44 protein-coding genes, 1 tRNA gene and 1 pseudogene are annotated in these 50282 nt (G+C 68.2%); 25 read left to right on the forward strand and 21 right to left on the reverse strand.

All coding sequences use genetic code 11. From position 1 onward, the window contains the following. The first annotated feature begins 37 nt into the window (after positions 1–37). Positions 38–2404, forward strand: a complete 2367-nt coding sequence (locus tag NM1_RS33160; RefSeq protein ID WP_174556944.1) for a penicillin-binding protein — start codon at positions 38–40, stop codon at positions 2402–2404. Positions 2405–2510: 106 nt separating this feature from the next. On the opposite strand, the gene NM1_RS33165 is transcribed toward NM1_RS33160, so the two are convergent. After that, positions 2511–2975, reverse strand: a complete 465-nt coding sequence (locus NM1_RS33165; protein ID WP_068029268.1) for a GatB/YqeY domain-containing protein — start codon at positions 2973–2975, stop codon at positions 2511–2513. Between the two features lie 116 nt (positions 2976–3091). On the opposite strand from NM1_RS33165, the gene NM1_RS33170 reads away from it, so the two are divergent. From NM1_RS33170 to NM1_RS33180, 3 genes are all read left to right on the forward strand, one after another. Further along, on the forward strand, positions 3092–4054 hold the full coding sequence (locus tag NM1_RS33170) for a metallophosphoesterase (protein ID WP_068029271.1): 963 nt from the start codon (positions 3092–3094) through the stop codon (positions 4052–4054). Positions 4055–4975: 921 nt separating this feature from the next. Beyond that, positions 4976–5722 carry a DUF8017 domain-containing protein gene (locus NM1_RS33175; protein ID WP_068029274.1) on the forward strand — a complete coding sequence of 249 codons (747 nt, stop codon included), beginning with the start codon at positions 4976–4978 and terminating at the stop codon, positions 5720–5722. Between the two features lie 56 nt (positions 5723–5778). Continuing rightward, positions 5779–5852: transfer RNA gene (locus NM1_RS33180), tRNA-Pro, on the forward strand. Positions 5853–5994: 142 nt separating this feature from the next. On the opposite strand, the gene NM1_RS33185 is transcribed toward NM1_RS33180, so the two are convergent. Next, the gene (locus tag NM1_RS33185; protein ID WP_068029277.1) at positions 5995–7593 is read right to left on the reverse strand and encodes a succinic semialdehyde dehydrogenase; all 1599 of its coding nucleotides are present in this window, start codon (positions 7591–7593) and stop codon (positions 5995–5997) included. Between the two features lie 136 nt (positions 7594–7729). Here NM1_RS33185 and NM1_RS33190 point away from each other — a divergent pair, with 136 nt between their 5' ends. Then, positions 7730–8551: a crotonase/enoyl-CoA hydratase family protein gene (locus tag NM1_RS33190; RefSeq protein ID WP_068029279.1), complete on the forward strand. Its 822-nt coding sequence runs from the start codon at positions 7730–7732 to the stop codon at positions 8549–8551. A 208-nt stretch (positions 8552–8759) separates the two neighbouring features. Here the strand turns inward: NM1_RS33190 and NM1_RS33195 are convergent, their stop codons facing one another. The 8 genes from NM1_RS33195 to NM1_RS33230 all read right to left on the reverse strand — a co-directional run bounded on the left by NM1_RS33195 (position 8760) and on the right by NM1_RS33230 (position 16295). Beyond that, positions 8760–9548: an SDR family NAD(P)-dependent oxidoreductase gene (locus NM1_RS33195; RefSeq protein WP_068029282.1), complete on the reverse strand. Its 789-nt coding sequence runs from the start codon at positions 9546–9548 to the stop codon at positions 8760–8762. An 88-nt stretch (positions 9549–9636) separates the two neighbouring features. Beyond that, complete coding sequence (locus NM1_RS33200; RefSeq protein WP_211339448.1) at positions 9637–10320, reverse strand: acetoacetate decarboxylase family protein; 684 nt, start codon at positions 10318–10320, stop codon at positions 9637–9639. A 237-nt stretch (positions 10321–10557) separates the two neighbouring features. Then, positions 10558–12168, reverse strand: coding sequence for an acyl-CoA synthetase (locus tag NM1_RS33205; protein ID WP_068029288.1), 1611 nt, complete (start codon positions 12166–12168; stop codon positions 10558–10560). Positions 12169–12205: 37 nt separating this feature from the next. Next, positions 12206–13441, reverse strand: a complete 1236-nt coding sequence (locus NM1_RS33210) for a hypothetical protein (protein ID WP_068029378.1) — start codon at positions 13439–13441, stop codon at positions 12206–12208. A gap of 5 nt (positions 13442–13446) precedes the next feature. Then, the gene (locus NM1_RS33215; protein ID WP_068029290.1) at positions 13447–13998 is read right to left on the reverse strand and encodes a nuclear transport factor 2-like protein; all 552 of its coding nucleotides are present in this window, start codon (positions 13996–13998) and stop codon (positions 13447–13449) included. 17 nt (positions 13999–14015) lie between these two features. Next, a complete protein-coding gene (locus tag NM1_RS33220) occupies positions 14016–14219 on the reverse strand; it encodes a ferredoxin (protein WP_068029293.1) in 204 nt (67 codons plus the stop codon). Continuing rightward, positions 14219–15025, reverse strand: coding sequence for an SDR family oxidoreductase (locus NM1_RS33225; RefSeq protein ID WP_068029296.1), 807 nt, complete (start codon positions 15023–15025; stop codon positions 14219–14221). The genes NM1_RS33220 and NM1_RS33225 overlap by 1 nt, the downstream gene beginning before the upstream one ends. A gap of 49 nt (positions 15026–15074) precedes the next feature. Then, complete coding sequence (locus tag NM1_RS33230; protein ID WP_068029380.1) at positions 15075–16295, reverse strand: cytochrome P450; 1221 nt, start codon at positions 16293–16295, stop codon at positions 15075–15077. A gap of 291 nt (positions 16296–16586) precedes the next feature. Here NM1_RS33230 and NM1_RS33235 point away from each other — a divergent pair, with 291 nt between their 5' ends. From NM1_RS33235 to NM1_RS33275, 9 genes are all read left to right on the forward strand, one after another. After that, a complete protein-coding gene (locus NM1_RS33235) occupies positions 16587–18050 on the forward strand; it encodes an aldehyde dehydrogenase (RefSeq protein ID WP_068029299.1) in 1464 nt (487 codons plus the stop codon). Positions 18051–18085: 35 nt separating this feature from the next. Then, on the forward strand, positions 18086–18838 hold the full coding sequence (locus tag NM1_RS33240; protein WP_068029302.1) for an SDR family oxidoreductase: 753 nt from the start codon (positions 18086–18088) through the stop codon (positions 18836–18838). Next, positions 18835–19716, forward strand: a complete 882-nt coding sequence (locus NM1_RS33245; protein WP_068029305.1) for an NAD(P)-dependent oxidoreductase — start codon at positions 18835–18837, stop codon at positions 19714–19716. The genes NM1_RS33240 and NM1_RS33245 overlap by 4 nt, the downstream gene beginning before the upstream one ends. 67 nt (positions 19717–19783) lie before the next feature. Further along, complete coding sequence (locus tag NM1_RS33250; RefSeq protein WP_068029308.1) at positions 19784–20197, forward strand: carboxymuconolactone decarboxylase family protein; 414 nt, start codon at positions 19784–19786, stop codon at positions 20195–20197. A 74-nt stretch (positions 20198–20271) separates the two neighbouring features. Next, positions 20272–21771, forward strand: a complete 1500-nt coding sequence (locus NM1_RS33255) for an FAD-dependent oxidoreductase (RefSeq protein ID WP_068029311.1) — start codon at positions 20272–20274, stop codon at positions 21769–21771. Between the two features lie 15 nt (positions 21772–21786). After that, the gene (locus tag NM1_RS33260) at positions 21787–22647 is read left to right on the forward strand and encodes an LLM class F420-dependent oxidoreductase (protein WP_068029314.1); all 861 of its coding nucleotides are present in this window, start codon (positions 21787–21789) and stop codon (positions 22645–22647) included. Between the two features lie 41 nt (positions 22648–22688). Continuing rightward, entirely contained in the window at positions 22689–23927 is a 1239-nt protein-coding gene (locus NM1_RS33265; protein ID WP_068029317.1) for a glycosyltransferase family 4 protein, read from the forward strand. Continuing rightward, positions 23921–24646, forward strand: coding sequence for a class I SAM-dependent methyltransferase (locus NM1_RS33270; protein ID WP_068029320.1), 726 nt, complete (start codon positions 23921–23923; stop codon positions 24644–24646). The genes NM1_RS33265 and NM1_RS33270 overlap by 7 nt, the downstream gene beginning before the upstream one ends. Next, positions 24639–25706 carry a glucosidase family protein gene (locus NM1_RS33275; RefSeq protein ID WP_068029324.1) on the forward strand — a complete coding sequence of 356 codons (1068 nt, stop codon included), beginning with the start codon at positions 24639–24641 and terminating at the stop codon, positions 25704–25706. Before NM1_RS33270 ends, NM1_RS33275 begins: the two co-directional genes overlap by 8 nt. A gap of 162 nt (positions 25707–25868) precedes the next feature. Here NM1_RS33275 and NM1_RS33280 read toward each other — a convergent pair whose 3' ends face one another. Beyond that, on the reverse strand, positions 25869–26282 hold the full coding sequence (locus NM1_RS33280) for a MarR family winged helix-turn-helix transcriptional regulator (RefSeq protein ID WP_068029381.1): 414 nt from the start codon (positions 26280–26282) through the stop codon (positions 25869–25871). Positions 26283–26389: 107 nt separating this feature from the next. Between NM1_RS33280 and NM1_RS33285 the strand changes: the two genes are divergently transcribed. Then, positions 26390–27304, forward strand: a complete 915-nt coding sequence (locus NM1_RS33285) for an alpha/beta hydrolase (protein ID WP_068029326.1) — start codon at positions 26390–26392, stop codon at positions 27302–27304. A gap of 45 nt (positions 27305–27349) precedes the next feature. Here the strand turns inward: NM1_RS33285 and NM1_RS33290 are convergent, their stop codons facing one another. Beyond that, positions 27350–27931, reverse strand: a complete 582-nt coding sequence (locus NM1_RS33290) for a helix-turn-helix domain-containing protein (RefSeq protein WP_068029329.1) — start codon at positions 27929–27931, stop codon at positions 27350–27352. Between the two features lie 90 nt (positions 27932–28021). On the opposite strand from NM1_RS33290, the gene NM1_RS33295 reads away from it, so the two are divergent. Beyond that, positions 28022–29233 (forward strand): MFS transporter, encoded by a 1212-nt coding sequence (locus tag NM1_RS33295; RefSeq protein ID WP_068029384.1) that lies wholly within the window; start codon positions 28022–28024, stop codon positions 29231–29233. Positions 29234–29428: 195 nt separating this feature from the next. Here the strand turns inward: NM1_RS33295 and NM1_RS33300 are convergent, their stop codons facing one another. Together NM1_RS33300 and NM1_RS33305 are read right to left on the reverse strand one after the other, a co-directional pair. Then, entirely contained in the window at positions 29429–29734 is a 306-nt protein-coding gene (locus tag NM1_RS33300) for a hypothetical protein (protein WP_068029332.1), read from the reverse strand. Continuing rightward, the gene (locus NM1_RS33305; protein WP_068029335.1) at positions 29731–30042 is read right to left on the reverse strand and encodes a hypothetical protein; all 312 of its coding nucleotides are present in this window, start codon (positions 30040–30042) and stop codon (positions 29731–29733) included. Before NM1_RS33305 ends, NM1_RS33300 begins: the two co-directional genes overlap by 4 nt. 193 nt (positions 30043–30235) lie before the next feature. Between NM1_RS33305 and NM1_RS33310 the strand changes: the two genes are divergently transcribed. After that, on the forward strand, positions 30236–31459 hold the full coding sequence (locus tag NM1_RS33310; protein WP_068029338.1) for a helix-turn-helix transcriptional regulator: 1224 nt from the start codon (positions 30236–30238) through the stop codon (positions 31457–31459). A gap of 180 nt (positions 31460–31639) precedes the next feature. Here NM1_RS33310 and NM1_RS33315 read toward each other — a convergent pair whose 3' ends face one another. Further along, positions 31640–31969: a putative quinol monooxygenase gene (locus NM1_RS33315; protein ID WP_246011490.1), complete on the reverse strand. Its 330-nt coding sequence runs from the start codon at positions 31967–31969 to the stop codon at positions 31640–31642. A 132-nt stretch (positions 31970–32101) separates the two neighbouring features. Continuing rightward, entirely contained in the window at positions 32102–32770 is a 669-nt protein-coding gene (locus NM1_RS33320; RefSeq protein ID WP_068029340.1) for a class I SAM-dependent methyltransferase, read from the reverse strand. A 119-nt stretch (positions 32771–32889) separates the two neighbouring features. Here NM1_RS33320 and NM1_RS33325 point away from each other — a divergent pair, with 119 nt between their 5' ends. Further along, positions 32890–33444 carry a TetR/AcrR family transcriptional regulator gene (locus NM1_RS33325; RefSeq protein WP_068029343.1) on the forward strand — a complete coding sequence of 185 codons (555 nt, stop codon included), beginning with the start codon at positions 32890–32892 and terminating at the stop codon, positions 33442–33444. A 438-nt stretch (positions 33445–33882) separates the two neighbouring features. Continuing rightward, entirely contained in the window at positions 33883–35232 is a 1350-nt protein-coding gene (gene cyp51 / locus NM1_RS33330; protein WP_068029345.1) for a lanosterol 14-alpha demethylase, read from the forward strand. Positions 35233–35390: 158 nt separating this feature from the next. On the opposite strand, the gene NM1_RS33335 is transcribed toward cyp51, so the two are convergent. Next, positions 35391–35876 carry a glutathione peroxidase gene (locus tag NM1_RS33335; RefSeq protein ID WP_068029348.1) on the reverse strand — a complete coding sequence of 162 codons (486 nt, stop codon included), beginning with the start codon at positions 35874–35876 and terminating at the stop codon, positions 35391–35393. A gap of 48 nt (positions 35877–35924) precedes the next feature. Continuing rightward, positions 35925–37166, reverse strand: a complete 1242-nt coding sequence (locus tag NM1_RS33340; RefSeq protein ID WP_068029350.1) for a cytochrome P450 — start codon at positions 37164–37166, stop codon at positions 35925–35927. A gap of 277 nt (positions 37167–37443) precedes the next feature. Here NM1_RS33340 and NM1_RS33345 point away from each other — a divergent pair, with 277 nt between their 5' ends. From NM1_RS33345 to NM1_RS33360, 4 genes and pseudogenes are all read left to right on the forward strand, one after another. Further along, positions 37444–39078, forward strand: a complete 1635-nt coding sequence (locus NM1_RS33345; protein ID WP_068029353.1) for a GMC family oxidoreductase — start codon at positions 37444–37446, stop codon at positions 39076–39078. Positions 39079–39264: 186 nt separating this feature from the next. Further along, on the forward strand, positions 39265–40290 hold the full coding sequence (locus NM1_RS33350) for a tellurite resistance/C4-dicarboxylate transporter family protein (protein WP_147289050.1): 1026 nt from the start codon (positions 39265–39267) through the stop codon (positions 40288–40290). A 457-nt stretch (positions 40291–40747) separates the two neighbouring features. Then, a pseudogene (locus tag NM1_RS33355) lies at positions 40748–41884 on the forward strand (transcription termination factor Rho, short form); the annotation flags it as partial. Positions 41885–42126: 242 nt separating this feature from the next. Continuing rightward, positions 42127–42750 (forward strand): LutC/YkgG family protein, encoded by a 624-nt coding sequence (locus NM1_RS33360; protein WP_169814362.1) that lies wholly within the window; start codon positions 42127–42129, stop codon positions 42748–42750. A gap of 577 nt (positions 42751–43327) precedes the next feature. Here NM1_RS33360 and NM1_RS33365 read toward each other — a convergent pair. Then, positions 43328–44866 (reverse strand): MFS transporter, encoded by a 1539-nt coding sequence (locus NM1_RS33365; protein ID WP_068029361.1) that lies wholly within the window; start codon positions 44864–44866, stop codon positions 43328–43330. Positions 44867–45015: 149 nt separating this feature from the next. On the opposite strand from NM1_RS33365, the gene NM1_RS33370 reads away from it, so the two are divergent. Beyond that, entirely contained in the window at positions 45016–45765 is a 750-nt protein-coding gene (locus NM1_RS33370) for a TetR/AcrR family transcriptional regulator (protein ID WP_068029364.1), read from the forward strand. Positions 45766–45819: 54 nt separating this feature from the next. Here NM1_RS33370 and NM1_RS33375 read toward each other — a convergent pair whose 3' ends face one another. Together NM1_RS33375 and NM1_RS33380 are read right to left on the reverse strand one after the other, a co-directional pair. Next, positions 45820–47286: a catalase gene (locus tag NM1_RS33375; protein ID WP_068029365.1), complete on the reverse strand. Its 1467-nt coding sequence runs from the start codon at positions 47284–47286 to the stop codon at positions 45820–45822. Positions 47287–47338: 52 nt separating this feature from the next. Beyond that, entirely contained in the window at positions 47339–47779 is a 441-nt protein-coding gene (locus NM1_RS33380) for a Fur family transcriptional regulator (RefSeq protein ID WP_068029370.1), read from the reverse strand. A gap of 839 nt (positions 47780–48618) precedes the next feature. Between NM1_RS33380 and NM1_RS33385 the strand changes: the two genes are divergently transcribed. After that, positions 48619–49854, forward strand: a complete 1236-nt coding sequence (locus NM1_RS33385) for an APC family permease (RefSeq protein ID WP_068029372.1) — start codon at positions 48619–48621, stop codon at positions 49852–49854. Positions 49855–50282: the final 428 nt, after the last annotated feature.

Below are 50282 nucleotides of genomic sequence, written 5' to 3' on the forward strand. Positions count from 1 at the left end.
GCGACGCCGGAGGCGGCGCCACAGATACAGTTGGTGCGTGCCGATCTCACAAACGCTCGCGAGGCTGGCTGGTGCGTGCGTCCTGGCGGCCGTGCTCATCGCCGGGCTGATGTTCCCGATCGCCGGCGGTTTCGGGTATGTGTCCAACCGTGCCGCCGACGCGGTCGACAACGTCTCCGCGGAACTGGTGGAGGGCAATGCGCCCGCGGTGTCGACGATGGTGGACGCCGCCGGGAACCCCATTGCCTGGCTGTACGAGCAGCGCCGCTTCGAAGTGCCCAGCGACAAGATCTCCAACGACATGAAGCTGGCGATAGTGTCCATCGAGGACCGCCGCTTCGCCGAGCACGGTGGTGTGGACTGGCAGGGCACGCTGCGCGCCTTCCTCACCAACACCTCGAGCGGCGAGGTGCAGCAGGGCGCCTCCACCATCGATCAGCAGTATGTGAAGAACTTCCAGCTGCTGGTGGTGGCCAAGACGGACGCCGAACGCCGCGCCGCGATCGAGACCACGCCGGCCCGCAAGCTGCGCGAGATCCGGATGGCGCTGACGCTCGAGAAGGAACTGACCAAGGACGAGATCCTCACCAGGTACCTGAATCTGGTGCCGTTCGGCAGCGGCTCCTACGGCATCCAGGACGCCGCCCAGACCTACTTCGGCGTCGACGCCAAGGATCTGCGGCCGCCGCAGGCCGCGATGCTGGCGGGCATGGTGCAGAGCTCCTCGAAGCTCAACCCCTACAACAATCCGCAGGGCGTGCTGGATCGCCGCAATACCGTGCTGGACACCATGATCCAGAACATCCCCAGCCGCGCCGAGGAGTTCCGGGCCGCCAAGACCGAGCCGCTGGGCGTGCTGCCCGAGCCGAAGGGCCTGCCGCGCGGCTGCATCTCGGCGGGCGACCGCGGCTTCTTCTGCGATTACGCGCTGCAGTACCTGGCCAATGCGGGCATCAGCAAGGAGCAGATCGACAAGGGCGGGTACACGATCCGCACCACCCTCGATCCGGCCGTGCAGGAGTCGGTGAAGGCCGCGGTGTCGGGGGTGACCAAACCGGATCTGGAAGACATCGCGCAGGTGACGAGCATCGTCGGCACCGGGCAGGATGCGCATCCGGTACTGGCCATGGCCTCCAGTCGCACGTACGGGCTCAGCAGCGAGGGGCACGAGACCGTGCAGCCGCAGCCGTATTCGATGGTGGGCGACGGCGCCGGGTCGATCTTCAAACTGTTCACCACCGCCGCCGCCATGGAAAGGGGGCTGGGCATCAACGCCCAGCTGGATGTGCCGGGGTTCTTCTCGGCGAAGGGCATGGGTAACAGCGGCACGCCCGGCTGTCCGCCGGAGACGTACTGCGTCAAGAACACCGGCAACTACCGGTCGCCGATGTCGGTGACCGAGGCGCTGGCGCAGTCGCCGAACACCGCGTTCGTCAAGCTGATCCAGGACGTCGGGGTGACGCCGACCGTCGATATGGCGGTGCGCCTGGGCATGCGGTCGTACGCGGCGCCCGGCACCTCCGGCCACGGCAACCAGAGCCTGGCCGACATGGTGAAGCAGCAGAACCTCGGCTCGTTCACCCTGGGCCCGTTCGGGATAAACCCGCTGGAGCTGTCCAACGTGGCCGCGACCCTGGGCTCGGGCGGCAAGTGGTGCCCGCCCTCGCCGATCCGCGAGGTGGTCGACCGGGGCGGCAAGCAGGTGCCGCTGACCCAGCCGTCATGTGAGCAGGTGGTCGAGCCCGGCCTGGCGAATACGCTCGCCAACGCGATGAGCAAGGACGATGTCTCGGGTACCGCCGCCGGTTCGGCGCGGGCCGCCGGCTGGAGTGCGCCGCTGTCGGCGAAGACCGGTACCACGGAGAGCCACCGCTCCTCGGCGTTCCTCGGCTTCACCAACTCGCTGGCCGGTGCGTCCTACATCTACGGCGACTCCCCCACGCCGGGCGAGATCTGCTCGTTCCCGCTGCGCAGCTGCGGTGACGGCAACCTGTTCGGCGGTAACGAACCGGCGCGCAGCTGGTTCGACGGCATCAAGCCGGTGCTGGATCGTTTCCCGCCGCCGGGCTTGCCGCCGCTGGACGACAAATACGTGCGGGGAGCGAACAATTCGCAGATTCCCGACGTGGCCGGAATGTCGGAGTCCGAGGCGCGGTCGGCCCTGATCGGCGCCGGGTTCCAGGTGTCGATGGTGACGGTGCCCGCCATCCCCGCGAAGGGCACGGTGGTCGGCACTTCGCCCAGCGGCTCGGCGATTCCGGGCGCGATGATCACGGTCAATGTCAGCGACGGCACGCAGCGCGAGGCGCCGCAGCCGGGTCCGGCGCCGCTGCCGAACATCCCGGGTCTGCCGCCGCCACCGCGGCTGCCCCCGATCCCGATTCCCATCCCGATTCCGCGCTGATCGACGGACGACCGGGCCCGCTACCCCTTTCGGGTAGCGGGCCCAGTTGCGTATTCGGTGCCGGACCGGCAGGGCAGCTGCGTCGCCGATGCCTCGAGCCGGGCGGCTAGAGGCGGGCCTTCACCGCCGCCGAGATGCGCGAGCCGTCGGCGCGACCGGCGGCCAGTCCGGTGGCGACCTTCATGACCTGGCCCATCTGCTTCATGCCGGGCCGGGCGCCGGTTTCCTGGGCGACCTGGGCGATCGCCGTGTCGGCGACGTCGGCGACCTCCGCGTCGGTCAGCGGTGTCGGCAGGTATTCGTCGATGATCTCTTCCTCGGCCCGCTCGTTGGCGGCCAGTTCGCCACGCCCGGCCTGCTCGTAGACCACGGCCGCCTCATTGCGCTTCTTGGCCTCCTTGCCGAGCACGGCGAGCACGTCGGCATCGGTGAGTTCGCGCGCCTGCGACCCGGCGACCTCGGCGTGCTGAACGGCGGCCAGCAGCATGCGCAGGGTGTTGGTGCGCAGCGAATCCCTGGCCTTCATCGCGGTGGTGAGATCGGCACGCAGCTTCGATTTGAGTTCCGACATGCGCTCACGGTAGCCCGAAGATGGTGTGGGAGCCGCTGGATTTACGCCACGCCCAACCGTGTCCCTGTGCGGAATCACACTCGGTGTTCGTCACAGTGGTCGCCTATTCTGAGCGAATGCCCGTCTTCTCGTCCCCAGTACTCCGACGAGCCGCGCTGGGCACCGCCGCAGCAGGTGCCGCCGGGATCGGATATGCCTCGCTGATCGAGCGCAACGCCTTCGTGCTGCGGGAGGCGACGCTGCCGGTGCTGCAGCCGGGGTCGGCGAGCCTACGGGTGCTACACATCAGCGATCTGCACATGACTCCCGGCCAGCGGCTCAAGCAGGCCTGGGTGCGCGAACTGGCCCGGCTGGAACCGGACCTGGTGGTCAATACCGGCGACAATCTGGCGCATCCGCGGGCGGTCCCCTCCGTCGTGCAGCCGCTGACCGAGCTGCTGTCGCGGCCGGGCATCTTCGTCTTCGGCAGCAACGACTATTTCGCGCCGGTGCCGAAGAACCCGCTGAAGTACTTCGACAAGAACCACAAGCGTGTGCACGGGGCCCCGCTGCCCTGGCAGGATCTGCGCGCGGCGTTCACCGAGCGCGGCTGGCTGGACCTGACCCATGTGCGCCGCGACCTGGAGGTCGCCGGAATCAAGATCTCCACCGCCGGCGTCGACGATCCGCACCTGAAGCGCGACCGCTACGACACCGTGGCGGGCAGCCCCAATCCGCTGGCGGAACTGAGCATCGGACTCACCCATTCGCCGGAGCCGCGGGTGCTGGACCGCTTCGCCACCGACGGCTACGACCTGGTGCTGGCCGGACACACCCACGGCGGGCAGCTGTGCCTGCCGGGCTTCGGCGCTCTGGTCACCAACTGCGGCATCGATCGTTCCCGCGTGAAGGGCGCCTCCCGCTGGGGCGCCCACACCCGGCTGCACGTGTCCGCGGGCCTGGGCACCTCGCCCTGGGCGCCCTACCGTTTCTGCTGCCGCCCGGAGGCGACGCTGCTGACCCTGGTCGCGGGTCCGCCCGAGCGCCCGATTACCGACACCGGCCACGGGGTATCGGAATCGGAGGCGGTTGCGCGCTAGGGTGACGCGCCGAGCGGAACTCCAGGCAGGGGACGAGGGTTGAACAGCGGGTTCGAACAGCGGCCGAACGATCCGAATGCGGTGAGCGGACCCGGCACTCGGCCACCGGCCGGTCGATCCGACATTCCACGGCCGGACCCCGCCCGCACCGAGGCGATCAGGCAGGGGGTCGAGCCCCCGCGCTCACCTGTCGCCCCCCGCGACGACTCCGCGCGCACCGAGGCGATCAGGCAGGTTCCGGATTCCGGGCGGTCGCCGTCGTCTCCGGGAAACCCCCGTGACGATGCGGCGCAGACCGAGGCGATACCGCATATCGACCGAGTTCCGCGGGAGCCGGAGGCCGATCGAGCGCACGCGGCGAATCCGCCCGGGCAGCAATCGAATGCGGGGACCGGCTGCCCGGCATCCTCCTCCGGCCCGCCCGCGGAGGACGAGACGGCGCAGACGGAGGCGATCAGGCGCACCGACCCCCTTGCCGGGATACACGATCCAGGCAGCGAAGGGCCGACGAATCCAGCTGCGGCGCAACCCGATATCGGATTTCGCCCGGGTGGACCGGCGGAATCCGGTTCGGCGTTACCGGGTCCGGCCTGGCAGGACTGGGCGCAGCCCGGCGCGGGGCCGGACGCCTTGCTGCCGCCGGAATCTTTTCCGCAGCATCCCACTTCGCCACGGGCCACTCCGTGGCAACAGAACAGCCGTACGAATCCCGTTGCGCAGCAACCACTGTCACCGCCGGGATCGGCCAGGACCGGGCCGCCGCAGCTCGAACAACCCTGGCACTTCGGCCCTCCCGCGGAAACATCTGCCCCACAACAGAATCCGGCGTGGGGTCCGGGTGGACCCAAACATCCGCCGACGTCCACCTACGAGATCCCGCCGTTCGATTCCCTGCGGGCCGCCCCCACCCGGCGCAACCGTATGCCGTGGGTGTTCGCCGGTGTCGGCGCGGCGGTCGTCGTGGCCCTCGCCGTGACCGTGGCGCTGATCGTGGCCGGGAAGAATTCGCCCGATTCCGGTTCGACGGCGGGCGGCCCCTCGATGGTGAGCGCCCTCACCACCGGTAAGGGCACCCCCGCCCCGAGCAAGCCCCCGGCGACCAAGCCGGCGCCGAGCGGTGCCGCGGTCGCGCCGCTGGTCCCGGGTTACCAGGTGGTGGCCATCCCCGAGCGCGGCGCGGCCTACGACGCGCCACCGGAGTGGAAGATCGACCCGCGCGGCACGGCCGTGTGGGGTCATCCGCCGGAGGCGGTGGAGATCGCCGGGCTGACGCAGGACGGCAAGGACTACTGTCAGCCGCGCTACACCCGCACCAACACCTTCCTGACGATGTCGCCGCAGGCCGAACCGGCCGCCGCCGCCGCTGATGTCGGGACCCGAATGGCCAAGGTCGGCTGGCCCTCGGTCGCGGCCGCCACCCCCGGCCCGGCCGAGAACCTCACCTCGCTGGACGGCCAGCTGCAGGGAGCATTCGTCGAGACCACCGGCAACGCCCCGCCGCCCGCCCCCGGCTGCGCCGCGACCTTCTCGGTCTTCACGTTCGCCTTCCCGAGCGAGAACGGCAACTTCGTGATGACCATCGCCGCCGACACCGGCGTCCCCCAGGCCGTGGACAAGGCGACCGCCAAGCAGGTCCTGGCCAGCATCCGCCCCCTCCCGGACCGGTGACCAGCCGATTTAACGTCCGCGCCGCCCCTGCTGTAAGCTACGACAGGTTCTCATCACGGGGTGTGGCGCAGCTTGGTAGCGCGCCTCGTTCGGGACGAGGAGGTCGCAGGTTCAAATCCTGTCACCCCGACTCGTGTGTGGAGACACGACAGGGCCCCTGACCAGAAATGGTCGGGGGCCTTACTCGTTCTCGCATCGGGCACGCCGCCGCGATGGCCCGGGCGCTCGAGGCCCGGCCATCGCGTGATTGCGGCAGCTGGATGCGGTGTGGCTCAGCGGATTCGGAGTTTGCGCATGAGGCGGAGGGTGAGGAGGGTGGTCTTCAGCTGCTTGTCGTAGGGCATGCCTGCGCGGGCGGCCAGGACCTGCTTCTTCTGGACGCCCACGTTGATGGTGTCGGTGTACTTGAGCAGGCCCGCGTCGCCGTGGCGGGTGCCGACGCCGGACTGCTTCACGCCGCCGGACGGGGTGACCTTGGCCGAGTAGGTGGCCACGAAGCCGTCGTTGATGTTGATGTTGCCCGCCTCGAGCTTGTCGGCGATTCGGTTGGCGCGCTCCAGGTTCCGGCTCCACACGCTGGCATTGAGGCCGTAGGTGGTGGCGTTGGCCTGCTGGATCGCCTCCTGCTCGTCGGAGTAGCGGTACACCGTCACCACGGGGCCGAAGGTTTCCATGGTGGCGTGCGTCATGTCCGAGGTGACGCCGGTCAGCACGGTCGGCTCGTAGAAGGCCGGTCCGAGATCCGGACGCGCCTTTCCGCCGGTCAGCACGGTCGCGCCCTTGGACCGGGCATCCTCCACATGCGAGGCGACCCGCTCCATCTGATCGACCGACACCAGCGAGCCGAACTCCGGCGCGTAGTCGTAGGAGGCGCCCGCTGTGGCGCCCAATTCCTCTGCGGCGGCGACGAATCGGCGGAGGAACTCGTCGTAGATCCGATCGTGGACGTAGATGCGCTCGATATGCATGCACGCCTGACCCGAGTTGCCGTATACGGCGAAGACGGTGCTGGGTATGACCTCGTCGAGGTTCGCGTCGTCGAGGACGATCATCGGATTCTTGCCGCCCAACTCCAGGCTGCAGCCGATCAGGTGGCGCCCGGCCTGCTCGCCGATCGTGCGGCCGGTGGCGGTGGAGCCGGTGAACATGACGTAGTCGGAGTTCTCGATCAGCGTCGGCCCGACGTCCGGCCCGGTCCCGCAGACCACCTGCACCAGACCGCGCGGCAGCCCCGCCTTGTGCAGCAGTTCCACCCCGAGCAGCGTGCACAGCGCGGTCTTGTTGTCCGGCTTGAGCACCACGCCGTTGCCCGCGATGAGCGCCGGAGTCGAGTCCGACATCGAGATGGCGAACGGGAAGTTCCAGGGGGCGATCACCGCGACCACACCCTTGGGCCGATGCTGCTCGGTCGAGGTGGTGATGAACGGCATCGCCCCGCCGCGCCGCTCCGGCTTCAGCACCTTCTCGGCCGTCTTGAGGTAATGGCTGATCACCATGGGCGGATCGCACGATTCCTCGATCGCCATGCGCCGGGTCTTCCCACAGCCGATCTGGATCAGATCGGCGATGGTCTCGATCTCGGACAGGATCAGCTCGTGCGCGCGCTCGAACACGGCCAGCCGCTTCGACACCGGCCAGCTCGCCCACTCCCGCTGTGCGGCACGGGCATTCGCGGCCGCGGCGGCGACGTCCTCCGGCGAGGACTGCGGCAGCTCGCCGACGACGGCACCGGTGTACACCTCGATCATCTCGTACGGTTCGCGCTTCTCCCCGGCGGTGCCCGCGGTCACCATCGCGGTCAGCCGGTCGATGAGCGTCTTCGTGATCCGCGGCGGCAACGTGGTCGCGCCGCTGTGCGTAGTTGTCTCCATCAGGATCTCCCTAACTTGCCGCCCCGTGACGGCGGTCACCATGCTCCAAACTAGAACACGTTATTGTTATGGACAATGTTGAGGGGTAACTTCGTCCCCGATACGCAGGCAGAGCCAGGACGAAAGAGGGTCGGCGATGACGACGGCAGCCACTGAAACCGGTAGCAATACAGAACCCCACGCGCTGATCGAGCGGCGCGGCCACACGCTCATCGTCACCATGAACCGCCCAGCGGTCCGCAACGCGCTGTCCGGCGAGATGCTGGAGCTGATGGTGCAGGCGTGGGACACCGTCGACAACGATCCGGAGATCCGCTCCTGCATCCTCACCGGTGCGGGCGGCGCGTTCTGCGCCGGTGCGGACCTGAAGGCGATGACCAAGCAGGATCCGGGCAAGAACATGAGCGAGGGCGGCGGCTTCGACCCGACGTACATGCCCGGCCTGCTCAAGGGCCGCCGCCTCACCAAGCCGCTGATCGCCGCGGTCGAGGGCGCCGCCATCGCGGGCGGCACCGAGATCCTGCAGGGCACCGATATCCGCGTCGCCGGGGAGAGCGCGAAGTTCGGCGTCTCCGAGGCGCGCTGGAGCCTGTTCCCGATGGGCGGCTCGGCGGTCCGGCTGCCGCGGCAGATCCCGTACACGATCGCCGCGGAGATCCTGCTCACCGGGCGGCACATCCGCGCCGCCGAGGCCAAGGAGATCGGCCTGATCGGCCACGTCGTCCCCGACGGCACCGCCCTCGACAAGGCCCTGGAGCTCGCCGAGCTCATCAACGCCAACGGCCCGCTGGCGGTGCAGGCGATCTTGAAGACCATGCGCGACACCGAGGGGCTGCACGAGGAGGACGCCTTCAAGATCGACGCCAAGCTCGGGCTGGAGGTGTTCCGCAGCGCGGACGCCAAGGAGGGCCCGCGCGCGTTCGCCGAGAAGCGCAAGCCGAACTTCACCGGCCGCTGACCCGCGGCGGCCGCGATGCCCCGGCCGGGAATGCTCCCGGCCGGCGCACCTGTTCCGAGACGGACCGAAAGTCACCTTCATTCGGTGGGCGAATACCGGACGAGTTGCGACTCTCCCGAGGCCAGACCGACTGGGGCACATATTCATTCGGTGGGCAATTCCCGAATGAATGTGACACTCACGAGACGAGACCAGCTGGGGGACAGATTCATTCGCCGCGCGTGTCCGTGGTCACGGTGGGTTTCACCATGCGGGCGATCTGCTTGCGGAGCAGACCGGGCACGAAGCGGCGAGCCAGCCAGAGTGGCCGGGCGGGGCCCGGGAAGACGAACAGCGGGGACTTCGGGTTGGCGACCGCCTTCTCCATCGCGTCCACCACCTTCTCGGGCGCCATGCCGCTGCTGCCCGCCAGGATCGCCGGGTCGACGGAACGCACGCCGTCCAGGAACGGGGTTTCCACGTGCGGCGGGCAGATCGCGATCAGCCGCACGCCGCTGCCCGACAGCTCCAGCGAGAGCGCCTCGGCGTAGCAGACCACCGCGAACTTCGAGGCCGAGTACCCCGCCAGTCCCGGCGACGGCAGCCATCCGGCGACGGACGCGAACAGCACCACCGTGCCGGATCCCGCGGTGCGCATCGCGGGAATGACGGCCTGGCAGAGATGGACGGTGCCGAGGTAGTTGATGTCCATCATCCGGCGCATCTCCGAAGGGTTCTGGGCCAGAGTCGAACCCACGCGGCACAGCGCGGCGGCGTGCACCAGGTGCTCGATCGGTCCCAGTTCGGCGCGCACCTTCTCCACCACCGCGGCCACCGCTTCCGAATCGGAGACGTCGCAGGTGTAGGTGGTCATATTCGGTGAGCGACGGGCGGTTTCGGCCAGTCCGGTCTCGTTCACGTCCACCGCGGCCACCCGGTATCCGGCCGCGGCCAGGCGGTGGGCGACGATGCGGCCCATACCGCTCGCCGCCCCCGTCACCAGTGCTGTCTTGGTCATCCTGCCTCCTGTATCGACTCCGCGTTTCCGGCGGCCGGATCTCCGTCTCGGCCCCGGCATTCGCCGCGGTGGCGGTGGGTCGGGTTGCTCATCGGATCTCCGTGGCGTCCTCGAAAGCCATGCGCAGCAGCCCGATATGACTGGTGAACAACGCGCGTGCGGGTAAGCCGAGGCCGCGCATCTCGTCCGCGACCGGGTGGTCGCCGAGCTCGATCCGGGTGCCGCCCAACCGCATTCGCACATGCGCCGGATTCATCACCCACGGCGTAGCGCGGAGCACGCCGTCGCGGTGGGTATAGGTCTGCATCGAGGCGCCGCCCAGGCCCGCGGGCGCGGGTATCCCGCCGCCGCTGTCCAGCGCCACCACCAGGCGGTCGTCGAGCCGCACCTCGCACCGCTTGCCGCGGCCCTTCGGCACGATCCGGATATCGGCCATCTCCTTGGGAAAGCCCCAGAGTTCGCGGCCGACGGCGCAGGTGAAACTCTGATTCACCGGCAACCAGCGGATATAGGCGCCGGTGCTGCGCCGACGGCCGGGTACCTGGGCGAGCAGCGAGAACGCGAACTCGTGATAGGGACCTAGGTCGGTGTCGAGGTGCCGCATGAAGGCGAGCGCGCACAGCGCACGGCCCGCGAAACGCACCGGCTCCAGCCCCGTCCCGGCCAGGAGGCCGCGCGCAGCCGCCGGGTCGACCGGGAACAGGCTCGAACAAGCCTCGGCGGAACGCACCTCGACCGGGACCCGGATCTGCTCACCGAGAATGGAATGCACCTGCGCCATCACCTCGCAATTAGAACACGTTCTAGCATGATCGGGTCCGGATTCGGCGTCCGGAATTCGGTCGAAAGGTCCCACTGAGCGGGAGTTGAAGGATCGATCCCGGGGACCGCGTTCCCCCTCGCCATCCAGGCGAACGCCGAGATCGGTACAAGGGTCACCACTCGATTCGAGCGTTCGCTGGAATGACGGGGCGGGCGCCGCCGCGCTGGCCGGTCGACCCGGGTCGATTCAGCCCGCCTCGTGGTCGGGGTCTCGGCTCGCCGCATGGTCTTTCGCCCACCGGTAGTCCGGCTTGCCGCTGGGCGTACGCCCGACCACACCGACGACCCAAATCTGCCGGGGCAGTTTGTATCCGGCCAGGTGTTCGCGAACATGCGCCTCGAGCGCGGCGAAGTCCACCGGCTGCGTGCCGTGCCCGGACACCACCGCGGCGACCTGCTGGCCCCAGCGTGCGTGCGGCACCCCGATCACCACCGCGTCATAGATCGCGGGGTGGGACTTCACCACCGCCTCCACCTCCTCGGTGAAGACCTTCTCGCCACCGGTGTTGATCACCATGTTGCCGCGGCCCAGCAGCGTGATCGCACCGTCCGCCTCGACGCGGGCGCGGTCGTCGGTGACGACGATGCGCACACCGTCCACGGTGCGAAACAGCTTGTCGGACTTGGCCTGATCCTTGTAGTAGCCGAGCGGGACGTTGCCCCGCTTGGCGACCCAGCCCTCTTCCCCCGGATTCACCTGGCGGCCGTCGTCGTCCACCACCATGGCCCCGCGGCCGGTCTGCACCCGCGGCCCGCGCGCCGGATCGTCGTCCTTCTGCGCGAATCCGATACCGCCGAAACCGGTTTCGGACGAGCCGATGGAATCGGTGACGACCGTGTGCGGAAGCAGTTCCAGCAGTTCGTTCTTCACCGGTTGCGACAGCAGGGCCGCGCCCGATCCGATCGCCAGCATCGACGAGGCGTCCACGGGTGCCGCCCGGTAGGCGTCCACCAGCGGGCGCGCCATGGCATCCCCGGTGATGACCAGCACATTCGCCCGTTCCTCGGCCACCACCCGCCAGGTCCGGGCCGGATCGAAACGCGGCTCGAAGATCACGGCGTTGCCGGACCACAGGGCATTGAAGGTCGGCATCATGGCGGCGGCGTGGATCAGCGGCGGCAGCACCAGCCACCGGCTCGGATCGCCCTGCGCACCGGTGCGGGACTGCTGGTACTCGTCGGCGACCGGCTCACCGGTGTAGAAGTCGATGCCGCCGCCCAGCACCCGCCACATGTCCTCCTGCCGCCACATCACGCCCTTGGGCATCCCCGTGGTGCCGCCGGTGTACATCATGAACAGGTCGTCGGCGGTGCGTGGCTCGAAATCGCGTGCGGTAGACGATGTTTCGAAGGCACGCCGGTACGGCACCGAACGGCACGGCAGCTCGTCACCGCCCTGGTCGTCGTCGACCACGAGGGCATACCGGATCGAGGGCACCTGTTCGAGCACCGTGTCGACGACGGGTGCGTAGCAGCGATGGTGCACCAGCGCCTCGAGGTCGGCGTTCTCGTACACGTAGCGCAGTTCTTCCGCGCCGTAGCGGTAGTTGATGTTGATCGGCACCGCACGCACCTTGAAGCACGCGATGAGCGTCTCCATCGTCTCGATGCTGTTGTGCATCTGGAATCCGACGTGGGCGCCGGAGCCGATGCCCGACGCGGTCAGATGGTGGGCGAGCTGGTTGGCGCGACTTTCCAGTTCCCGGAACGTCACTCGGCGCCCGCCCTGGATCACTGCCACTCGATCGGGCATGGCGTCGACGGCGTGCTCGAACAGGTCGGCGAAGTTGTTCGGCATGATTTCTGCTCTCTGGCTGGGATTTACACGGCGCGCACTACACGACCGTGAGCGGTAGCGAACGACGGTCGGTGAAGGCGAAGTCGGCGCCGGTGCTGAACCGGGTGACGGCCACCTCGGGCGCCTCCGCGAACGGCGTTGCGGCCGCGGTGATCTCCGCGACCAGGTCGTCCCCGTCGGTGTGGACCCGGGTGCGGAAGTGCGGATCGACACCGCGGACCATGGCGTCCAGCGGTGCCGGATGATCGGCATCGATCAGCGCGGGCCAGCCCCCGTCCGCCACACCGGGGCAGTCGCGGGACAGTCGCAGCACCACGCTGTCGTGATAACCGGTGATGTCGACGGCGGTGTAGGACAGCGGGTTCCACGCCGGGTGCAGTCGCAGCACCTGTGCCAGTGCGGCGAAGTCGTTGCCCAGGCCCAGGGCCTTGCGGATGCGCTCGGAGGTCAGCCCGGCGATCCCGGTGAACTGTTTGCGCGCGATGTCCTGCGCCGCCGCGGAATCGGTACGCTCCCGCACGGCGATCAGGAATCCGAGGGTGAGCAGATGCTGCTGCAGGCACACCTCGTCGGCCATCCGGATCAGCGCGGACCGCGAGAAGTCGCCGAACCGCAGATCGCTCAGCAGCGGTCCGGCGTAGTCCGATTGCCCGGGGTCGGCGGGATCGATCGAAGCCAGCTCGAGGCGCGCGGCCGCCGACGCCGCGATCCGTTCGGTATTCGCCGGTATCGGTGGCGGCTCGTGGGACGCATCGATGGTGACGGTCCACGCACACACCGGATTCCGGTCCGCGGGAACTCGCGGCGGTCGATGGATCGGACGCACCTGGGCCAGCGGATTGGTCGCGAGGGCGGTCGCGTCGAAGGTCGGATCCTCGATGGTGTGGCACATCGCCACCACGAAGTCCTCCCCCATCGGCTCCACATCCGCGAGTGCGCCGCAGTGGTCGAGCCAGAACTCCCCGTGATCGTGATCGTCCACTCGGAACCGGAAGTCCATGAACTGCGGCGGCGCCCCGATATCGAGCTGCAGGCCCTTGAAGATCGTGACGACTCCGTCGCCGGGGATCCGCAGTGCCTCGCGCATCCGCCGCGTGTAGACGGGGCTGGCCAGCTGCCATTCCTCGATGGCGATCTCCGCCATGCCATCCCGGCCGAAGGCCGCGATCGAGTGCGCCATGCCGGAGCGGTCGATGAGATGCCCGCACAGCAGCAGCTCCGGCACCAGCACGGCCAGCCGGTCGCGGGACAGTTCGGCGAATCGCGACGACATGCCGGTCACCACAGGGGAACCGGGGATTCCCCGACGCGATACCACCCCGGTAGCGGATCCTTCGAGGTCGACCGCTCGATGCGCTTCTGCATGCCCGGGGACAGCGCGTTGTCGGTGATCATGTCCATGAAAAGCGCTGCGACATTGCCGAAGTCGAAGAAGTCCCGCTGCCACGACCACTGGAAGTCGCCGCCGTAGCGAAACCAGCTGCCGCCGATGCCCTCCGGGCTGTAGTGCCGTCCGTCGGCACGCTTTCCCTCGTTGATCTGCTTCCAGAGGCCGATCACGGAACCGCTGCGATCGTCGACGACGAATTCCTGATAGGGATACGTCCACCCCTCCAGCCCTGCCATTTCCTGGCCGAGCGCCAAATCCCGGATCTCGTCGCGGCCGACGGCCATGAACTCCTGGGTGGGTCCGTAGTTCCAGCCGTAGGTGGCGTCCTCGGTGTACATCTGTGCCAGCGGTCGCCAGTCGCCGGCGTCCTCACAGCGTTTGTTCTCGTCCACCCAGCGGCGGACCATCTCGTCGAGCTCGTCACGGGAAAAGCCGGGCATGTGAATGTCCTTCGGTCTCAGGGCTGTTGGTTGTCGTCGACGATCGTCAATGCCTGGGTCGGGCAGTACCGGACGGCGTCGCGGGCCGCCTCCAGGTCGTCACCCGGATCGGCGCGCAGGACCTGCACCTTGCCGTTCTTCGGCACCGTGAACACGGCGGGCGCCTCGTCCTGACAGACGGCGTGGCCCTGACACAGATCGAGGTCCACCTCGATGCGCATCACCGATCCCCCTCTCCGGCGTCCGAATTCAGTTCCCGCAGTGGCGCTTCGGGCTGCACCTCGACCAGCACCAGATGCGCCCCGCGCGGCGCGGCGGCCACCGTGACCACGGCGGCGGCGATATCGGAGGCGCGCAGGAAGTACGGGTGCCGCGCGAAACCGAAGCGCACCCACTCCTCCAGCATGGGGCCGACCACCTCGGGAGCGCCGTTCATGCCCATCGCGGTCTGCGTCGCGCCGGGCCGCACGATCGAGGCGCGAACGCCGGTGCCCTCCAGTTCCATTCGGAGCTGGTGTGCCATCGCCTCGAGGCCGGTCTTGGCCGCGTTGTACGCCCCTACACCCGGCCGCGGGCGGTCGGCACAGTCGGATCCGATCACGATGAAGTCGCCGCGGCGCCGGGCGATCATCCCGGGGACGACCCGGTGCGCGAGTCGCTGCGCGCCGACCAGGTGCACCTGCACCTGATGCAGGAACGTGTCGGGTTCCATGTCGTAGGCGTGCCCGAATTCCAGGTCACCGGCGCCGGACACGACTATTTCGGCCGGACCCAAGGCCTTTTCGGTAGCGGCCACGAACTCGTCCACCGAGTCGCCGTCCGCCACGTCGAGCCTGTATGCGAAGGCCTCGCCGCCATCGGCCCGGATCTTCTCCGCGAGTTGTTCACAGACATCCACACGCCGGGCCCCGAGCGCGACGGGATAGCCCTGTTCGGCGAGGGCGACGGCGGTGGCGGCGCCGATGCCGGAGGAGGCGCCGGCGATCAGGGCCGGGCGCCGAGCGGGATGGGGTTCGAATCGCGGCATCAGATTTCGGCCTTCCGGAGAGAGTCGGGACGGGAGAGGGCGCGCGACATCACCGGGCCTCCACGGAGACAGGCAATTTCGCGAAGCCGCGGACGTTCGTGGAGTGCACCCGCTCGATCCCCGATTCGTCGATTCCGTACGCCCGCACTCGATCGGCGAACTCGCGCAGGGCGATTCCCGCCTCCAGCCGTGCGAGGTGTGCGCCGAGGCAGAAGTGCACCCCGCGCCCGAAGCTGACCAGCCCGCCCTTGTCGGCTCGCTCGATGTCGTAGCTGTCGGAGTGGGCGAACACCTCCTCGTCCCGGTTCGCGGAGCCGACCAGCAGCAGTACCTTGTCCCCGGCGGGGATGGTGCCGCCGTGCAGGTCGATGTCGACCGCGGCGGTCCGGGCGAGGATCTGGCTGGAGGTGTCGTAGCGCAGCGTCTCCTCCACCCAGTGGCCGACCAGCTCCGGATTTCCGGCCACCTTCGCGTATTGCGCGGGATCGACTGCGGCCCAATACAATGCGTTGCCGAGCAGTTTCGTGGTGGTCTCGTTGCCGGCCACCACCATCAGGAACAGGAAGCCGATGATCTCGTCGTCGGCGAGCTTGTCCCCGTCGATCTCGGCGTCCAGCAGCGCGGAGGTCAGATCCTCGGTGCGGGCGCGACGGCGCTGCGCGAGCATGTCGGCGTAGTACCCGACCAGGTGCAGTGACGCCTCCATGGCGGGCACCGGGACGTCGAGCACGCCGTCCTCGCGATGCATCACCTGGTCGGCGAGTCTTCTGATCTCGGCGCGGTCGGGCTCGGGGACGCCCATCAGCTCCGAGATGACGTCCATCGGCAGCTTGCCCGCGAAATCGTCTATCCAGTCGAAGCTTTCACCCGCCAGCGCGGGCTCGAGGTGCTGCAGCGTCAGTTCACGAATGCGATCGGTCATCTCGGTGACCCGCCGCGGCGTGAATCCCTTGTTGACCAGTTGCCGCATGCGCAGGTGGCGTGGATCGTCCATCGCCAGGAACGACATGGTCTTGTGCGCGTGCGGACCCCAGGCCGCCGGATCCAGCGACACCCCGTTGGCGCTGGACAGGCGCGCATGGTCGCGGAAGCCGTTGACCACGTCCGCGTGCCGCGACAGCGCCCAGAACCCCAGCTCCGGATTGTGATACAGCGGCGCCTCGGCACGCAGGCGGCGGTACACCGGGTACGGATCGTCGTGGAACGCGTAGTCGTAGGGGTCGAAGGCGAGCGGCTCCACCGACGCCGACGCACTGGCCGATCCGGTCATCGCCACCACCCCACATTCGAGAACGAGTTCAGCCGTTCGCAGCGGCCCCGGGCAGCCACGAAAGACACATAGCTGGACATGTGTCTGGACGGTACCACCACTGCCGCGCGCCGACAACGAGTTCGAGGTATTTTTCGATGCATCCCCAAACTGCGAAGCGTCCCGCACACAGACTCCGAGGCACGACTCCGGCGCGCGACGAAGATCGACATAACTGAAACAAGTTCTTGCGCCATCGACCGCCGCGAACCTATAGTCCGTACACGTGTCCAGACAGCATGGGAGCAACCGATGAGCAGGCTCGTCACCACCGACAGCTCGCCGCTGTTGATCGGCGGCAAACTGGTGCCGGGCGGCGCCGGGGTGTTCTCGACGATCAATCCGGCGACCGGAGAGGTGCTGGGACAGGCGGCAAACGGCGACACCGCGGATATGGATGCGGCCATCGCGGCCGCCCGTGCCGCGTTCGACGACACCGAATGGTCCCGCGATCACGCGTTCCGGGCGAGATGTCTGCGGCAGCTGCGCGATGCGCTGCGCGGCCATATCGAGGAACTGCGGGAGGTCACGATCGCCGAGGCGGGCGCCCCGCGCATGCTCACCAGCGGCCCGCAGTTGGAGGGGCCGATCGGCGACCTCGGGTATTTCGCCGATCTGGCCGAGAGTTACGAGTGGGAAACCGATCTCGGCAGCGCCGCACCGATGGGCATCAAATCCGCCCGGCGGCTGCGCCGGGAACCGATCGGCGTGGTCGGCGCCATCACGCCGTGGAACTTCCCCCATCAGATCAATTTCGCCAAGCTGGGACCGGCACTGGCCGCGGGCTCGACCGTGGTGCTCAAGCCCGCGCCCGATACGCCCTGGTGTGCGGCGCTGGTCGGCAAGGTCATCGCCGAGGAGACCGATATCCCGGCGGGGGTCGTCAATATCGTCACCTCCGACGATCACGCCCTCGGCAGCCAGCTGGTCACCGATGCGCGGGTGGACATGATCTCGTTCACCGGGTCCACCCAGACCGGGCGCGCGGTGATGGCCGGTGCCGCGGCGACATTGAAGAAGGTGTTCCTGGAACTGGGCGGCAAGTCGGCGTTCGTCGTGCTCGACGACGCCGATATCGCCGCCGCCGCAAGCTATGCGGCGTTCTCGGTATGCGTGCACGCCGGTCAGGGCTGTGCCCTCACAACCCGGCTGCTGGTACCGCGCGCCTCCTACGACGACGCGGTCGCGGCGGCAGCCAAGGCCATGCGCGGAATCGCGCCGGGCGACCCGAACGAGCCCGGAACCGTCTGCGGCCCACTAGTTTCCGAACGGCAGCGCACCCGCGTGGAGCGCTACCTCGACATCGCACGCGCCGAAGGCGGAACGATCGTGGTCGGTGGCGGCCGCCCCGAGGGTCCCGGCTGGTTCGTCGAGCCCACCCTGATCACCGGACTGCCCAATACCTCCACCGTGGCCCAGGAGGAGATCTTCGGCCCGGTACTGGTGGTGATCCCGCACGACGGTGACGACGACGCCATCCGGCTCGCCAACGAATCGGCCTACGGGCTGTCGGGTGCGGTGTGGGGCACCGACCCCGACCGCATCCGCCACGTCGTCAACGGGGTGCGCACCGGGACGCTCGGCGTCAACGGCGGCGTCTGGTACTCCGCCGACGCGCCGTTCGGCGGCTACAAGCAGTCCGGCATCGGCCGGGAGCTCGGCGTCGCCGGGTTCGAGGAGTATCTGGAGACCAAGCTGATCGCGACCGCGGAATAGCCGTCGAACAACCCTGCCGCAGAGGAGTTTTCATCATGGCCCGCTTCACCGGACGATCCGCGATCGTCACCGGCGCCGCCCAGGGCATCGGTGCCGCCTACGCCAAGGCTCTCGCCGCAGAGGGCGCCGAAGTGGTTGTCGCCGATCTCAATTCGGAGAAGGGCGAGGCGGTCGCCAAACAGATCACCGCCGACGGCGGGAACGCCGTGTTCCACACCGTCGATGTCTCCGATCCCGAATCCGCCACCGCCCTGGCGGAATTCACCGTCGACCGGTTCGGTCGCATCGACCACCTGGTCAACAACGCCGCCATCTACGGCGATATGAAGCTCGACCTGCTGCTGACCGTCCCGTGGGACTACTACAAGAAGTTCATGAGCGTGAACCTCGACGGCGCGCTGAACATGACCCGCGCCGTGTGGCAACCGATGTCGAAGGACGGCGGCGGGTCCATCGTCAATCAGTCCTCCACCGCCGCCTGGCTCTACTCGGGCTTCTACGGCCTGGCGAAGGCCGGGATCAACGGCCTCACTCAGCAACTGGCCACCGAGCTCGGCGGTTCCGAGATTCGGATCAACGCCATCGCCCCGGGGCCCATCGACACCGAGGCCACCAAGACGGTCACGCCGGGCACCATCGTCGAGGACATGGTGCAGCGACTGCCCTTGAAGCGCATGGGAACTCCGGACGACCTCGTCGGCGCCTGCCTCTACCTGTTGTCCGACGAGGCGAGCTGGGTGACCGGGCATATTCTCAACGTCGACGGAGGGCAGATCTTCCGATCATGAGCGACACCGAATTTCGCGTCGGGTTCATCGGCCTCGGCAATATGGGAGCGCCGATGGCCGAGCGTCTGCTGGCCTGGCCCGGCGGGCTCGTGGTCTGCGATGTGCGGCCGGAGGCGACGGAAACCTTTACCGCGCAAGGCGCCACGGCCGCGACCTCCGCCGCGGACACGGCCGAGCGGGCGGCCGTGATCTCCGTGGTCGTCCTCGACGACGATCAGGTGCGCAGCGTGATCACGGGCCCCGGCGGCGTCCTGCAGACGGCCGAACCCGGCACCGTCGTCGCCGTGCACTCCACCATCAGCGACCGGACCGCGGTGGAGCTGGCCGACGAATGCTCCGAGCGGGGAGTGGAATTCGTCGACGCGCCGATCAGCGGAGGCGCCCCGGGCGCCAAGCGCGGCAAGCTCGCGGTGATGGTCGGCGGCAGCGATACCGCCTTCGACCGGGTCCGCGCGCCGTTCGGGTGCTGGGCGGATCTCGTCGTGCACGCGGGCGCGGTGGGCGCGGGCACCCGGATGAAGCTGGCACGCAACCTGCTGCACTTCGTGGCCTTCACCGCCGCGTCCGAGGCGCAGCGGCTGGCCGAAACGGCCGGACTCGATATCACCGATCTCGGCAAGGTGGTGCGCCACTCCGACGCGATCACCGGCGGTCCCGGCGCGATCATGCTGCGCGACACCACCGCACCGGTGCCACCCGACGACTTCTGGTACTCGATCCTCGGCCACGTCCGCGACCTCGGCGAGAAGGATCTGTCGCTGGCGCTGGCACTCGGCGAGCGGCTCGGAATCGATCTCCCCCTGGCCCGCATCGCCCTCGAGGGTCTCGGCCCCGGGCTCGGGGTCGGCACCGGTGATATCGCAAAGGAGCAGGGATGAGCGAGCGAGCAATCGACACAGCCACGAGCGTGCTCGTGCCGGAGCCGAGCGTCAGCGAGGTGGAGGCATGAGCACGAACGAGCACGGCGAATCGGCCGCCGAGCGCAGGCAGCGCGGCCTGAAGAAGATGTCCGAGGTGTACGGCTGGGAGTTCTCCGACGGCCCGGGCGCCCACTTCGCCGCCACCGCCGACCACCTGTTCGCCGACATCTGGTCGCGCCCCGGCCTGTCCGTGCGCGACCGGCGGCTGCTGCTGCTCGGCGCGCTCACCGCCCAGGGCGCATTCGACGTCGCCGAGATCCAGCTCGGTGCGGCGCTGCGCAACGAGGAACTCACCGACGACCAACTCCACGAGATCGCGCTGTTTCTGTGCCACTACGTCGGCTGGCCGGCCGGTACCACGCTCGACGGCGTGGTGGGCAAGGTAGTCGGACAGCAGCGCAAGGCCGAGCGGAAGTCCCGGCCAGCGGGTGAGGGATGACGATCGGGCACCCGGGCGAGCAACGATGAGATGGCACCGGACAATCCAGCCGAGCAAGTGAGGAACAGCAGACGATGACCGAGACCCCCACCGTGCGCCCCGCGCGCGCCGCCACGATCACCACCTGGGACTTCGAGGCAGACGTCGTGGTCGCAGGCTACGGCGTCGCGGGCGCGGCCGCCGCCATCGAGGCCGCCCGAGCGGGCGCCGACGTGCTGGTGCTGGAGCGCACCGGCGGCTGGGGCGGCGCGGCCGCGCTGTCGGGCGGGTTCATCTACCTCGGCGGGGGAACCCCGCTGCAGCGGGCGCTCGGATTCGATGACACCCCGGAGAACATGGAGAAGTTCCTGGTGGCCGCGCTGGGCCCGGGCGTGGACAAGGCGAAGATCCACGACTACTGCCAGGGCAGCGTCGAACACTTCAACTGGCTTGTCGCCCAGGGTGTTCCGTTCAAGGAGGCGTTCTGGGGCGAGCCCGGCTGGGAGCCGCCGCACGACGAGGGCCTGATGTACTCCGGCGGCGAGAACGCGGCCCCCTTCAACGAGCAGATCCCCCCGGCGCCGCGCGGCCATCTGCCTCAGATGGAGAACAAGCGCACCGGCGAAAAGGGCGGCGGCTACATGCTGATGAAGCCGCTGACCGAAACAGCCGAAAAGCTCGGTGTGCGTGCCGAATACGACATCCGCCTGCAACGCCTGGTCACCGACGACGCCGACCGCGTGGTCGGCGTCGTCGCGAAACGCTATGGCAAGCAACTGAATATCCGCGCCCGGCGCGGCGTGGTGCTGGCCACCGGCAGCTTCGCCTACCAGCAGCAGATGATCGAGGGCTATGCGCCGCGCCTGATCGGCCGCCCGGGCGCGGCGATCGAGGAGCACGACGGCATCGGCATCCGCATCGCCCAGGCCCTCGGCGCCGACCTGGCCCACATGGACGCCACGGAGGTCGCCATCTTCGGCGATCCGCAGCGGATGGCGCGCGGAATCCTCGTCAACGGGCGTGGCCAGCGCTACATTCCGGAGGACACCTATCCGGGCCGCATCGGGCAGGCCACCCTGCTGCAGCAGGATAACCAGGCCTTCCTGATCCTCGACGAGGAGGCGCTGGAGGCGGCCGACGCGACCGAGACCTCCACGCCGTTCTTCCGGCAGCCGCCCACCTGGGTCGCGGAGTCGGTCGAGGAACTGGAGGCCGAAATGGGTCTGCCCGCAGGTACTTTGCAGTCCACCGTCGAGATCTACAACCGGCACGCCAAGGACGGGGTCGACCCGGTACTGGGCAAGAAGCCGGAGTGGGTCAAGCCCGTCGGCACCCCGCTCGCGGGGTACGACATGCGCGGCTTCACAGCGGGATTCACCCTCGGCGGCCTGCGCACCGATCTCGACTCGCGCGTACTGCACGTCTCCGGCGAACCGATCGAGGGACTGTACGCCGCCGGGCGCTGCACCTCCGGCATCTGCGCGGGCGGCTACGCCAGCGGAGCCTCGCTCGGCGACGGCAGCTTCTACGGCCGCCGCGCGGGCGTGGCGGCGGCAACCCAGGAAGCATCCCACACCCCTGCTGCGGGGAACTGAAAGGACCACGGGCCCATGCGTTTCGGCATCGTCTTGTTCACCAGCGACCGCGGGATCACCCCCGCCGCGGCCGCGAAGGCCGCGGAGGAGCGTGGCTTCGCCTCGTTCTTCGTGCCCGAGCACACCCACATCCCGGTGAAACGCGAAGCGGCACATCCGACGACCGGCGATGCCAGCCTGCCCGACGACCGCTATATGCGCACCCTCGACCCGTGGGTGGCGCTGGGTACCGCCGCCGCGGTCACCGAGCGCATCGAATTGTCCACCGCCGTGGCGCTCCCCGTCGAACACGATGTGATCACGCTCGCCAAGTCCATCGCGACGCTCGATCACCTGTCCGGCGGGCGGGTCAGCCTCGGTGCCGGATTCGGCTGGAACACAGACGAACTCGCCGATCACGGAGTGCCCGCCAACAAGCGGCGCACCGTGCTGCGCGAGTATCTCGAGGCCATGGACGCCCTGTGGACCAAGGAGGAGGCGGCCTACGACGGCGAGTTCGTGAAGTTCGGGCCCAGCTGGGCGTGGCCGAAACCGGTGCAGCGGCACGTGCCGGTGCTGATCGGTACCGCCGGGACCGAACAGGGCTTCCGCTGGATCGCCCGCTCGGCCGACGGCTGGATCACCACGCCCTACGAGCAGGCGACTCTGCTGGAACGGCTGGCCCTGCTGGCCAAGGTCTGGCAGGACGCGGGCCGCAGCGGGCGGCCGCGGGTGGTCGCCCTCGATGGCAAACCGGATCCGCAGCGCCTGTCCGAATGGGAGGCGGCCGGGGTTACCGATGCGCTGTACGGACTGCCGGACAAGCCCGAATCCGACGTGCTGGCCTACCTCGACCGGCTCGCCGCCAAGCTCGCCCCGCTCGGGTTGACTGCCTGAAAAGCCTTATTTCCCTGTCTGTTTCGACCACCGGAGAGAACGTGCGCATAGCCCTGCTGTCCTACCGCAGCAAGACCCACTGTGGCGGGCAGGGGGTCTATGTCCGGCATCTCAGCCGCGGCCTGGCCGAACTCGGGCATCGGGTCGAGGTGTTCTCCGGCCAGCCGTATCCGGACCACCTCGATCCCCGGGTGACGCTGACCGAGGTGCCCAGTCTGGACCTGTACCGGGAACCCGACCCGTTCCGCACGCCCCGCCCCGGCGAGATCCGCGACCGGATCGACCTGCTGGAGCTGGGCACCATGTGGACCGCCGGATTCCCGGAGCCGCGCACGTTCAGCCTGCGTGCCGCCCGGCTGCTGCGCTCGCGCGCGGCGGATTTCGATGTGGTGCACGACAATCAGTGCCTCGGCACCGGACTACTCGACATCGCCCGGCGGCTGCCGCTGGTCTCCACCGTGCACCACCCGATCACCCGCGACCGAGCACTCGACCTGGCCGCCGCACCCTGGCGACGCAAGGCGTTCGTGCACCGCTGGTACGGCTTCCTCGGCATGCAGCGGCGGGTGGCCCAGCAGATCCCGGACCTGATCACGGTGTCCTCGTCCTCCGCGGCCGATATCGTCGATGATTTCGGTGTCGACGCGGAGCAACTGAACGTGGTGCCGCTGGGCGTGGATACCGAACTGTTCCGGCCGCGCGGAGGCCGGGTGCCGGGCCGTATCGTCGCGGTCGCCAGCGCCGACAAGCCGTTGAAGGGCATCGGTCACCTGCTGCAAGCCGTTGCGCGGCTGCGCCTTTCGCACGATCTCGAGCTGCGCCTGGTGGCCAAGCTGGAGCCCAACGGCCCCACCGAGAAGCTGATCGCCGAGCTCGGCCTGTCCGATATCGTCACCGCCTCGGGCGGCCTGACCGACCTCGAACTGGCCGAGCTGCTGGCGTCGGCCGACATCGCCTGCATTCCGTCGATGTACGAGGGCTTTTCGCTGCCCGCGGTCGAGGCGATGGCCAGCGGCACCCCGCTGGTCGCCAGCCGCGCCGGGGCGCTGCCGGAGGTGGTGGCCGACTGCGCGGAGCTGGTCGAGCCGGGGAATGTGGACGAGTTGGCGCACACGATCGGCCGACTGCTGGACGCGGAGCGGCGCCGGACCGAACTCGGCGCGGCCGGACGCCAGCGAGCACTCGCGGTGTACAGCTGGGAATCCGTTGCCGCGCAGACCGTTTCCGTCTACGAGCAGGCCATGGCCCGCCGAACGAGCGAGGAGATCATCACATGCTGACCGTCGACTTCGACCGCCTGGGCGTCCGGCCCGGCACCCGCGTGATCGATGTGGGTTGCGGGCAGGGGCGGCACTCGTTCGAGGCGTACCGGCGCGGCGCGGATATCGTCGCCTTCGATCAGAGCGCGAGCGATCTGGCCGACGTGAAGGTCATGTTCGGTGCGATGGCCGAGGCGGGTGAGGCGCCGCACTCGGCGAAAGCCGAAGCGGTGCAGGGCGACGCGCTGGCAATGCCGTACGAGGACGGCGAGTTCGACGTGGTCGTCGCCTCGGAGATCCTCGAGCACATTCCCGACGACGACAGCGCCATCGCCGAACTGGTGCGGGTGCTGAAGCCCGGTGGCGCCCTGGCGGTCACCGTGCCGCGCTGGCTACCCGAACGAATCTGCTGGCTGCTGTCGGACGAATACCACGCCAACGAGGGCGGGCACGTCCGCATCTATCGCGCCGACGAGCTGCGAGCGAAGATCTCCGGGCGGGGTGTGCGATTCATCCACAGCACGCACGCCCACGCGCTGCATTCGCCGTACTGGTGGCTGAAATGTCTGGTGGGTGTGTCGAAGACCGACAGCCGGGTAGTCGAGGCATATCACCGACTGTTGGTGTGGGACATGATGAAACGACCCTGGCAGACCCGCTTCGCCGAGACCGCCCTGGACCCGGTCATCGGCAAGAGCGTCGCGCTGTACTTCACCAAACCGGCGGTGCGCCGTGCGTGACCTGCCGGAGGTCTCCGGCGTACTCACCGCCGCGCAGTGCCGCCGCACCGCCGAATCCATTGCCGCCGAGCAGGAACCCGGCGGCGCCGTGCCGTGGTTCGGCGGCGGCCATACCGACCCGTGGGATCACATCGAGAGCGCCATGGCGCTCACCACCGCGGGATTGCTCACCGAGGCGCGGGCCGCGTACGAGTGGTCGGCCCGCACCCAGCGGGCGGACGGCTCCTGGCCCTTGCAGTTTCGCGCCGGTGCGGTGGAGAACGCCGATGCCGACACCAACTTCTGCGCCTACATCGCCACGGGGGTCTGGCACTATTACCGCCGCACCGGCGACCGTTCCTTCGCCACGGCGATGTGGCCGACGGTGCGGGCCGCCATCGATTACGTCGCCACCATGCAGCAGGGCCGCAACGGCGAGATCTATTGGCTGCGTTCCGCTTCCGGCGTGGTGCCCGAAGCACTGCTGACCGGCTGCTCGAGCATGTTCCACAGCATCCGGTGTGCGCTGGCGCTGGCCGAACTGGCCGGGGATCCGCAGCCGGACTGGGAGGTCGCGGCGATGCGCCTCGGCCATGCCCTCCGGCACCACCCGGAGTCGTTCGCCGAGAAGGACCGCTACTCGATGGACTGGTACTACCCGGTACTGTGCGGCGCCTACCGCGGCACCGATGGCGCGGAGCGAATCGACTCCCGCTGGGGCGATTTCGTCGTCGGCCGGATCGGCATCCGCTGCGTCGCCGACCGGCCCTGGGTCACCGGCGCGGAAACCTGCGAACTGGCCTTGGCGCTGGACACCCTCGGCGACCACGAGCGTGCCCACCGGCTGCTGGCCTCCATGCAGCATCTGCGCGAGCACGACGGATCCTATTGGACCGGACTCGTTTTCGCGGACGGCAAGCGCTGGCCGGAGGAACGCACGACCTGGACCGGCGCGGCGATGATCCTCGCCGCGGATGCGCTGGCGCGTGCGACACCGGCCGCCGGAATCTTCCGCGACCCGGCCGCGCCCATCGACATCACCACCGGATTCGCCTGCGACTGCGTCGGTTCCCGCCGCTAGTGCTCTGACCGGGAAGGTTCGCCGGGGCGGTCGTCCGGGCGGTTGGATGCACGGTGACGTCCGCTCCGACTGCTGGGGGTGTAGTGGCTGAGCTTGTCCATGTGCGCAGGTTGACCGACCAGGAGGGGCAGGGGTTCACCGGGCAGGCTCATGACCATGGACTCATGCGGGCGAGAGCATCTCCTGAAGGATGCGCTGCAGCTCGGTGCGGTCCTGGGGGGTGATCCTCGCCAGCCTGCGGTCGTACTCCGCCGCGAGGGCTGCAAGTGCACGATTTCGTGCCTCTGTGCCTTCAGCGGTTAGTACGAGCCGGTGACGCCGCAGGTCCGCGTCGTCGATCTCGCGCCGGATGAACCCCTTGGCGACGAGGTTGCGGACGTAGACCGTCACGCTCGCTTTGGGGAGCAGCAGTGCCGTCGCGATCTCGGCCGGGTACGGCGATGCCTCGACCTCGGCCAGGACGAAGAACTCCTTCGTCTCCAACCCGAGCTCGGCCAGCTCCTCTGTGCAGGCATCCATCACGACTGCCAGCAGCCGCTGGTTCAGCGTCCACAGCTGCGCCCCGTCGACCGGCATGCGGTCCTCCATCCATGTGGTACGGTTTCGTACTAGTTCCAAATCGTACAAAATGCGGTCCTGTACTGGACTCCTATGGAACAACAATCTCACAAAGGAAGCCGGGTATGATTCAGCACCTCACGATCCCGCGCGGTCCCATCAACCTCGCCGCGGACCTCCACCTGCCCGACAACGCCGACAGCAGCGCACCGCTGCGCGCCGTCGTGCTCTCCACCCCGGGCAGCAGTGTGAAGGAGCAGATCGGCGCCAACTATGCGTCCCGTCTCGCCGCCCGCGGCATCGCGGTGCTCGTCTTCGATCCCGCTCATCAAGGGCAGAGCGGCGGCGAGCCACGCGACCTCGAAGACCCCTACCGCCGCGGTGAGGACATCTCCTACGCCATCGACGTGCTCACCATGACCCCCGGCATCGACCCACAGCGCCTCGGCGTCCTCGGTATCTGCGCCGGTGGCGGCTACGCCGTGCACACCGCCCGCACGGACCACCGCATCAAGGCGGTCGGAACCGTAGTCCCCGGCAACATGGGCACCTCGTTCCGCAGCTTCCAGCCCGACGGCCCGGCCGCCGCACTCGACGCCCTCGCCGACGCGCGCATCGAAGAGGCCCGCTCCGGCGAACTCACCCGTGCGAACTGGCTGCCCGACACCCTGGAGGACGCCGCGGCAGCCGGTCTGACCGATATCGACACCACGCAGGCGATTACCTACTACCGCACCGAGCGGGGCGGCAACGAGCACTCCACCAACCGCCGCCTCTCGCGCAGCGACTCCCTCCTACTGGGCTGCGACGCGTTCCACCTGGTCGACCAGCTCATGACCCAGCCACTGCAGGTCATCCTCGCCGGACGCATCGGCAACACCGGCTCCTACGAGGCGGGCATGCAGCTGTGGAAGATGGCCCCCAACTCGGTCGACCTCATGGTGATCGAGGGCGTAGGCCATTACGAGATGTACGACGAACCCGAATACGTCGACGCCGCCGTCGAACGACTCACCAACTTCTACGTCAACAACCTGTAAGGCATCTGAACCGGCGAACCTATGCGGTCACAGCACTAGCTCCCGTCAGCGGCGCGGGGTCCGGGCGCGCACATGGATGCGCTCGCCGTGCTTGCCGAAGAGGCTGAGGACCTCGACGTCGCCGCGCCCGGCCGCGCCGAACCAATGCGGGACCTGGCAGTCGAATTCGGCCGCCTCGCCGGCGGACATCACGAAGTCGTGGTCGGCGAGCCGGACGCGCAGCCGCCCGCGGAGCACGTACAGCCATTCGTAGCCCTCGTGGGTCCGTAGGTACGGCTCCTCGTCGTGTGCGGGAATCGTCATCTTGTAGGCGCGCGGGTCGCCGCTGTGGCGCGACAGCGGGATCAGGACGCGGCCGTCCTTGCTGGTGGGGTGCTGCGGTACCCGGGGATCGACGATGCGGGGCGCGGTGACGATCTCGTCGAGCGGGATGCCCAGGGCCGCGGTGATCGGCAGCAGGAGTTCCAGGCTCGGCTTGCGCTGTCCCGACTCCAGCCGGGACAGGGTGCTCGTCGAGATGCCGGTGACCCGGGTGATCTCGGCAAGGCTGACGCCCTTCTTCTCCCGGGCACGCCGCAATCTGGGTGCGATCTGCTCGATAGCGGCGCCCACGCTCGGCTCGTCCATGCGGCCAGTCAACCAATGCGTCCCGGAATCGGCAACAGTGTTTGTCGATTCCGGGCCGATCCTCCGATGCTCGTAGCGGAGGTGATCCGAATGAATACCACAACGGATACAACGAGAAATGCCCGCGCACAGCGGTTTCGGGGAGGTCGGCCGGACCGGCTACCGGCCGGGGTCTACCTGCTGGGCTTCAGCCTGTTCGCGATGGGCAGCGCCGAGTTCCTGCTGGCCGGAGTCTTGCCGGAGGTCGCCGCCGACCTCGACGTCACGCTCTCCTCGGCCGGGATGCTCATCACCGCGTTCGCGCTGGGCGTCGTATTCGGCGGACCGCCCTTCGCTGTCCTCAGCCTGCGCTGGCCGCGCCGCACCGCCCTGGTCGCCACCCAGGCCGTCTTCGCCGCCGCCGTCGCCGTCGGTCTGCTGGGCAACTACCAGGTGCTGCTGGCCAGCAGGGTCGTCGCTGGATTGGCCTACGCCGGATTCTTCGCCGTCGCCTCGGTCACCGCGATCGGCCTGGTCACCCCCGACCGCAACGCCCGCGCGTCCGGCGTGGTGGTCAGCGGCCTCAGCGTGGCCATGATCGCCGGTGGCCCCGCGGGAACCCTGCTGAGTCACTTCACGGAGTGGCGGGGCGGATTCTGGGCCGTCGTACTCCTGACGTTCGCCGGTATCGTCGGCTGCGTACTCGGGCTTCCTTCGGCCACAACGAATTCCGGGCCCGTAGCAGGCGTCGCGAGAGAGGTCGCGACGATGCGCAGGCCGATGCTCTGGATCATCTACGCGATCGTCATCGCCTCCACCGCGGCGTACATGATCACGTTCAACTATCTGGCGGCCATGCTCGCCGACCTCACCGGGGTGTCCGAGGTCTGGATCCCGGCGGTCCTCGCACTGTTCGGGATCGGCGCCTTCCTCGGCCTCTCCATCGGCGGCCGGATCTCCGACCGACGCCCCCACTTCGCCCTGCTCACGGGCGCACTGTCCATCGCGGCACTGTCCCTCGTACTGGCGATCGCGATCGAGCAGGTCTGGATCGTCATCCCCGCGGTATTCCTGCTCGGAATCGCCGCCTTCGTCCTCAACCCGGCCCTCTACGCCCGCGTCTTCGCCATAGCCGCCGACGCCCCCACCCTCGCGGGCGCAACCACCGTGTCAGCCTTCCAACTGGGCATCAGCCTCACCCCGGTACTGGCGGCCGCCACCCTGACCTCCGGTGCCGCACTTACCTCGGTATGCCTGATCGGGGCCGCCCTAGCCGCGGCCACCGTCCCACTGATCCTCCTCGACCGAAGGTCACGGGGCTGACAACCACTCCCACCATTGCGTCGCGTACTCCCACCCATTCACACGCCCACTCCCAACCATTCACACGCCTACCCCGTCATCCACGTGCCAACCCACGTCATTCCGGCGCTATCCGGGTGATCCCCATGGCCTCCTGCGTGCGGAATTGTCGATCGACAACTCCAGCATCGTTCGGTGATTGCCATGTCCCGCAGGTCAATACGCGCGGCCTGAGTCCGGCCGGAGGCGCCGGGCGTCCACGAGGGCCTGGTAAGCCGCACGTTTACGCGGGCAGTCCTCGCGGCGGCAGGTCCGGTGCTGCTGCATCGCGCGATGGGCCTGCGGCACCGTGAACCCCCGCCCCGGCGCGGCGTGCGTGTACGCCAGAGACTCGACGGTATGAGGGGGAGCCTCGCCTTCGTCGCTGTTGCCGTCGAGTCCGGTGCGCAGCAGGACCCCGGCAATGCCGCAGAAGATCGCCACGAGCACCACGATCATCGACCACCCCGCTGCGGTGCTCACGACTGCCCCATCTGACAGGGAAATGTCGTCCAGCGAGCGAAACTCATTCGAGGAGTGGCAGTTTCGACGTCGACAATGCACATCAGCGCGTGCAACTGGATGGCGTCCAGATGGCCGGGTGACGGTGTGATCACGGCGTCGACGTCCGCCGCTCGTACCTGGTCGACCAGTGGGAGCGTGGACGGGCCGGGCCAGTACAGCGCATAGCCGAGCCGCCGCGCGAGCTGGCGGACCCGGGCGTTCTCCCACTCGCCCCACGGACTGACGTCGGTGTCGACCCACGCGAACGCTGTCGGATTCGCTCTCATCGCCTACTGCCTCCGCCTCGTTGTTGGGAGGCACCCGCCGCCGGAGTCGGAATCGGGGAGTCAATTACGACTCGGCGGTGGGGCCGAATCTGACGCTAAGAGCGGGTCTCGATTCGACCAGGTACATTCCGTACCCCTTACCGAGTGGTTACGCTTCAAGATTGACGGGGCAGTCTGGCGGAAGGCATACACCGTGGACGGCGGAGAGGGCCTGGCGATCGGCCAACGAATCAAGCTGCACCGTGAGCGCGCGGGGATGTCACGGCCCGTGCTCGCGGGACTGATCGGGAGATCTACCGAGTGGTTGAAGGCCGTCGAGAACGGCAGGCTGCAGACCCCGAAGCTGCCGCTGCTGCTGCGAATCGCACAAGCTCTGGAACTGGAGGACTTGGCCCAATTGACCGGTAACGGCCATGCGGTGCCGGTCGCGGTATTCGCGGGCGAACGCCACGCGGCTCTGGCGGAGGTGCAGGCCGCACTGACCGGCGCCCATTTCAACGCGCCGAGTCGCGCACCGAAAGTGCAACACCTCGCGGAGCGGCTGAGGGCTGCGTGGCAGGTACGGCATTCGAGCCCGGACCATCGCACTCAACTCGGAACACTGTTGCCCGGGCTCATTCGGGACGCGCAGAACGCGGCGCGTATACAGGGTGACGACCGCCGGGCTGCGAGGCGGATCCTTGCGGGCGTCTATCAACTAGCCGACTTCTATGTCGCGTATCAGCCAGCGCCGGAACTGGTCTGGATGGTTGCCGATCGGGGCCTGAGCGAGGGCTACGAGACCGACGACCCCTACGTGATCGCGTGCAGCGCCTGGGCGATGGTACAAGCGCTCCGGGATTCCGGGCGCTGGGACGAGGCGATCAATCTCGCCCAAGAATCGACGAAACGCCTTGCCCCATATGTCGATCGGGACAGCACCTCCGACGATTGGCGCGGAATCGCGGGTGCGTTGGATGCGGAGATTGCGTACGTGCACGCGCGGCGCGGCAGGCACGGTGAGGCATGGCGTTACTGGGAGCGCGCAGACCGGATCGCGCAGAAGCTCGGCCCGGCATACCGACATGTACAGACGTCGTTCTCGATACCTGTGATGGGTGCGCACGCGGTGACGTTGGGTGTCGAGCTGCGCCGACCCGGTGAGGCATTGCACGCGGCGCAGGCATTCGATGCAGACCAGATCACCTCGGTACCGCGCCGCGCCCGACATTTCATCGAAGTGGCTCGCGCGCACGGTGTGCGTGGTGAGTCGACCGCGGCGTTCGCACTGCTGTCGAAATCGGAACAGACTGCGCCCGAAACGATCAGATACAACGGATTCGCACGAGATATGCTGCTCGGCTTGCTGAAATCGCCACCGTCCGGGATGCGGACGGATGTGCGCGAGCTGAGTCGCCGTATCGGATTAGCCGCATAGGCAGAGCTTGCCGCAGGACTAAACCCGACCGCCGCATCCCGCGCGCAGCATCGCTCCATCGCAAACGCGGTACAACCCGATGGTTCACGAGACGGTGCGAGCCCTCGCACGCACCGAGGCGCGCAGCGACAACTGTGCACGGATTCGCAGTGTGGTGCGGGATCACCAACAATCTGTAGCTCAGCCTGCTGCGGGAAGCCCTTTCGCGGCAGCAGGTGTCAGGAACTCGACCCGCACAGCCGATGTGAAGTCGGCACGCTTGGAGAGGAAGTGCTTCGTGTGCGGTTGCCGCTCGTGCTCCTCGAACGCCTCCCGATCCCGGTACACCTCATAGAAAATCCGCGACAGCGGCTCACCCTCCACTGTGTGCGTCGAGTAGACGAGAGTCCCGGGCTCGTGTTCCGTGATACCCCTGACGGTCTCGGCAACCAGACGATCGAACGCCGCAGCCTTCTCGCTGTCCTGCAGGTCGAACTTCACAACAAGCGCGTACAACGAATTCTCTGACACCAGAGTCACCGTACCGGGGGCGTCGCCCTACGACGATCGAATCGTCGGCGGGCACCCGTTCATGAATAGCTTGGTCGGCATCCACTGTGACCAAGGTGCCGATTTCGGCAAGTGTGCTAGGGCCGTAGAGGACTACACCTGCCCGCCGCACCCCGCATCGCGCTCCAGGATGCGCATCGATCCGACCACCGCCACCTCTCGGAAGTTCCCGCTGTCCAAGGCTTTTCGGTAGATGTGGTACGGGGCTTGGCCGCCGTCGCGAGGGTCGGGGAAGACGTCGTGGATGACGAGGGCGCCGCCTGCGGCAACCCAGTGAGCCCAGTTGTCGTAGTCGCGCTGGGCGGCTTCCTCGGTGTGGCCGCCGTCGATGAACAGCAGGCGGATCGGCGTGCGCCACATGCGCGCGACCGTGGCGGAGGCGCCGACGACGCCGACGACCGTGTCGGTGAGACCGGCGCGCACGATCGACCGCCGGAATGCGGCGACGGTGTCGAATCGCCCGGTCGCCGGGTCGACCAGGGAGCTGTCGTGGTACTCCCAGCCCGGCTGGTGTTCCTCCGAGCCGTGGTGGTGGTCGATGGTGTACACCGTCGCCCCGGTTTCGCGGGCCGCCGCGCCGAGGTAGATCGCCGACTTGCCGCAATAGGTACCGATTTCGACGACTGTGCCGTCGCCCGCGTATCGCCGCACCGCGTCGTGCAATGCCCGCCCCTCCTCGCCCGGCATGAAGCCGGTAGTTTGCTCGGCGAGGTCGAACAATTCCTGGGCAGCAACGGGAGTCGCCGAATCGGCACGGGTCATGGGAGACGGACCTTTCTGTCGGCACAGGGCACACGGCCGGTGTCGCGGGCGGAGCGAGTTGCCCGTAAGAGGTGTCCAGTGTAGCATCCAGACACGTGTCCGATCCCTTGCCCGTCAGCATGGAGGCGACCCGGCGCCGCCTCACCGAGAAGCAGGCCGACACCGTCGACCGGCTCACTCGGGCCGCGCTCGAGGTGCTGTCCCGCGAGGGTTTCGCGGGGCTGACGGTCCGCATGGTCGCCGCGGCCGCCGGGGTCGGCACAGCCACCGCGTACACGTACTTCTCCTCCAAGGAACACCTTGTGGCGGAGGTCTTCTGGCGCCGCCTGGCCGCGACGCCGCCGCCCGCGGACGAGGATTCCGGCACCACCGCCCGGGTCGTCGCGGTGCAGCGTCAGATCGCCATGCTGGTCGCCGACGAGCCCGCGCTCGCAGGCGCGGTGACCAGCGCGCTGCTGGGCACCGACCCGGACGTGGCGCACCTACGGGTGCGCATCGGGTCCGAGATCCGCAAGCGCCTGGTCACGGCCCTCGGCGACGACGCCGATCCGGAAGTCGTGGAAACGCTCGAGCTGCTCTACGCGGGCGCCTTGGTCCGCGCGGGCATGGGCTACGCCTCCTACGCCGAGATAGCCGACCGCCTCGAAAAGTCCACTCTCCGAGTGCTGGAGTAGTCGACTGCGCTCCCGGCCAAAAGCATGCCGGGCAAAGGCAATGGCTGAGCATGCCGGGGAAATAGGGCGTTACTCCTTTACTCGAAGCCCGTCGGAGACCGGGGCACTGCACCCGACCCGAGACCCGCTGGAGCACAGAGCACTGCGCCTGACCGAGACCCGTAGGAGTACAGAGCGCTGCGCCTGACCCGAGACCCCCGTTCGAGTTCAGGGCACTGCTTCCGACTCGAGGCCCGCTGGAGTACAGGGCGCACCAAACCCGAGACCCACTGAAGAACGGGGCACTGCTCCTGACTCGAGGCCGCTGGAGGACGGGGGCGTTGCTCCTTGCTCAATTCCCGCTGGAGACGTCGAATACCTTGCCGCGAACTCGCTTCCGTAGTACCGTCCAGACACGTGTCCATCACGGGTGGATCCGGTACGGCGGAAGGATTTCCGATGACGCTCGTCAAACCGCGGCAGGTGTCCGGCGACAATCATGAACACGGCCATCTGGAGGAATTCCGGACCGACCCGATCGCGCTGATGCGCCGGGTCCGTGCGGAGTGCGGCGATGTGGGTTCGTTCCGGCTGGCCGACAAGGACGTGATCCTGCTGTCGGGCTCGGAGGCCAACGAGTTCTTCTTCCGCGCCGCCGACGAGGACCTGGACCAGGGGGCGGCCTATCCGTTCATGAAGCCGATCTTCGGCGAGGGCGTGGTGTTCGACGCCAGCCCGGAGCGCCGCAAGGAGATGCTGCACAACCAGGCGCTGCGCGGCGAGCACATGCGCGGGCACGCGGAAACCATTGCGCACGAGGTGGATCGGATGCTGTCGCGCTGGGGCGACGAGGGCGAGATCGACCTGCTGGAGTTCTTCGCCGAGCTGACCATCTACACCTCCTCGGCCTGCCTGATCGGCAAGAAGTTCCGCGACGAGCTCGACGGACGCTTCGCGCATCTGTATCACGAGCTGGAGCAGGGCACCGACGCGCTGTGCTACGTCGACCCCTACGCCCCCATCGAGAGCTTCCGCCGCCGCGACGAGGCGCGCGCCGAACTCGTCGAGCTGGTACAGGACATCATGAACGGCCGGATCGCGAATCCGCCTGCGGGCAAGGATGATCGGGACATGCTCGACGTGCTGGTCTCGATCCGGGACGAACAGGGCAACCCGCGCTTCTCGGCCAGCGAGATCACCGGCATCTTCATCTCGATGATGTTCGCCGGGCACCACACCACATCGGGCACCGCGGCCTGGACGGTGATCGAATTGCTGCGCCATCCGGAGCAGTTCGCGAGCGTCGCCACCGAACTGGACGAGCTCTACGCGGACGGCAAGGACGTGAGTTTCCATGCGCTGCGCCAGATTCCACAGCTGGAGGCGGTCCTCAAGGAGACGCTGCGGCTGCATCCGCCGCTGATCATCCTCATGCGGATCGCGCGCGACGAGTTCGAGGTGTGCGGAAACCGTATTGCGCCAGGCGATCTCGTGGCCGCAACCCCCGCGGTGTCCAACCGGATCCCCGAGGACTTCCCGGACCCCGACAGTTTCGACCCGGGCCGTTACCTCGACCCGAACCAGGCCGACCTGGTCAACCGCTGGACCTGGATCCCCTTCGGCGCCGGGCGGCACCGCTGCGTCGGCGCGGCCTTCGCGCTCATGCAGCTCAAGGCGATCTTCTCGATCCTGTTGCGGGACTGGGAGTTCGAGATGACCCAGCCGTCCGACAGCTACCGCAACGACCATTCCAAAATGGTGGTACAGCTGCAGCAGCCCTGCTCCGTGCGCTACCGCCGTCGGCGCTGACCCGCCGCCGCAGCCGCCGAAGCGACGGACGGGTCACAGCACCACAGTCATTCCCGGTGCGCGGGTTCCACACAACTTCATTCCCGGCGCGCGGGCTCCACAACTTCATTCCCGGCCCGGGCTCCACAACCTATTCCCGGCACGCTTTTGGCCGGGATCTACAACACCGATTCGATAGCGCTGACAACCGCCGGATCCTTGGGTTCGGTGCGGGGCCGGAACCGGCCGACCACCTTGCCGTCGCGATCCACGAGGAACTTCTCGAAGTTCCACTGGATGTCTCCACCCTCGCCCTCGGCGTCGGTGGTCTGCACCAGCTCCTGGTACAGCGCATGCCGCCCGTCGCCGTTGACGTCGGACTTCTCGAGCAGCGGGAAATCCACACCGTAGGTGGTCGAGCAGAACTGCTCGATCTCCTCGGCCGTACCGGGCTCCTGGCCCATGAACTGGTTGCACGGCACCCCGACCACGCTGAATCCGCGCGGACCGTAGGTCTGCTGCAACTCCACCAAGCCGGTGTACTGCGGGGTGAGGCCGCACTTGGAGGCCACGTTCACGACCAGCAGAGCCTTGTCCCCGGCCAGCTCGCCGAGGGTGGTGGGTTCGTCGGAAAGGGTTCGTACGGGAATGTCACGAATAGTCACAGGGGCGATGATAGGACGAATCCGATCATCGCCCCCGGGCGAATCTCATCAGGAGTAGCTGACCTGCCAATGCTTGATGCCATTGATCCACCCCGACCGCAGTCGCTGCGGATCGGCCAGCTGCCGCAGGCTGGGCATGGCATCGGCGATGGCGTTGAACATCAGATCGATCTCGAGCCGGGCCAGGTTCGCGCCCACGCAGAAATGCGCCCCGGTCCCGCCGAAGCCGAGGTGCGGGTTGGGATCGCGCAGGATGTCGAACCGGTGCGGCTCGTCGAACGCCGCCTCGTCGAAATTGGCTGAGCTGTAGAAGATGCCGAGCCGCTGTCCCGCCTCGATATGCTGCCCGCCCAGTTCGACATCGCGGGTCGCGGTGCGCTGGAACGCCGTCACCGGCGTCGCCCACCGCACGATCTCGTCCGGCGCGGTGCGCGGGCGCTGCTCGCGGTAGAGCTCCCACTGCTCCGGGTTGTCCACGAAGGCCTTCATGCCGTGCGTGACGGCGTTGCGCGTGGTCTCGTTCCCTGCCACCGCGAGCAGGATCACGAAGAAACCGAACTCGTCGGATCCCAGTGCCTCCCCGTCGATATCGGCGTTGACGAGCTGGCTGACGATGTCCTCGGCCGGGCGGGCGCGCCGCTGCTCGGCCATGTTCCAGGCGTAGCCGAGGATCTCCCCCGAGGCGACGACCGGGTCGCCGTACTCCGGATCGTCGTAGTTGAGCATCTGATTCGACCAGTCGAACAGCTTGTGGCGGTCGGCCTGCGGCACCCCGAGCAGTTCGGCGATGGCCTGCAGCGGCAGCTCACAGGCCACCTGCTGAACGAAGTCACCGCTCCCGGACTCCTTCGCCGCGGCCACGATCCGCTCCGCGCGCTCCGCGAGCGCCGCCCGCAGGCCCTCCACGGCCCGCGGCGTGAACCCTTTGGAGACGATGCGGCGGATCTTGGTGTGCTTGGGCGGATCCATATTGACCAACAGCGCACCCGTCCCCTCCAGCTGCTCGGGCGTGGCGAAGCCGGGGAGCCGGATGATCGCGCCCTTCTGCTGGGACGAGTAGATATCGGAGTGGCGCGAGATCTCCTTGATGTCCTCGTGCCGACTCACCACCCAGTACCCGCCGTCGTCGAACGGCGCCGCCTGGTCGGGGGTCTGGGCGTTCCACCACACCGGGGCGGTTCGCCGCACCGCGGCGAATTCCTCGACGGGACTGCGGTTCTCCCACAGTTCGGGATCGGTGAAATCGAATCCGGCAGGTAGTCCGGGATCTGCTGCGGCCGGAACGGGCACGGCTCCTCCTCAGTGTTCGCAGCATTGCGAACCGAGACGAAATTGGAACGAGTTCTACGTAGATTGAAGCACTATCGCGCCCAACTGAACAGGTGTCTGGTCAGGATTCCGAAAGATCGTTTACACCACCGGCCCGACCACCCGATGGACGCCGGTCGGACGTCGCAATCGATGGCGGATCTTCACTAGAATTAGAACTTGTTCTACAGTGATCTCGGGCACGCTCCCGGGCGGCCCTTGCGCCGACGACGACTACTTCGAGGATGAGGTAAGCACTATGACCGACTCTCCGCGCAGCGCGGATGCGACCGAAGCCGACTACATCGTCGTGGGCGCGGGCAGCTCCGGGGCCACCATCGCGGGCCGGCTCGCCGAGCACGGGGCCCGCGTGATCCTGCTGGAGGCCGGGCGCAAGGACAACACCCGCCTGGTGACCATGCCCGGCGCGATCACCATGGTGCACACCGTCCCGCAGCTGAAGAAGCGGGTGACCTGGAAGCAGTACTCGGTTCCGCAGAAGTTCGCCAACGACCGCGAGATCCCGATGACCCGCGGCAAGGTGCTGGGCGGCTCCAGCTCCGTCAACGGCATGCTGTTCGTGCGCGGCAACCGTGCCAACTTCGACTCCTGGGCGGCCGAGGGCTGCGAGGGCTGGAGCTACGACGACGTGCTCCCGGCCTACAAGCGCCTGGAGAACTGGGAGGACGGCGCCAGCGACGTGCGCGGCACCGGCGGCCCGATCGAGGTGACCCGGCAGAAGGACCTCACGCCGATTTCGCAGGAATTCATCACCGCCGCCACCGACACCCTCGGGGTGCCCCAGATCGCCGACTACAACGGCGAATCCCAGGAGGGCATCAGCATCTTCCAGCAGAGCGTGCGGTACGGCCTGCGCTACAGCTCCTCGCGCGGCTACCTCACCAACATGCCGAATCCGAACCTGACGGTGCTGACGAATGCGCACGTCGCGCGGGTCGTCATCGAGGGCGGCCGGGCGACCGGCGTCGAGGTCATCGAGAAGAGCGGGCGACGCATCATCCGGGCGGCCAAGGAGGTCGTGGTCTCCGGCGGCGTGATGGGTTCGGCGCAGATCCTGATGCTGTCGGGCGTCGGCCCGGCCGGGCAGCTGCGCGAGCTGGGGATCGATGTGCACGCGGATCTGCCGGTCGGCCAGAACCTGCACGACCACCTGTTCGTGCCGATGACCTTCCTCTCCAAGAAGGCGATCCACCGCGGCATCCCCACGTACTTCGCGCGCGGCATCATGCGCGAGCTGCGCAACCCGGGCAGCTCCTGGTTCGGCCGCACCGTCTTCGAGGCCTGCGGATTCGTGAAAACGCCGTTCGCACAGGACATTCCGGACATGCAGATCCACACCTTGCCGTGGAGCTACCCGGTGCCCAACCAGGACGAGGACAAGCTGCACATGGTGGACCGGCGCGCCGGGCTCACCATCTTCCCGACCCTGATCTATCCCAAGAGCCGCGGCGAACTGCGGCTGGCCTCGGCCGACCCGTTCGACTCCCCCGTGATCGACCCGGGTTACCTGTCCGATCCGGCCGATACCGAATTCCTCGTCGAGGGCATCCGGATGATCCGCGAGATCATGGCGAACAAGTCGATCGCGGGCGATATCACCGAGGAGTACACCCCCGGCCCCGCCCTGCAGGAGGAGGCGGCGCTGCGCCGGGAACTCCCCAACCGCGTGCACTCGGTCTACCACCCGGTCGGCACCTGCCGGATGGGCGTCGACGAGCGCGCCGTGGTCGACCCCCAGCTGCGGGTGCGCGGCATCGAGGGCCTGCGCGTAGCCGACGCGTCGATCATGCCCAGCATCACCGGCGGCAACACCAACGCCCCCTGCTACATGATCGGCGAAAAGGCCGCCGAATTCATCACCGCCGACGCATAACCCGCACGTCCCCTTCCCGCACCCCTTGCATGTTCACGCACCCGATACAGGTGCTTGCAAGGGGTGCGTGAGCGTACAGGGGGTGCGCGAAAACCCCTGCTATCTCGTGAAGGCCGCGTGCGCGGAACACGCTCGTCTGCGTGGTCTTCCGCGGCAGGCGCGGGGGGCGGTGCGAGACTGGCGTGCGTGAGCGAGTCGTTGGGCAAACGCGTGGCGGCCGTGCAGAACCTCAAGCCCGGGTGGTTTGCGGCGGTGATGGCGACCGGGATCGTGTCCCGGGCGGTCACCGGGGCCGGGTGGGCGTGGGGTGGTAATGCTCTGCTGGTCATTGGGGTTGCGGCGCTCGCCGCGCTGACCGTGGCGACGGTGCTGCGGTTGATCTTCTTTCGGGACGATGCCCTGGCCGATGCGCGCAATCCGGCCGTCGGCTTCACCTATCTGACCTTCGTCGCGGGGACGGCCGTGATCGCGGCGGGGCTGGCCAAGCACGACGCGACCGGTGCGGCGCTGGCACTGCTCGCGATTGCGGCGACGGCCTGGCTACTGCTGTGCTACGCGATTCCGGCGGCGCTGATGGTGCACCACTCGCCGCAGACCGCGGTCACCGGCGCGGACGGCACGTGGTTCCTCTGGGTGGTCGGCACCCAGTCGCTGGCCGTGGCCGCCACCGTGCTGCCGCAGCCGTGGGGGCGGCGCTTCGTGGTCCCCGCCGTGCTGTGCTGGTCGGTCGGCGTGGTGCTGTATCTGGCGGTGGCCGCGCTGGTGCTGGGGACGCTGTTCGGCGGCGGGCTCACCGCGGCGAAACTCGTTCCGGCATATTGGGTTTTCATGGGGGCGACCGCGATCAGCGTGCTGGCCGGTGCGCAGGTGCTGGAGCACGAGGGCAACCATCTGATCGCGACGCTGCGGCCGTTCCTCGCCGGCGCAGCGCTGGCGCTGTGGGCCTTCGGCAGCTGGCTGATTCCGCTGCTACTCGCCGCCGGGGTGTGGCGACATCTGGTGCAGCACTTCGCGCTCGCCTACGAGCCCGGCCTGTGGAGCATCGTGTTCCCGATCGGCATGTACGGCGTCGGCACCGCCGAACTCGGCAAGGTACTCGGCGAGCACTGGATGGTCACCTTCGGCCACGCCGAGGCCTGGGTGGCCCTGGCCGCCTGGACCGCCACCGCCCTCGCCCTCCTGGCCACCACCCTCCGCCGCCGCACCCGCTGAACGACGTCCGCCACTTCGCGCACCCCGCGCCCATCCGCGCATCCCGTGCATCCGCTGCGAAGGGTGCGTGAACGCCTACGCGGTGCGCGAAGAACGGCGATTGCACGCGAATCAGAAGGGGTGAACACGGTCCCGACCTGCGGCGGAGCCTGGTGTGGGCGCCGGTGGAACATTCAGGGGGCGTTGCGTGTTGTGGATAGTGCCGTTACCGTAGGCATTGTCGTCATCTTGTGGATGCAGGTCGACACAACCCTTTCACACAGGGCCAATCCCTTCCCGCAGGATTTCTTCACCCTCCCGGTTCGTCCGCTCTCGCAGCGCTCGTAGCGCTATCCGGATCGATCCGAGTTCCTCCGCGGCCGCGCCGCGATTCCGGCCTTGCCGCGACCACGATGACCACTGACTCACTCATTCATTCAGGAGAAACGCCATGGAACAGAACACAATTCACAGATCGGACGGCGACACCGACGCCGCGAACACCTCGACCACGCCGGTCACCGGCATCCTCGATATCGTCGGCAATCACGCAAGCCTGCGCGTCGACGGCTATCTGGCCGGACCGAACGACGCCCACGTGTCGATGCGGCTGGTGCGCGACAACGGATTACGGCGTGGCGATGCCGTCACCGGCGTCGTCGGATCCAAGCGCGACGGCGTGAAATTCGCGCCGCTGGTTCGCGTCGACACCGTGAACGGGCTGTCGCCCGCACAGGCCCGATCCCGCCCGCACTTTTCCGAATTGGTCCCCATCTATCCACAGGACCGGTTGCGGCTGGAGACCGAACCGCACGAAATGACCACGCGCGTCACCGATCTCGTCATGCCGATCGGGAAAGGCCAACGCGCCCTGGTCGTCGCCCCGCCCAAGGCTGGCAAAACCTCTGTGCTGCAATCGATTGCACACGGCATTGCCAAGAATCACCCCGAGTGCCAGCTGATGCTGGTGCTGGTCGGCGAGCGCCCGGAGGAGGTCACCGACCTCGCCCGCGCGGTGCCCGCCGATATCGCCGCCGCCACCTTCGACCAGCCGCCGGGCGAGCACGTCGCGGTCGCGGAGTTGGCCGTCGAACACGCCAAGCGCCTGGTCGAGATGGGCCGGGACGTGGTGATCCTGCTGGATTCGCTGACCCGGCTGGCCCGCGCCTACAACCTGGCCTCGTCCGCCTCCGGACGCATTCTGTCCGGCGGCGTGGACGCCGCCGCGCTGGCGCCGCCGAAGAAGTTCCTCGGCGCGGCCCGCAACATCGAGAACGGCGGCTCGCTCACCATCGTCGCCACGGCGCTGGTGGAGACCGGCTCGGTCGCCGACACGGTGATCTTCGAGGAGTACAAGGGCACCGGCAACGCCGAGCTCAAGCTCGACCGCCGCACCGCCGAGCGCCGCCTGCATCCCGCGGTCGACATCTCGCAGTCGAGCACGCGCAAGGACGAACTCCTGCTGCACCCCGACGAGGCGGCCGCCATCCAGGCGCTGCGCGGCACCGTGGCCGGGCGGGACCCGCAGCACGCGCTCGAACTGCTGCTGACCGGCCTGCGCCAGGCCGATACCAATGCGGAATTCCTCGCAGGCATCCGCGCCGCGAGTAGCTGATCCACCCGGCGCGATATGCCCCGGACCACCGATATGTTGCGCGAGATTAGCCGGACCCCTACTCGGGGGTAGCCTGTTCATCGGTGGTAGGCAACGAGCAGGTCGTGCCGACCCCGGCACGATCTGGAGGTGTTCTTGCAACGGCTGGCTCCCGGCACGACCGATGAACGGATCTCGCCGAACGCGTCCATCCAGGCCGACGGGAGGGCGCGGTGACGTCGCGAGAGGAAATCTTGCGCCGCGTGCGTGACGGACTCAAGTCCCTGCCCGACGACGAACGCACCGTGCCGGTGCCGCGCCACTATCGCAAGGAGCCCCGCGAGGTCTCCGCCGCGGACCGCTCCGCACTGGTCGAACTGTTCGTCCAGCGGTTGAAACACTATGGAGCTCAGCCGGTACCGGCGATCGAACCGGATCTCGCCGACACCGTCGACACGGTGCTGCGGGCGCACGGCGCCACCTCGGTGACCGCACCCGACGGCCTGCCGGAGGAATGGCTCGGGCGCTGGGCGGAGACGGACGGGCATCGAATCGTCGCCGATCGTGCGCGGCGCTTCACCGGGGACCTCGACCGGGTGGACGCCGTGATCACCACCTGCGCCGGCGCGGACGCCGATTCCGGCACGATCGTGCTCGACGGCGGCCCCGGACAGACCCGCCGCGACTCGACCCTGATACCCGGATTCCGCTTGTGCGTGGTGCGCACCGATCAGATCGTGTCCTCGCTGCCGGAGATCCTCGACCGGCTGGACTCGCGCCGCCCGATCACCTTCATCGGCGGACCGTCGGCGAGCGTGGACCGCGCGCTCTCCCGGGACCGGGGCGAGTCCGACCCCCGGCAACTCATCGTCGTCATCGTCGAATAGCGCCGCCGCAAGCACTCTTTAAGCCCTCGGCAAGCCCCCGACGGCATCGTCTGTATCGACACCGGATCACACCGGTGGAACCCACCGTCGGGTGGTGGGTTGCGGACGGGGCACGTCTCGAGGGGTGGCGTGCCCCGCCCGTCCCCAGCCGGCGCGCTCCTGTCGATCGAGGGGACGACAGGATCGCGGCCGACGGGGCATCCGTTGTGGCGTTGTGATCTTGGTCGGCGGCGCGTCCGGCAATCTCGAGGAATGATGGGTGGTACGCGCGAATGAGGTTGGGAGCGACGATGGAGACTGCAGTCGTCTTCGTACTGGCCTGCCTGCTCTACTGGTGGGGAATGTTGTAGACCGGCTGGGCCGCCGCCCGTAACGGACCGTCCACGACGAACTCCGCCCCGGCCGTGGCGGCCGGGGCGGAGTCATCTTCGGTGATCGGTACGTGCCGAGATGGAGTCATCTTCGACGGTCAGTGCGTGCCGAGATGGGGTCATCTTCGGTGGTCAGTGCGTGCCGAGGCAGAGTCACCCTCAGTTGTGAGCAGTGCGTACCTGGGCGGAGTCACCCTCGGCGGTGGTCAGCGTGTGCCGACCAGTTCGTCGTCGGTCTGCTCGGGCGTATCGCCCTCGCCGCCAACGTTTTTCACGTTGCGCATCAGCACGGTCGCCACGATCGCGGCCGCCACGGCGCTCAGCGCGCCGACGGTGAAGGTGGCCGACATCGCGGAACTGAAGGCGTGGCGGGCCAGGCCGATCACACCGTCGTCGCCGCTGCCGAGCGCGTTCGCGATGGACTCGCGGGCGCCGTCCGACACCCACCGCGGCATCTCGTCGGTGTAGGTACCGGCGAGGATCGCACCCAGCACCGCCACGCCCATCGACGCACCGGTCTGCTGCACGGTGTCGTTCAGCGCGGAGCCGACTCCGGCGTGCTCGGACGGCACGGCGCTCATCAGTGCGCCGATCGCCGCGGGCATCGCCAGGCCGCCGCCGAGACCGAACAGCGCCGAGGCCATGGCCACCGGCCAGAAGCCGCTGTCGGCATCGAGCATCGCCAGCGCGCCGAAGCTCGCGGCGACGATCGCCAGGCCGGTCGCGGTGATGACCTTCGCGCCGAGCTTGCTCACCAGGCTCGCGCCGATCCCGTTGGCGGCCAGCAGCGCGATCGCCATCGGCGTGAAGGCCAGCGCCGTGCGCATCGGCGAGTAGCCGAGCACGAACTGCAGGTACTGGGTCAGCACCAGCACCAGGCCGCCGTTGGCGAAGTTGGCCAGGACCAGCGAGAAGCTGGAGCCGGTGAACGTCCGGTTGCGGAACAGGTTGAGCGGCACCATCGGCGAATCGGTGGTCACCTCGCGGATCACGAAGGCGATCAGCGCGACCGCGGCCGTGCCGAAGGCGATCAGAATGCGGGTGTCGTTCCAGCCGTGCTTGGGCGTCTCGATGATCGCCCACACCAGGGCCACCATCCCGACCATCGACAGCACCATGCCCGGGTAGTCGGGCTTGCGCCACGGGCCCTTCGACTCCGGCATCAGCGTCAGCGCCGCCACGATGGCGATCACCGCGATCGGCACGTTCATCAGGAACACCGCGCCCCACCAGAAGTGGTCGAGCAGGACGCCGCCGACCACCGGGCCGCCGACCATGCCCAGCGTCGCCACCGCGCTCCACGCCGCGATCGCCTTGGGCCGTTCGTCGTCGTCGAAGACGGTGATGAGGATCGACAGCGTGCTGGGCATGATCAACACACCGCCGATGCCCATGAACACCCGGCCCGCGATCAGCAGTTCCGGATTGTTCGCGTAGGCGGCGAGCAGTGAGGCCGCGCCGAACAGCACCAATCCGATGACCATCACCAACCGGCGGCCGTAGCGGTCGGACAGGCTGCCCGAGGTGAGCAGCAGGCCCGCGAACACCAGCAGATACGAGTCGATGATCCATTGGATCTGCTGCGCACTGGCGCCGAGATCGGTCGCGATATCCGGGATCGCGACGGTCAGCACCATGTTGTCGACCACCAGCACCAGCGAACTCAGGCACAGCACCACCAGGATCAACCAGCGGCGCGGGTTGCGGGCGACCGCATCCCGAGCGGCCGTTTCCAGTGTTTCCATCGTGAACCCTTTCCAAGAGCTTCCGCACGTCGTGCGTTATGTCGAACACTGTACGGTCAACGCACAGTGTGCGCAATAGGTACGACGTTCGTGATTCCGAACACTGTACGAAGGATGCGCTATGCTCGAGGCACGAGGAAGGAGCGGTGATGGGCACCCCAACGGAGAAGGCCACGACGGCGCAGCAACTTCCGTCGGTATGGACGCGGCCGCATCGGGCGCGGCGCGAGACCCCGGCGCTGAGCCGGGATCAGATCGTGAACGAGGCGATCGCCCTGCTGGACCAGGAGGGCTTCGAGGCGCTGAGCATGCGCAAGCTGGGCGCACGCCTCGACGCCGGCGCGACCTCGCTCTATACCCACGTGGCGAACAAGGACGAACTCCTCGAGCTCGTCGTCGATCAGGCCATGGGCGAGGCACGGATTCCGGGCGCCATCGAGAACGGCGACTGGCGCGCCACGGTCCTGCACGTCTCCCGCGAGATCCGCGCGACCATCCTGCGGCACCCGTGGATCGCGGTGGTCCTCAGCAGCGCGGGGCTGGCACTGCTCGGCCCGAACATGATGCGGGTGACCGAGTCGATGCTGGCGATCTTCGAGGAGGCGGGCTTCGACGACGATACGACCGATCTGGGGGCCGACGCGATCTTCGCCTTCGTCGTCGGCACCACCTCCGCCGAGGCGGCGACGATGAGCTCGATCGCACGCAGCGGACTCGAGGAGAAGGAGTGGATCGGCCGCCTGATGGATGCCACAGCGGCGGTGTCGAAACCGTATCCGCGGACCTACCGGCGCGCCGTCGAACATCGCGACCGGGATCATGCCAGCCTCCGCGAGGACACCTTCGAACGCGAGGTCGGCCTGATCATGGACGGGGTGGAGGCGCGGCGCAACCAGTGAGCACACGACGGGGCCCGCACCGGAATCCGGTGCGGGCCTTCGTATTTCGTTACATCAGGCGTTGCCGTTGAGGCCGGTGCGCACACCCTCCTCGATGCGCTTGCCGATCTCCGGGTCGACGCTCTTCCAGTAGTCGAACACCCGGCTCAGCACCGGCTCCCCCACGCCGCCCAGCACGTGGCCGACGACGTTGCCCACCAGGCGATCTCGCTCCTCGTCGTTGTACACCTCGCGAACCAGGGTGCCCGCCTGGGTGAAGTCGCCGTCCTCGCGGTGCTGGATGTACCCGGCGCGCACGGCCTCCTGCCCGAAGGTCCAGGTGCCCTCGTCACCGGCGCGGGTGGCGTCGGCGTGCGGGCCGCCGAACGAATTCGGCGCGTACACAGGCACTTCCGGCGCGTTGTAGTCGTACCGCATCGCGCCCTCCTTGGAGTAGGTGTTCACCTCCGCGGCGCGGGCACGGTTCGGCGGCAGCTGCGCGTAGTTGGTGCCGATGCGGTAGCGGTGCGCGTCGGCGTAGGAGAACACCCGGCCCAGCAGCATCTTGTCCGGCGAGAAACCAATGCCCGGAACGACATTCGACGGCTCGAAGGCGGCCTGCTCGATATCGACGAAGTAGTTCTGCGGGTTGCGGTTCAGGGTCCAGCGGCCGACCTCGATCAGCGGGTAGTCCTTGTGCGACCACACCTTGGTCAGGTCGAACGGGTTGAACCGGTAGCCCTCGGCCTCGGACTCCGGCATGACCTGCACGTGCAGGGTCCAGCTCGGGAACTCACCGCGCTCGATGGCCTCGTACAGATCCTGGCGGTGGAAGTCGGGATCGGTGCCGGCCCGCTGGTCGGCCTCGGCCTGGGTCAGGTTCTTGATGCCCTGATCGGTCTTGAAGTGGTACTTCACCCAGAAGCGCTCACCCTTGGCGTTGACCCACTGGTAGGTGTGCGAGCCGTAGCCGTTCATATGACGGTAGGTGGCCGGGACGCCGCGGTCACCCATCAGCCAGGTGACCTGGTGCGCGGTCTCCGGGCGCAGGGTCCAGAAGTCCCACTGCATGTTGTGATCGCGAAGTCCGCTGCCCGGCAGGCGCTTCTGCGAGCGGATGAAGTCGGGGAACTTGATCGGATCCTTGATGAAGAAGATCGGGGTGTTGTTGCCGACGATGTCGTAGTTGCCGTCCTCGGTGTAGAACTTCACCGCGAAACCGCGCGGGTCGCGCCAGGTGTCGGGGCTGCCCTGCTCGCCCGCCACCGTGGAGAAGCGCACCAGCGATTCGGTGCGCGCACCGGGCTGGAACAGCTTGGCCTTGGTGAAGCGGCTGACGTCGTTGGTCACGACCAGTTCGCCGTACGCGCCCGCACCCTTGGCGTGCACGATCCGCTCCGGCACGCGCTCCCGGTTGAACTGCGCGAGCTTCTCGATCAGGTAGTGGTCGTGCAGCAGGATCGGGCCCTGCGTGCCCGCGGTCAGCGACTCGTTGTCGCTGGCGACCGGGATACCGGTGTTCGTCGTGGTCGGCTTGGTCATTCGACGCCTCCTTGGGCTGGTGAGCAAGGCCCCGGGGTATGGGCTGCCCGGGTTATCGGGATGGGTTGTCCGTCCGACGGCACTCCGGGCAGAGCCCCCAGTACACGACCTCGGCCTCGTCGATCGCGAAACCGTGCGCGTCGGACGGGTCGAGGCAGGGGGCGCTGCCCACGGCACAGTCCACATCCACGACCGTGCCGCAGTTCCTGCACACCAGGTGGTGATGGTTGTCGCCGGTGCGGGCCTCGTACAGCGCCGAGGAACCCGCCGGTTCGATCCGCCGCAGCAGGCCGGAGTTCACGCAGGCCCGCAACACGTCGTAAACGGCCTGCGTGGACACCGAACCCAGCTGCTCACGAACCGTGGCGGCGACCCGATCGGCGTCCGAATGCGGTTGGGCTGTCACCGCATCCAGCACCGCGACCCGCGGGGCGGTAACCCGCAGGCCGACCGAGCGCAGTCGCTCGCGGGGATCGAAACCACCGGTGTGCATGAACCCAGTCTGCCCATTTTCTGGAATAAGTCAAGAAAAGACTTTCGAGTCTGTTGCGGGTGGTGAGAGCCGACCGGGCGTCACCAGTCGACCGTCCGAGGGCCCGGCGGATCAACTGGAGGTTCCTCCGAAATCGGTCCCGATCGCGACGACACAGCTCCCGCCAAGAAGGCCGACCAAGGCTGACTCGAAGCCAGCACCCGGGAGGTGACGCGAAGCCAGCGCAGGGGTGGCGGTCGCGTCGCCCACATCACATCGCCGGGTGCGGAATAGATCTGCGGATCGGCCCGTTGATCACCATTGCCGACGCCGGGACAGCCCCGGGCCTCACCACTTCGTCGCTACGAGCGACCACTCGCCGAGAGGCGCATGTTGGGCGTCGGCGCCCGAGCTGCGGAGCCGGCGTGGCGTTCGCAGAGCTCGGAGCGACAGCGCCACCAGGTCATCCCCCCGGCCTGGTGGCGTTTCGCATATTGGGAACCGCGCGCAGCGTTCGCTACCCGGGCGCCGGTACCACCGAGTGCGCACAGTGATCGACCGACAGCGCGGCAACGCGACCATGCGACGGCGCCATCCGCCTAACAGCGCGACGCCCCGACATCACGACGGCCCGACACCGCGACGGCCCGACACCGCAACTCGCCCAACAGCGCAACGTCCGACATCGCAACCGCCCGACACCGCAACCCGCCCAACAGCGCAACGTCCGGCACCACGACCGCCCGACACCGCAACCCGCCCAACAGCGCGACGTCCGGCACCGCGACAGCGCGACACTGCGGCGGTTCGCAAGCGGAGCGCGGTTCGCGAAGCTGCCGAACGTCGGCGAGGATGACCGCATGACCGCTCCGGAGATGCGACGCAGGCTGGGGCTTGCGGACTCGGTGACCATCGGCTTGGGCTCTATGGTGGGCGCCGGGATCTTCGCGGCGCTGGTACCGGCGGCCGCGGCGGCCGGGCCCTGGCTGCTGCTGTCGCTGGCGGTCGCGGCCGTCGTCGCATACTGCAATGCGATGTCCTCGGCGCGGCTGGCGGCGCTGTACCCGGTGTCGGGCGGCACGTACGTCTACGGCCGGGAGCGCCTCGGACCGTTCTGGGGGTATCTCGCCGGTTGGGGATTCGTCGTCGGGAAGACGGCCTCGTGCGCGGCGATGGCGCTGACGGTCGGCAATTACGCGTGGCCGGAGCAGGCTCGAATCGTGGCGGTGCTCGCGGTCGTGGCGGTCACCACCGTGAACTGTGCGGGAGTGCAGAAATCGACGCTGGCCACCCGGATCATCGTGACGGTGACGCTGGCGGTGCTGGCGGCCGTCGTCGGCATCTGCCTGTTCGGAAGGCATTCCGCCGCAACGCCGCTGGCCGAGGGCGTCGGCGCGACCGGCGTCCTCCAGGCCGCGGGACTGCTGTTCTTCGCCTTCGCCGGATATGCCCGCATCGCCACCCTCGGCGAGGAGGTGCGCGACCCACGACGCACCATTCCACTCGCGATCGGCATCGCGCTCGGGCTGGCGCTCGTCGTCTACGCCGCCGTCGCGGTCGCGGCGCTCACGGTCCTCGGCTCCGGCGGGCTGGCGGACGGAATCGATCCCCTCGCGCGTGCCGTATCCGCCGCGGGCGCAAGCGGATTCAGCCCGGTCGTCCGGGTCGGCGCGGTGGTTGCGGCAACCGGATCCCTCCTGGCGTTGCTGCTCGGCGTCTCGCGCACGACGCTGGCGATGGCTCGCGACCGGCACCTGCCCGGTGCGCTGGCGGTCGTGCACCCACGCTTCGAGGTACCGCAGCGCGCGGAACTGCTCGTCGGCGCGGTGGTGGCCGTCATCGCCGCCACTGCGGATCTGCGTGCGGCCATAGGCTTTTCGTCCTTCGCGGTGCTGGTGTACTACCTGATCGCCAACCTCTCGGCGGCAACACTGAGCGAGACGGAAGGCCGCCCGCCCCGGTGGATTCCGGTCCTGGGCGCCCTCGGCTGCGCGGTGCTCGGACTCACGCTCCCCCTCACCTCCGTCCTGACCGGAATCGGCGTGCTGGCCGTCGGCGCAGGGGTCTACGCGGTCCGCGCCGGAGTTCGCGGCTGACACCGGCTGTCGCCCACCGCATCCGGAATTCGACAACCGGCACCGCTGTACACACCGGTGGCATGCGCGCGGTTTATCGCACCCCGTGCCCATCGCCGCACCCTGTCCATGACGCGTACGTGGTGCGTGAATACCCGCAGGGTGCGGCGGGACCTGTACGAGTACGCAAGCACGCACGGGCGCAGCGGGACACGTACGGGCACGCCAGGCACACACAGACGCAGCGCGACACCTACAGCCACGCCAGGCACACACAGACGCAGCGCGACACCTACAGCCACGCCAGGCACACACAGACGCAGCGCGACACCTACAGCCACGCCAGGCACACACAGACGCAGCGCGACACCTACAGCCACGCCAGGCACACACAGACGCAGCGGGATACGTACAGGCAAGCCAGCACACACGGCGCAGCGGGACACGTA

This window comes from Nocardia mexicana NBRC 108244 (genome assembly GCF_001613165.1).
GTDB classification, from domain to species: domain Bacteria; phylum Actinomycetota; class Actinomycetes; order Mycobacteriales; family Mycobacteriaceae; genus Nocardia; species Nocardia mexicana.

What these genes read in the sequence shown, in the direction of transcription:
- NM1_RS33175 (WP_068029274.1), top strand. Translation starts at nt 4,976, where the DNA reads ATGCCGTGGGTGTTCGCCGGTGTCGGCGCGGCGGTCGTCGTGGCCCTC.
- NM1_RS33165 (WP_068029268.1), bottom strand. Translation starts at nt 2,975, where the DNA reads ATGTCGGAACTCAAATCGAAGCTGCGTGCCGATCTCACCACCGCGATG.
- NM1_RS33345 (WP_068029353.1), top strand. Translation starts at nt 37,444, where the DNA reads ATGACCGACTCTCCGCGCAGCGCGGATGCGACCGAAGCCGACTACATC.
- NM1_RS33205 (WP_068029288.1), bottom strand. Translation starts at nt 12,168, where the DNA reads ATGCCGAACAACTTCGCCGACCTGTTCGAGCACGCCGTCGACGCCATG.
- NM1_RS33365 (WP_068029361.1), bottom strand. Translation starts at nt 44,866, where the DNA reads ATGGAAACACTGGAAACGGCCGCTCGGGATGCGGTCGCCCGCAACCCG.
- NM1_RS33325 (WP_068029343.1), top strand. Translation starts at nt 32,890, where the DNA reads ATGGAGGCGACCCGGCGCCGCCTCACCGAGAAGCAGGCCGACACCGTC.
- NM1_RS33230 (WP_068029380.1), bottom strand. Translation starts at nt 16,295, where the DNA reads ATGACCGGATCGGCCAGTGCGTCGGCGTCGGTGGAGCCGCTCGCCTTC.
- NM1_RS33220 (WP_068029293.1), bottom strand. Translation starts at nt 14,219, where the DNA reads ATGCGCATCGAGGTGGACCTCGATCTGTGTCAGGGCCACGCCGTCTGT.
- NM1_RS33250 (WP_068029308.1), top strand. Translation starts at nt 19,784, where the DNA reads ATGAGCACGAACGAGCACGGCGAATCGGCCGCCGAGCGCAGGCAGCGC.
- NM1_RS33270 (WP_068029320.1), top strand. Translation starts at nt 23,921, where the DNA reads ATGCTGACCGTCGACTTCGACCGCCTGGGCGTCCGGCCCGGCACCCGC.
- NM1_RS33215 (WP_068029290.1), bottom strand. Translation starts at nt 13,998, where the DNA reads ATGCCCGGCTTTTCCCGTGACGAGCTCGACGAGATGGTCCGCCGCTGG.
- NM1_RS33195 (WP_068029282.1), bottom strand. Translation starts at nt 9,548, where the DNA reads ATGACCAAGACAGCACTGGTGACGGGGGCGGCGAGCGGTATGGGCCGC.
- NM1_RS33290 (WP_068029329.1), bottom strand. Translation starts at nt 27,931, where the DNA reads ATGGACGAGCCGAGCGTGGGCGCCGCTATCGAGCAGATCGCACCCAGA.
- NM1_RS33210 (WP_068029378.1), bottom strand. Translation starts at nt 13,441, where the DNA reads ATGTCGTCGCGATTCGCCGAACTGTCCCGCGACCGGCTGGCCGTGCTG.
- NM1_RS33380 (WP_068029370.1), bottom strand. Translation starts at nt 47,779, where the DNA reads ATGCACACCGGTGGTTTCGATCCCCGCGAGCGACTGCGCTCGGTCGGC.
- NM1_RS33370 (WP_068029364.1), top strand. Translation starts at nt 45,016, where the DNA reads ATGGGCACCCCAACGGAGAAGGCCACGACGGCGCAGCAACTTCCGTCG.
- NM1_RS33240 (WP_068029302.1), top strand. Translation starts at nt 18,086, where the DNA reads ATGGCCCGCTTCACCGGACGATCCGCGATCGTCACCGGCGCCGCCCAG.
- NM1_RS33375 (WP_068029365.1), bottom strand. Translation starts at nt 47,286, where the DNA reads ATGACCAAGCCGACCACGACGAACACCGGTATCCCGGTCGCCAGCGAC.
- NM1_RS33280 (WP_068029381.1), bottom strand. Translation starts at nt 26,282, where the DNA reads ATGCCGGTCGACGGGGCGCAGCTGTGGACGCTGAACCAGCGGCTGCTG.
- NM1_RS33305 (WP_068029335.1), bottom strand. Translation starts at nt 30,042, where the DNA reads ATGAGAGCGAATCCGACAGCGTTCGCGTGGGTCGACACCGACGTCAGT.
- NM1_RS33235 (WP_068029299.1), top strand. Translation starts at nt 16,587, where the DNA reads ATGAGCAGGCTCGTCACCACCGACAGCTCGCCGCTGTTGATCGGCGGC.
- NM1_RS33255 (WP_068029311.1), top strand. Translation starts at nt 20,272, where the DNA reads ATGACCGAGACCCCCACCGTGCGCCCCGCGCGCGCCGCCACGATCACC.
- NM1_RS33385 (WP_068029372.1), top strand. Translation starts at nt 48,619, where the DNA reads ATGACCGCTCCGGAGATGCGACGCAGGCTGGGGCTTGCGGACTCGGTG.
- NM1_RS33260 (WP_068029314.1), top strand. Translation starts at nt 21,787, where the DNA reads ATGCGTTTCGGCATCGTCTTGTTCACCAGCGACCGCGGGATCACCCCC.
- NM1_RS33190 (WP_068029279.1), top strand. Translation starts at nt 7,730, where the DNA reads ATGACGACGGCAGCCACTGAAACCGGTAGCAATACAGAACCCCACGCG.
- NM1_RS33285 (WP_068029326.1), top strand. Translation starts at nt 26,390, where the DNA reads ATGATTCAGCACCTCACGATCCCGCGCGGTCCCATCAACCTCGCCGCG.
- NM1_RS33185 (WP_068029277.1), bottom strand. Translation starts at nt 7,593, where the DNA reads ATGGAGACAACTACGCACAGCGGCGCGACCACGTTGCCGCCGCGGATC.
- NM1_RS33320 (WP_068029340.1), bottom strand. Translation starts at nt 32,770, where the DNA reads ATGACCCGTGCCGATTCGGCGACTCCCGTTGCTGCCCAGGAATTGTTC.
- cyp51 (WP_068029345.1), top strand. Translation starts at nt 33,883, where the DNA reads ATGACGCTCGTCAAACCGCGGCAGGTGTCCGGCGACAATCATGAACAC.
- NM1_RS33170 (WP_068029271.1), top strand. Translation starts at nt 3,092, where the DNA reads ATGCCCGTCTTCTCGTCCCCAGTACTCCGACGAGCCGCGCTGGGCACC.
- NM1_RS33225 (WP_068029296.1), bottom strand. Translation starts at nt 15,025, where the DNA reads ATGCCGCGATTCGAACCCCATCCCGCTCGGCGCCCGGCCCTGATCGCC.
- NM1_RS33295 (WP_068029384.1), top strand. Translation starts at nt 28,022, where the DNA reads ATGAATACCACAACGGATACAACGAGAAATGCCCGCGCACAGCGGTTT.
- NM1_RS33245 (WP_068029305.1), top strand. Translation starts at nt 18,835, where the DNA reads ATGAGCGACACCGAATTTCGCGTCGGGTTCATCGGCCTCGGCAATATG.